At 58.7% G+C, this 48,763-nt stretch carries 40 protein-coding genes and 1 pseudogene; 21 read left to right on the top strand and 20 right to left on the bottom strand.

Going from position 1 to position 48,763, the window contains the following annotated elements:
* Nucleotides 1-292: 292 nt before the first annotated feature.
* From Q669_RS12060 to Q669_RS12030, 7 genes are all read right to left on the bottom strand, one after another.
* Entirely contained in the window at nucleotides 293-1,039 is a 747-nt protein-coding gene (locus tag Q669_RS12060; protein WP_011786489.1) for an amino acid ABC transporter ATP-binding protein, read from the bottom strand.
* A gap of 13 nt (nucleotides 1,040-1,052) precedes the next feature.
* Nucleotides 1,053-1,766, bottom strand: coding sequence for an amino acid ABC transporter permease (locus tag Q669_RS12055; RefSeq protein ID WP_011786488.1), 714 nt, complete (start codon nucleotides 1,764-1,766; stop codon nucleotides 1,053-1,055).
* Nucleotides 1,767-1,795: 29 nt separating this feature from the next.
* A complete protein-coding gene (locus Q669_RS12050) occupies nucleotides 1,796-2,554 on the bottom strand; it encodes a transporter substrate-binding domain-containing protein (protein ID WP_022992445.1) in 759 nt (252 codons plus the stop codon).
* A gap of 205 nt (nucleotides 2,555-2,759) precedes the next feature.
* Complete coding sequence (gene metF / locus Q669_RS12045; RefSeq protein WP_022992444.1) at nucleotides 2,760-3,629, bottom strand: methylenetetrahydrofolate reductase [NAD(P)H]; 870 nt, start codon at nucleotides 3,627-3,629, stop codon at nucleotides 2,760-2,762.
* A 12-nt stretch (nucleotides 3,630-3,641) separates the two neighbouring features.
* Nucleotides 3,642-5,036 carry an adenosylhomocysteinase gene (gene ahcY / locus Q669_RS12040; protein ID WP_022992443.1) on the bottom strand — a complete coding sequence of 465 codons (1,395 nt, stop codon included), beginning with the start codon at nucleotides 5,034-5,036 and terminating at the stop codon, nucleotides 3,642-3,644.
* Between the two features lie 73 nt (nucleotides 5,037-5,109).
* Nucleotides 5,110-6,300, bottom strand: coding sequence for a methionine adenosyltransferase (gene metK, locus Q669_RS12035; protein WP_022992442.1), 1,191 nt, complete (start codon nucleotides 6,298-6,300; stop codon nucleotides 5,110-5,112).
* Nucleotides 6,301-6,443: 143 nt separating this feature from the next.
* A complete protein-coding gene (locus tag Q669_RS12030) occupies nucleotides 6,444-7,445 on the bottom strand; it encodes a metalloregulator ArsR/SmtB family transcription factor (protein ID WP_022992441.1) in 1,002 nt (333 codons plus the stop codon).
* A 236-nt stretch (nucleotides 7,446-7,681) separates the two neighbouring features.
* On the opposite strand from Q669_RS12030, the gene tkt reads away from it, so the two are divergent.
* The 10 genes from tkt (at nucleotide 7,682) to Q669_RS11980 (ending at nucleotide 23,852) form a co-directional block, all read left to right on the top strand.
* On the top strand, nucleotides 7,682-9,682 hold the full coding sequence (gene tkt, locus Q669_RS12025) for a transketolase (RefSeq protein WP_022992440.1): 2,001 nt from the start codon (nucleotides 7,682-7,684) through the stop codon (nucleotides 9,680-9,682).
* Nucleotides 9,682-10,710 carry a type I glyceraldehyde-3-phosphate dehydrogenase gene (locus Q669_RS12020; protein ID WP_022992439.1) on the top strand — a complete coding sequence of 343 codons (1,029 nt, stop codon included), beginning with the start codon at nucleotides 9,682-9,684 and terminating at the stop codon, nucleotides 10,708-10,710. Before tkt ends, Q669_RS12020 begins: the two co-directional genes overlap by 1 nt.
* A gap of 92 nt (nucleotides 10,711-10,802) precedes the next feature.
* On the top strand, nucleotides 10,803-11,963 hold the full coding sequence (locus Q669_RS12015; protein ID WP_022992438.1) for a phosphoglycerate kinase: 1,161 nt from the start codon (nucleotides 10,803-10,805) through the stop codon (nucleotides 11,961-11,963).
* A 222-nt stretch (nucleotides 11,964-12,185) separates the two neighbouring features.
* The gene (gene fba / locus Q669_RS12010) at nucleotides 12,186-13,250 is read left to right on the top strand and encodes a class II fructose-bisphosphate aldolase (protein ID WP_011786479.1); all 1,065 of its coding nucleotides are present in this window, start codon (nucleotides 12,186-12,188) and stop codon (nucleotides 13,248-13,250) included.
* Nucleotides 13,251-13,479: 229 nt separating this feature from the next.
* On the top strand, nucleotides 13,480-14,541 hold the full coding sequence (locus Q669_RS12005; RefSeq protein WP_022989737.1) for a putative zinc-binding metallopeptidase: 1,062 nt from the start codon (nucleotides 13,480-13,482) through the stop codon (nucleotides 14,539-14,541).
* A 14-nt stretch (nucleotides 14,542-14,555) separates the two neighbouring features.
* Nucleotides 14,556-16,016, top strand: a complete 1,461-nt coding sequence (locus tag Q669_RS12000) for a circularly permuted type 2 ATP-grasp protein (RefSeq protein ID WP_022992437.1) — start codon at nucleotides 14,556-14,558, stop codon at nucleotides 16,014-16,016.
* A 1-nt stretch (nucleotide 16,017) separates the two neighbouring features.
* Nucleotides 16,018-16,956: an alpha-E domain-containing protein gene (locus Q669_RS11995; RefSeq protein ID WP_022992436.1), complete on the top strand. Its 939-nt coding sequence runs from the start codon at nucleotides 16,018-16,020 to the stop codon at nucleotides 16,954-16,956.
* A 35-nt stretch (nucleotides 16,957-16,991) separates the two neighbouring features.
* On the top strand, nucleotides 16,992-20,294 hold the full coding sequence (locus Q669_RS11990) for a DUF2126 domain-containing protein (RefSeq protein ID WP_022989739.1): 3,303 nt from the start codon (nucleotides 16,992-16,994) through the stop codon (nucleotides 20,292-20,294).
* 89 nt (nucleotides 20,295-20,383) lie between these two features.
* The gene (locus tag Q669_RS11985; RefSeq protein ID WP_022992435.1) at nucleotides 20,384-22,888 is read left to right on the top strand and encodes a circularly permuted type 2 ATP-grasp protein; all 2,505 of its coding nucleotides are present in this window, start codon (nucleotides 20,384-20,386) and stop codon (nucleotides 22,886-22,888) included.
* 10 nt (nucleotides 22,889-22,898) lie between these two features.
* A complete protein-coding gene (locus tag Q669_RS11980) occupies nucleotides 22,899-23,852 on the top strand; it encodes a transglutaminase family protein (protein ID WP_014422409.1) in 954 nt (317 codons plus the stop codon).
* Nucleotides 23,853-23,891: 39 nt separating this feature from the next.
* Here the strand turns inward: Q669_RS11980 and Q669_RS11975 are convergent, their stop codons facing one another.
* The 7 genes from Q669_RS11975 to Q669_RS11945 form a co-directional block, all read right to left on the bottom strand.
* The gene (locus tag Q669_RS11975) at nucleotides 23,892-24,506 is read right to left on the bottom strand and encodes a DUF2894 domain-containing protein (RefSeq protein ID WP_022989741.1); all 615 of its coding nucleotides are present in this window, start codon (nucleotides 24,504-24,506) and stop codon (nucleotides 23,892-23,894) included.
* 2 nt (nucleotides 24,507-24,508) lie between these two features.
* Nucleotides 24,509-25,162, bottom strand: a complete 654-nt coding sequence (locus Q669_RS11970) for an OmpA family protein (RefSeq protein ID WP_011786471.1) — start codon at nucleotides 25,160-25,162, stop codon at nucleotides 24,509-24,511.
* Nucleotides 25,162-27,234, bottom strand: coding sequence for a DUF802 domain-containing protein (locus Q669_RS11965; RefSeq protein ID WP_022992434.1), 2,073 nt, complete (start codon nucleotides 27,232-27,234; stop codon nucleotides 25,162-25,164). Before Q669_RS11965 ends, Q669_RS11970 begins: the two co-directional genes overlap by 1 nt.
* The gene (locus Q669_RS11960; RefSeq protein WP_227501100.1) at nucleotides 27,231-27,932 is read right to left on the bottom strand and encodes a DUF3348 family protein; all 702 of its coding nucleotides are present in this window, start codon (nucleotides 27,930-27,932) and stop codon (nucleotides 27,231-27,233) included. Before Q669_RS11960 ends, Q669_RS11965 begins: the two co-directional genes overlap by 4 nt.
* A 90-nt stretch (nucleotides 27,933-28,022) precedes the next feature.
* Nucleotides 28,023-29,258 carry an MFS transporter gene (locus tag Q669_RS11955; protein WP_052000819.1) on the bottom strand — a complete coding sequence of 412 codons (1,236 nt, stop codon included), beginning with the start codon at nucleotides 29,256-29,258 and terminating at the stop codon, nucleotides 28,023-28,025.
* 57 nt (nucleotides 29,259-29,315) lie between these two features.
* A complete protein-coding gene (locus Q669_RS11950; protein WP_022992431.1) occupies nucleotides 29,316-30,338 on the bottom strand; it encodes a hypothetical protein in 1,023 nt (340 codons plus the stop codon).
* Nucleotides 30,339-30,405: 67 nt separating this feature from the next.
* Nucleotides 30,406-31,179: an SGNH/GDSL hydrolase family protein gene (locus Q669_RS11945; protein ID WP_022992430.1), complete on the bottom strand. Its 774-nt coding sequence runs from the start codon at nucleotides 31,177-31,179 to the stop codon at nucleotides 30,406-30,408.
* Nucleotides 31,180-31,434: 255 nt separating this feature from the next.
* Between Q669_RS11945 and Q669_RS11940 the strand changes: the two genes are divergently transcribed.
* Nucleotides 31,435-32,394, top strand: a complete 960-nt coding sequence (locus Q669_RS11940) for a DnaJ C-terminal domain-containing protein (protein WP_022992428.1) — start codon at nucleotides 31,435-31,437, stop codon at nucleotides 32,392-32,394.
* Between the two features lie 11 nt (nucleotides 32,395-32,405).
* Entirely contained in the window at nucleotides 32,406-32,750 is a 345-nt protein-coding gene (locus tag Q669_RS11935) for a chaperone modulator CbpM (protein WP_022992427.1), read from the top strand.
* 33 nt (nucleotides 32,751-32,783) lie between these two features.
* Here Q669_RS11935 and Q669_RS19530 read toward each other — a convergent pair whose 3' ends face one another.
* Complete coding sequence (locus Q669_RS19530) at nucleotides 32,784-32,960, bottom strand: DUF6435 family protein (RefSeq protein ID WP_011786463.1); 177 nt, start codon at nucleotides 32,958-32,960, stop codon at nucleotides 32,784-32,786.
* Between the two features lie 183 nt (nucleotides 32,961-33,143).
* On the opposite strand from Q669_RS19530, the gene Q669_RS11930 reads away from it, so the two are divergent.
* The 6 genes from Q669_RS11930 (at nucleotide 33,144) to Q669_RS11905 (ending at nucleotide 40,151) form a co-directional block, all read left to right on the top strand.
* Nucleotides 33,144-35,084: a methyl-accepting chemotaxis protein gene (locus Q669_RS11930; RefSeq protein WP_022992426.1), complete on the top strand. Its 1,941-nt coding sequence runs from the start codon at nucleotides 33,144-33,146 to the stop codon at nucleotides 35,082-35,084.
* A gap of 171 nt (nucleotides 35,085-35,255) precedes the next feature.
* A complete protein-coding gene (locus Q669_RS11925; protein ID WP_022992425.1) occupies nucleotides 35,256-36,686 on the top strand; it encodes a DUF5666 domain-containing protein in 1,431 nt (476 codons plus the stop codon).
* A 79-nt stretch (nucleotides 36,687-36,765) separates the two neighbouring features.
* Nucleotides 36,766-37,611 (top strand): DUF6502 family protein, encoded by an 846-nt coding sequence (locus Q669_RS11920; RefSeq protein ID WP_022992424.1) that lies wholly within the window; start codon nucleotides 36,766-36,768, stop codon nucleotides 37,609-37,611.
* Nucleotides 37,608-38,009: a hypothetical protein gene (locus Q669_RS11915; protein WP_022992423.1), complete on the top strand. Its 402-nt coding sequence runs from the start codon at nucleotides 37,608-37,610 to the stop codon at nucleotides 38,007-38,009. Before Q669_RS11920 ends, Q669_RS11915 begins: the two co-directional genes overlap by 4 nt.
* Before the next feature lie 39 nt (nucleotides 38,010-38,048).
* A complete protein-coding gene (locus Q669_RS11910; RefSeq protein ID WP_036149650.1) occupies nucleotides 38,049-39,554 on the top strand; it encodes a DUF5666 domain-containing protein in 1,506 nt (501 codons plus the stop codon).
* A 3-nt stretch (nucleotides 39,555-39,557) separates the two neighbouring features.
* Nucleotides 39,558-40,151 carry an ACP phosphodiesterase gene (locus Q669_RS11905; RefSeq protein WP_031211900.1) on the top strand — a complete coding sequence of 198 codons (594 nt, stop codon included), beginning with the start codon at nucleotides 39,558-39,560 and terminating at the stop codon, nucleotides 40,149-40,151.
* On the opposite strand, the gene Q669_RS11900 is transcribed toward Q669_RS11905, so the two are convergent.
* Entirely contained in the window at nucleotides 40,134-41,087 is a 954-nt protein-coding gene (locus Q669_RS11900; RefSeq protein ID WP_022992420.1) for an NAD(P)H-dependent flavin oxidoreductase, read from the bottom strand. The genes Q669_RS11905 and Q669_RS11900 overlap by 18 nt on opposite strands.
* 123 nt (nucleotides 41,088-41,210) lie before the next feature.
* Here Q669_RS11900 and Q669_RS11895 point away from each other — a divergent pair, with 123 nt between their 5' ends.
* The 3 genes from Q669_RS11895 (at nucleotide 41,211) to Q669_RS11885 (ending at nucleotide 43,836) form a co-directional block, all read left to right on the top strand.
* Nucleotides 41,211-41,939, top strand: a complete 729-nt coding sequence (locus tag Q669_RS11895) for a DsbA family protein (RefSeq protein WP_022992419.1) — start codon at nucleotides 41,211-41,213, stop codon at nucleotides 41,937-41,939.
* A 122-nt stretch (nucleotides 41,940-42,061) separates the two neighbouring features.
* Nucleotides 42,062-43,081 carry a rhodanese-related sulfurtransferase gene (locus tag Q669_RS11890; RefSeq protein ID WP_011786454.1) on the top strand — a complete coding sequence of 340 codons (1,020 nt, stop codon included), beginning with the start codon at nucleotides 42,062-42,064 and terminating at the stop codon, nucleotides 43,079-43,081.
* A gap of 23 nt (nucleotides 43,082-43,104) precedes the next feature.
* Nucleotides 43,105-43,836, top strand: a complete 732-nt coding sequence (locus Q669_RS11885; protein WP_022992418.1) for a YdiY family protein — start codon at nucleotides 43,105-43,107, stop codon at nucleotides 43,834-43,836.
* 66 nt (nucleotides 43,837-43,902) lie between these two features.
* Here Q669_RS11885 and Q669_RS11880 read toward each other — a convergent pair whose 3' ends face one another.
* The 4 genes and pseudogenes from Q669_RS11880 to Q669_RS11865 form a co-directional block, all read right to left on the bottom strand.
* Entirely contained in the window at nucleotides 43,903-44,850 is a 948-nt protein-coding gene (locus tag Q669_RS11880; RefSeq protein WP_036149654.1) for a YbgA family protein, read from the bottom strand.
* Between the two features lie 87 nt (nucleotides 44,851-44,937).
* Nucleotides 44,938-47,169, bottom strand: coding sequence for a glycosyltransferase (locus Q669_RS11875; RefSeq protein ID WP_022992416.1), 2,232 nt, complete (start codon nucleotides 47,167-47,169; stop codon nucleotides 44,938-44,940).
* On the bottom strand, nucleotides 47,166-48,224 hold the full coding sequence (locus Q669_RS11870) for a lysylphosphatidylglycerol synthase transmembrane domain-containing protein (RefSeq protein ID WP_022992415.1): 1,059 nt from the start codon (nucleotides 48,222-48,224) through the stop codon (nucleotides 47,166-47,168). The genes Q669_RS11875 and Q669_RS11870 overlap by 4 nt, the downstream gene beginning before the upstream one ends.
* A 64-nt stretch (nucleotides 48,225-48,288) precedes the next feature.
* Nucleotides 48,289-48,763: pseudogene (locus Q669_RS11865) on the bottom strand (hypothetical protein); the annotation flags it as partial.

The following is a 48,763-nucleotide window of genomic DNA, read 5'->3' as shown; positions in this document are numbered from 1 at the left end:
GTGCTGCTTGAGTATCCATAGGTATATCCTCTTGAGACTTTTCTGCCTTGTTGACAGTTAAAAGATAGCCTTAATGACTAATTCGATAAAGTAATAACCTTATATCACGAAGATATGTCAAAGCTATCGCCCGGCCGCTCATAGTTCGCGAAGGCTTCTGGGTCAATGGCAGACAGCGCGCGCTCTGCGTGATCGATTTGGTGAGGGGAGAGTTTCTGCTAAGCGTGAGTAGCTTCGTGGAGGAAAGGTTTCGCCTCGATAGAAAGGTTCCATCGAGGCGAAAGGGGGGCTGTTAGTGTGCCAGTACCCGGGAAAGGAATGCCTGGGTGCGCTCATTCTGAGGGTTATCGAACACCTCGTCGGGTTTGCCTTCCTCGACAATCTGGCCTTCGTGAATGTAAATCACCCGGTCGGCCACCTCGCGGGCGAAGCCCATTTCATGGGTGACGACCATCATGGTCATACCTTCTCGGGCCAGCTCCCGCATGACATCCAGCACTTCCCCGATCATTTCCGGGTCCAGCGCTGACGTGGGTTCGTCGAACAGCATCAGCCTGGGCTCCATGGCCAGAGCCCGGGCGATGGCCACCCGCTGTTGCTGGCCGCCGGATAGCTGGCTGGGGTATTTATCGGCCTGGTTGCCGATGCCTACACGTTCCAGCAGGCGTTCGGCGGTGGCGTTGGCAACCACTTCGGCCGTTCTTTTCACCTTCATGGGCGCCAGCATGATGTTCTTTTTCACCGTCAGGTGCGGGAACAGGTTGAACTGCTGGAACACCATGCCCACTTCCTTGCGGATTTCCGCCAGGCTGTTCTGATTCCCGCCTTTCGGGGCCAGAGGGTGGTTATCCACCTCAAGCGACCCGGATTCGTATTCTTCCAGGCCATTCACGCAACGAATCAGGGTAGATTTGCCGGAGCCACTGGCGCCGATGATCACCACCACTTCGCCCTGTTCCACGGTCAGGTCGATATCCTTGAGGACATGCAGTTTGCCGAAGTATTTGTTCATGCCCTTCATTTTTACAATCTGTGTCATTGCTCGGGCTCCTTCAGGCAGACGCGACACCACGGCGCTCAAGCAGCCGCAGGATCAGTGACAGGGACAGCGTAATGGCCAGGTACATGATGGCCACCACAAAATACACCTCGAACGCGGTGAAGGTATTGGCAATGTACACCTGGCCCTGGCGTACCAGTTCGCCCACGCCGATGACCGAGAACAGTGAGGTGTCCTTGATGCTGACGATGGCCTGGTTGCCCAGGGGCGGAATCATGCGTCGGAAGGCCTGGGGCCAGACAATGTTCCAGAAAGTCTGGGAGCGTGACAGGCCCAGAGACAGACCGGCTTCGGTCTGGCCTTTGTCGATGGATTGCACGCCGCCACGGACCACTTCGGAGATATAGGCACCGGAGTTAAGGGCGATCGCGGCAATACCGGCTGTCAGCGGGTCGATCGGGCCGCCAACCAGGTCGGGCAGGCCGTAGAAGATAAACAGCACCTGTACCAGGATGGGGGTGCCGCGGAAAATCTCGATGTAGGCAGTGGCGGGCCAGCGCAAGAACCAATTCTTGTTGATGCTGAGCAGGCCGAACACGATGCCCAGAACAAAACCGATGGCCAGGCCACCGAAGGAAATCATCAGGGTGTAGGGAATACCCTTGGCCAGGTAGGGAATGGAATTGATGGCCGCCTGCCAGTCAAACTGAAACTGGAATTCCACAGTGTGTTTCTCCGTTGGGTTGGGAGGAATCGGCCAGGGCATTGTGTGCCCCGGCCGGTTCGAGTGGCGGGTTACTTGTCTTCAGGCATGGGGCCGAACCATTTTTCATAAATGGTCTTGTAGGTGCCGTCTTCCTTGATTTCTGCCAGGGCCTCGTTAACCGGGCCGACCCATTTACTGCCGTTTTTCAGGGCAATACCGTACTGCTGGCCTTCATACAGGGGGCCTACGGTCTTGACCTTGCCTTTGCCGCGGGTGCTGGCGAAGTAGCCAACATTTGGGGCATCGTAGAAAACCGCATCAACGGCACCGGACATTAGCGCCATGTACATGTCCGAGCTGCCGGGGTACGGCGTTACACCGTCGTTGTCGTCCAGGCTTTTCATCAGGAAGTCATAGCTGGTGCTGCCAATCTTGGTGCCGACTTTCATGCCTTCCAGGTCCGACATTTCATCAACGTCGCCGTTGTTCTGGCTCACCAGGATGCGCAGACCGGAATCGTAGTAAGGATCGGAGAAATCGACGATTTCCTCGCGCTCATCGGTAATGGTGATGCCGGCGATGGCAATATCCACGTTGCCGGTTTGCAGGGCCGGGATAATGCCGTTGAAATCCATGGTGTTGAGGTCGTAATCAAAGCCTGCACGTTCGGCGACTTCGGCAATGATCTCCATATCGAAACCGATCATTTCTCCGGTTTCCTGATCCATCATTTCAAACGGGACGAAGCTTGGGTCGGTAACCACGCGCAGGGTCTCTGCGCTGACTGAGGTTGCGGCTACAGACAGTGCCATACCAGCACCCAGTGTTTTCAGCCATTTCGTGCTCATGCTTTCTCCTTTCTGTTTTTTTATGCCCCGTCTGCCCGGTAAGGCAGTCTGTGAAAGCACTCTTTGTGACCGTGCATCACAGGGAGCGTTGATGGGGATGCATCAGATACAGTCTAGACTATGGAGACAGGATTTGCAGGAAATCAGGCGGTTATGAAAGGAAAGAGGGGCCGGAGCCCCTCTCTTTACCGGCTGGGAAGGCGTGTCAGAACGCGATTTTCTCCCGGTCGCTGATACCCAGGTTCTTCCAGATGGAAAGGCTGGGTTCAGCCTGGTTCAGGGTATAGAAGTGCAACCCTGGAGCGCCGGCCTTCAGCAGTTTTTCACACATGTCAGTGACCACTTCTTCACCGAACTTGCGGATGCTGTCAGTGTCGTCACCGTAGGCTTCCAGCTGCTTGCGGATCCAGCGCGGGATCTCCGCGCCGCACATGTCCGAGAACCGCACCAGGCTGGAGAAGTTGACGATGGGCATGATGCCCGGCACCACCGGAATGGTGACGCCCATCTGCTCCAGACGGTCGATGAAGTAGAAGTAACTGTCGGCATTAAAGAAGTACTGGGTGATGGCGCTGTTGGCACCGGCCTGTACCTTTCGCGCGAAGTTCTTCAGATCTTCCTCGGCGTTGCGGGCCTGAGGGTGAAACTCCGGGTAAGCGGCCACTTCCAGATTGAAGTGATCGCCGCTGTGCTGCCGTATGAATTCCACCAGTTCATTGGCGTAACGCAGTTCACCGGAAGCGCCCATGCCCGATGGCATATCGCCGCGCAGGGCAACGATCCGGTTGATGCCGTTCTCTTTATACACATCCAGCAGCTCGCCGATTTCCTCACGGGTACCGCCCACGCAGGACAGGTGCGGTGCCGTGGAGATGCCCTGCTGGTGCAGGTTCAGCACCGTCTCGATGGTGCGGTCCCGGGTGGAACCGCCCGCTCCGAAGGTGACCGAGAAGAAGTCCGGGTTCACCTCGGCCAGCTGGTTACGAACCGCTTGCAGCTTCTCCTTGCCCTGATCGGTCTTGGGCGGGAAAAACTCGAAACTGAAGCGGCGTTTGAATTGCTTCTGGGATTCCATGTTCGTTTCCGATTAGTACCTGTAGCTTTCCGGCTTGTACGGGCCTTCGACCGGTACACCGATGTATTTCGCCTGGTCCGGAGTCATCTTGGTGATCACGCCACCAAAACCTTCCACCATGGCGCGGGCCACTTCCTCGTCCAGCTGCTTGGGCAGAACCTGGACGTAAACGCCCTTGGCCTTGGAATCTTCCGGCAGGTCGGCAAACTTGCGCTCGAACAGGTACATCTGCGCCAGCACCTGGTTGGCAAAGGAGCCATCCATGATGCGGGACGGGTGACCTGTGGCGTTGCCAAGGTTTACCAGACGGCCTTCGGACAGCAGGATCAGGTGGTCGTTGCTGGCCTTGTCGCGGTAGATCACGTGCACCTGCGGCTTGACCTCGTCCCACTCCCAGTTTTTGCGCATGTAGGCGGTGTCGATCTCGTTGTCGAAGTGGCCGATGTTGCACACCACGGCACCGCTCTTCAGCGCTTTCAACATGTTGGCGTCACACACGTTGACGTTACCGGTGGTGGTTACCAGCAGGTCGGTGTTGGCCAGCAGATCCTTGTTGATGCCCTGCTCGTTACCGGTGTTCACGCCGTCAATGTACGGAGACACGACTTCAAAACCGTCCATGCACGCCTGCATGGCACAGATCGGATCGGCTTCGGTGACTTTGACGATCATGCCTTCCTGACGCAGGGACAGAGCGGAACCCTTGCCCACGTCGCCGTAGCCGATGACCAGGGCCTTTTTGCCAGACAGCAGGTGGTCGGTGGCACGCTTGATGGCATCATTCAGGCTGTGACGACAACCGTACTTGTTGTCGTTCTTGGACTTGGTCACCGAGTCGTTGACGTTAATCGCCGGGATCTTCAGGGTGCCGTCACGCAGCATTTCCTGCAGGCGGTGTACGCCGGTGGTGGTTTCTTCGGTTACGCCGTGGCACTTGGCAATTACCTGTGGGTATTCCTTGTGCAGCAGCTCGGTCAGGTCGCCGCCGTCGTCCAGGATCATGTTCGGCTCCCAGCCGTCTACGTCCGCACCGACGGTTTTGTGCAGGCACCATTCGTACTCTTCGTCTGTCTCACCTTTCCAGGCAAACACGGGAATGCCTTGCGCCGCGATGGCGGCTGCAGCCTGATCCTGGGTGGAGAAGATGTTGCACGATGACCAGCGAACGTTAGCGCCCAGCTCCACCAGGGTTTCGATCAGCACGGCGGTCTGGATGGTCATGTGGATGCAGCCCATGATGTTGGCGCCTTTCAGCGGCTGCTCGGCTTTGTACTTTTCGCGCAGTTTCATCAGGGCGGGCATTTCGCCTTCGGCGATCTTGATTTCCTTGCGTCCCCAGTCGGCGAGGGTGATGTCGCGGACTTTGTAGTCCTGGAAGTCGTTCAGTTTTTCGGCCGGAGTGCTCATGGTGTTCTCCTGTCAGTTTGGTTTGGGCGTATTCGTTGGAGTGGAATACGCCCATTTATCCGGAATGGTCTGTTCAGATGCCTGCAGCGTCTTTCAGGGCGGCCGCACGGTCAGTTTTCTCCCACGGGAACGCGGTGAAGGTCTTGCCGCCGACGGTCATCTCGTACGGGTCACGGCCGAAGTGGCCGTAGGCTGCGGTGGACCGGTACATCGGGTGCAGCAGGTCGAGCATGTTGGTGATCGCGTACGGGCGCAGGTCGAAGTTCGCGCGTACCAGGTCGATGATCTTGTCATCGCTGATCTTGCCGGTGCCGAAGGTGTTCAGGGAAATGGAGGTCGGCTGGGCTACACCGATGGCGTAGGACACCTGGATCTCGCATTTCTCGGCCAGGCCGGCGGCGACGATGTTCTTGGCGACGTAACGGCCGGCGTAGGCGGCGGAACGGTCGACCTTTGAGGGGTCTTTACCGGAGAAGGCGCCACCACCGTGACGGGCCATGCCGCCGTAGGTGTCTACGATGATTTTGCGGCCAGTCAGGCCACAGTCACCCACCGGGCCACCGATCACAAACTTGCCGGTCGGGTTGATGTGGAACTGGGTGTCTTTGTGCAGCAGTTCAGCCGGCAAGGTGTGCTTGACGATCAGCTCCATCACGGCTTCTTTCAGGTCGGCCTGGGTGACGTCGGGGTCGTGCTGGGTAGACAGAACCACAGCATCGATACCCACAACCTTGCCGTTCTCGTAGCGGCAGGTGACCTGGCTCTTGGCGTCTGGACGCAGCCACGGCAGCAGGCCGCTCTTGCGGGCTTCGGCCTGGCGCTGAACCAGGCGGTGGGAGAAGGTGATCGGCGCCGGCATCAGCACGTCGGTTTCGTTGCTGGCGTAGCCGAACATCAGTCCCTGGTCGCCTGCGCCCTGGTCTTCCGGCTTCTGGCGGTCAACGCCCTGGGCGATGTCGACGGACTGTTTGCCGATGATGTTGATCACACCACAGGTGTCGCCGTCGTAGCCTACTTCCGAGGAGGTGTAGCCGATGTCTTTGATCACACCGCGTACCAGGTCTTCCAGATCGACCCAGGCGCTGGTGGTGATTTCACCGCCGACGATGGCCACGCCGGTCTTGACCATGGTTTCGCAGGCCACGCGCGCGTGCGGATCGTCGGTCAGGATGGCGTCCAGTACCGCATCGGAAATCTGGTCGGCCAGTTTGTCCGGATGGCCTTCGGAGACCGATTCGGAGGTGAAGATGTTGTAGTCAGACATAGGTGTGCTCCTCTTGAGCGATTGCAAATTCGTACCGGCTCCGTCCTGTTCGACCTACCGGCTGCCTTGGTTGTTGTTAGGGCATACGTAAAACTACCTACACCCATATCAAAAGTTTTTGATATTCCTGTGGCGGCGACTGGTTACGCCGCTTCTGTACTCTTCCAGAATTCTCTTACCTGTACCTGGAACCCGTTGCGCAGGCCTATAAACAGCTGTTCGCCAGCGGTCAGCCCGGCGTCTGCCGCCCAGGAAGTCAGTTCTTCCGGCTCGAAGCCCAGCCACAGGTCGCCGCAGTTTTCTTTGGCCCAGTCCTGGTCGTGACTGCACAGATCACTGACGACCAGACAACCGCCACTGTTCATCAGGGCTGCGGCGTCCAGAAAAATGTCCGCGGGGCTGGGCACATGATGCAGCACCATGTTGGCTACAATCAGGTCAAAGGCGTCGCCCCGCGCCAGCAGGGTGTCGGTCACGCCTTCGATCAGGTCGACGTTGTTCAGGTGTTCCTCTATGCAGGTGCGCGTCGCCTTGGCAAGCATGTCTTTGCTGTTGTCCAGGCCAACCACATGCTGGAACAGCTCCGACAGTACCGGCAGGAACCCGCCTTCACCCGGTCCGATTTCCAGAACGCTCTGCCATGACTGCCTCGCTGCACGCTTGCGAATAAGTTCCGCGGTAGGCTCGGCATACAGGTCAAAGGCAGCAATCAGCTCCTGCTGTTCCCGGAATTGTTCGGAGTGCCGGGAGAAAAAGGCCTGGGACTGTCCCGCCCGCTGCTCTCGTATGGCTTCAATCTTTTCATTAAGGTGCCGGGGCAGGGCAACCCTGTCGACGGTTTCGAAAATTTGGCGGATCGCCTGGTCGGCCAGTTTGTCACTGTCCAGATTCAGCGGGCGACGATAGAAAATGGCATTGCCTTCCCGCTGGGGCTCCAGCAAGCCGGCCTTGTGCATCACTTTCAGGTGATGGCTCATGCCGGACTGGCGCATGTCGAACATCTGGCTCAGCTCCAGCACACCGAAGGTGTCCCGCCGCAGCACCCGCAGGATTTCCAGGCGCAGGGGGTCGCCGCTCGCCTTGAAGATCGGGGCCAGTACGTCCACAGAGGACAATTCGTTCGCATGTGCATTGAGTGAGGTCATGGTTGGCAAGTGTAGGGGCGTTCGGTTGGTCGATCAATAGCCATATCAAAATTTTTTGATATAGATTTATGAGTTCTGTGAAATCAGTCGGTTTGGTGATTTTGTGCCGGCTTCATCGGAAAACCACTACATATGGATTTGCCCCGGCATACCCTAATCGGCGAAAATACGCGCCTTCTTTTTGAGCAGTATTTGCAGCTTGAAGTCTTTTCCTGAAAAACACTGGAGAATTGTCAATGCCGTCCCGTAAAGATCTCGCCAACGCCATTCGCGCGCTGAGCATGGATGCGGTTCAGAAAGCCAAATCCGGCCACCCGGGTGCGCCCATGGGTATGGCGGATATCGCCGAGGTGCTGTGGAACGATTACCTCAGCCACAACCCGGCCAACCCGCATTGGGCCAACCGTGACCGCTTCGTGCTGTCTAACGGCCATGGCTCCATGCTGCAGTATTCCCTGCTGCACCTGAGCGGGTACGACGTCAGCATTGATGACCTGAAGAACTTCCGTCAGCTGCACTCCAAAACACCGGGCCATCCGGAATTCGGTTATACCCCGGGCATCGAGACCACCACCGGCCCGCTGGGGCAGGGCATCGCCAATGCTGTTGGCTTCGCGCTCGCAGAGAAGGCACTGGCTGCTCAGTTCAACCGTCCGGGCCACGACATTGTTGACCACTACACCTATGCGTTCCTGGGCGACGGCTGCCTGATGGAAGGTATCTCCCACGAAGTCGCCTCTCTGGCCGGCACCCTGGGCCTGGGTAAACTGGTGTTCTTCTATGATGACAACGGCATCTCCATTGATGGAGAAGTAGAGGGCTGGTTCACCGACGACACGCCCAAGCGTTTCGAGTCCTACGGCTGGCAGGTTATCCCAAATGTTGATGGTCACGATTCCGATGCCATCCGTGCGGCCATTGAAGCTGCCCGTGCCAACACCGCACAGCCCACCATTATTTGCTGCAAGACCATTATCGGCTTCGGTTCCCCCAACAAGCAGGGCAAGGAAGAGTGTCACGGTGCCCCGCTGGGTGACGATGAAATCGCTCTGACCCGCGAAGCCCTGGGCTGGCAGCACGGCCCGTTCGAGGTGCCGTCCGAGATCTACGCCGCGTGGGATGCCAAAGAAAAAGGCCAGGCTGCACAGAGTGCCTGGGAAGAGAAATTTGCGGCCTATGAGAAGGCCGAGCCGGAACTGGCCGCCGAGTTCAAACGCCGCATGGCGGGTGACCTGCCGGCAGACTTCGCCGAAAAAGCCCAGGCCTATATCCAGGAATGCCAGGACAAGGGCGAGACCGTTGCCTCCCGTAAGGCGTCCCAGAATTCCCTGAACGCCTACGGCCCGCTACTGCCGGAACTGATGGGTGGCTCTGCCGACCTGGCCGGTTCCAACCTGACTATCTGGTCAGGCTGTAAAGGCGTGACCAAGGAAGACGCCTCCGGCAACTACATCTATTACGGTGTGCGCGAATTCGGCATGGCGGCCATCATGAACGGTATCGCTTTGCACGGCGGCTTCGTGCCCTACGGCGCCACCTTCCTGATCTTCATGGAATACTGCCGTAATGCCGTGCGCATGGCCGCACTGATGAAGCAGCGCTCGATCTTTGTCTTTACCCACGATTCCATCGGTCTGGGTGAAGATGGCCCGACCCACCAGCCTATCGAACAGCTGGCCAGCCTGCGCACCACCCCGAACATGAGCACCTGGCGCCCGGCCGACACCGTGGAGTCTGCGGTGGCCTGGAAAGCGGCCCTGGAGCGCAAGGATGGCCCGACGGCCATGGTCTTCTCCCGTCAGGGACTGCCGCACCAGCAGCGTGATGCCGAACAGCTGGCGAATGTGGCCAAGGGTGGTTATGTCCTGTCGGACAGCGAAGGCACGCCGGAGCTGATCCTGATCGCCACTGGCGGTGAAGTGGGCCTGGCCCAGGAGGCTGCAGCCAAGCTGCGAGAGCAGGGTAAAGCGGTGCGTGTTGTATCCATGCCGTCTACCGACGTATTCGATGCCCAGAGCGCCGAGTACAAGCAGCAGGTGCTGCCGCTGGAAGTCACCAACCGCGTCGCCATTGAAGCGAGCATTGCGGACTACTGGTACAAGTACGTGGGCCTGGACGGTCGCATCGTTGGCATGACCACCTTTGGTGAATCTGCGCCGGCCGGTGAGTTGTTCAAGGAGTTCGGCTTTACTGTCGACAACATCCTGGAAGTGGCTGACGAACTGCTGGACGCCTGATGACCAACGCAACGCCGTTTCGAATTGCCATCAACGGGTACGGCCGCATCGGCCAGTGCGTGTTGCGGGCCCTTTATGAAAACGGCTATCGCGACCATCTGCAGGTGGTCGCGATCAACGAGTTGTCGGATATCGACACCATAGCCCACCTCACCAAATACGACTCCACCCACGGGCGGTTTCACGGTGAGGTGGCCGTGGATGGCGATAACCTGGTTGTGAACGGCGACCGCATCCGCGTATTGCGTCATCCTGAACCCGAGGAACTGCCCTGGCGACTGCTGGATGTGGATCTGGTGCTGGAATGCTCCGGCGCCTATTCTGACCGGGCCACGGCGGAAAAGCATATTGAAGCCGGTGCCCAGCGCCTGCTGTTTTCCCAGCCGGGCGATCCGGATGTCGACCGCACGGTGGTCTTCGGCATTAACGACGGGGACCTGAACGGTCAGGACGTGATCGTAGCTGCCGGCTCCTGCACCACCAACTGCCTGGTACCGGTCATCAAGGTCCTGGACGATGCCTTTGGCGTAGAGCAGGGCAGCACCACGACGATTCACGCCGCCATGAACGACCAGCCGGTCATCGATGCCTACCACCATCAGGACCTGCGCCGTACCCGAAGTGCCCTGCACAATATTGTGCCCGTGGACACTGGCCTGGCCCGCGGTATCGAGCGTTTGTTGCCTCATATGGAAGGCCGTTTCAGCTCGGTTGCCATGCGCGTGCCAACGCTGAATGTCTCTGCTATAGACATGGTGGTTAACGTGCGTGAGCCGACCGACATAGCCACAGTGAATCAGTTGCTGTGCGGTGCATCCGCTGGCTCATTGAAGGGTATCCTCGGCTATACCGATGAACTGCTGGCCAGTTCTGACTTCAACCATGATTTCCATTCCGGCGTGGTCGATGGCGGGCAGACCCGAGTCACCGGCGGCACCATGGTGAAAGTGTTGTGCTGGTTTGACAACGAGTGGGGCTTTGCCAATCGCATGCTGGATGTCAGCAGAACCTGGTTGAGCAAAACCTGAAGAATATTGTGGGGGCTGATCCCGAAGGGAGTCAGGCTCCAGCCTTAGGCTTAGAATTTGCACCTTTGAACCCATAACTACGGAACCTGATTATGGCCATCAAGAAAATGACTGACCTGAACCTCGCCGGCAAGCGGGTTCTGATTCGTGAAGACCTGAACGTCCCGGTCAAAGACGGCAAAGTATCCAGTGACGCCCGCATCCGCGCCTCGCTGCCCACCATCAAGGCCGCCAAAGACGCCGGTGCCAAAGTCATGTTGATGTCCCACCTGGGCCGCCCGGAAGAAGGCGTGTACGACGAAGCCTCCTCCATGAAACCGGTTGCCGAACACCTGGGCGCCCTGCTGGGCCAGGAAGTCCGCCTGATCAAGGATTACCTGGACGGCGTTGAAGTGGCCGACGGCGAAGTCGTACTGTTCGAAAACGTTCGCTTCAATAAGGGCGAAAAGAAAGACAACGAAGACCTCGCCAAGCAATACGCCGCCCTGTGCGATGTCTACGTGATGGACGCCTTCGGCACCGCCCACCGCGCCCAGGCCTCCACCCACGGTGTGGCGAAGTTCGCTCCCGAAGCCTGCGCCGGCCCTCTGCTGGCAGCCGAACTCGACGCCCTCGGCAAGGCCCTCGACAACCCGGCCAAGCCAGTGGTGGCCATCGTTGGCGGCTCCAAAGTCTCCACCAAACTGGACGTCCTCAACGCCCTGGAAAAAGTGTGTGACCAGATCATCGTCGGCGGCGGCATCGCCAACACCTTCCTGGCCGCAGCCGGCCACCCGGTAGGCAAGTCCCTGTGCGAACACGACCTGGTCGACACCGCCAAAGACATCGCCAGCCGCGTAGAAATCCCGCTGCCGGTAGACGTAGTGGTCGCCAGCGAATTCGCCGAAACCGCCACCGCCACCGTGAAAAACATCTCCGACGTCAGCGCCGACGACATGATCCTCGACGTAGGCCCGGAAACCGCCGGCCAGTTTGCTGAACTGCTGAAAAACGCCAAAACCATCCTGTGGAACGGCCCGGTTGGCGTATTCGAATTCGACCAGTTCGGCAACGGCACCAAAGCACTCGCCCAGGCCATCGCCGAAAGCGACGCCTTCTCCCTGGCCGGCGGCGGCGACACCGTCGCAGCCGTTGACAAATACGGCGTAGCTGACAAGATTTCCTACATCTCCACCGGCGGCGGCGCGTTCCTCGAATTCGTGGAAGGCAAAACCCTGCCGGCAGTAGCCGTTCTGGAAGAGCGCGGAGCGTAATCAACAAAGCGATTCTGAGAGAAACCCGCACAGGGCCAGAATCGCAAGGAGGGTGGGGTAGGTCTTTCGCGGAATTTCGGAGGCCATGGATGGCCGGAGAGAAGCGCACATGGATGTGCTCGTAGCGGTTCCGCGAAAGACCTACCCCACCCTCCGCAGCAGACTCAAAAGCCTGAAACGAACAGAATTCAAACCTCAAAACGTCAACGAAGGAGACAACCCATGGCCCTGATTTCGCTGCGGCAACTTCTGGACCACGCCGCCGAGCATGGTTACGGTGTGCCAGCCTTTAACGTAAACAATCTCGAACAAATGCGCGCCATCATGGAAGCCGCCGACAAAACCGACTCCCCGGTCATTGTCCAGGCCTCCGCCGGTGCCCGCAAATACGCCGGTGCGCCTTTCCTGCGCCACCTGATCCTGGCCGCCATCGAAGAATGGCCGCACATCCCCGTGGTTATGCACCAGGACCACGGCACCAGCCCGGCCGTATGCCAGCGCTCCATCCAGCTTGGCTTCAGCTCCGTGATGATGGATGGCTCCCTGGGTGAAGACGGCAAAACCCCGACCAGCTACGAATACAACGTCGACGTGACCCGTCGCACCGTTGAAATGGCCCACGCCTGTGGTGTCTCCGTAGAAGGTGAGCTGGGCTGCCTGGGCTCCCTCGAAACCGGCCAGGCCGGTGAAGAAGACGGCATTGGCGCCGAAGGCACCCTGGACCACAGCCAGATGCTGACCGATCCCGAAGAAGCCGCTGACTTCGTGCAGAAAACCCAGGTCGACGCACTGGCTATCGCCATCGGCACCAGCCACGGCGCCTACAAGTTCACCCGTCCGCCTACAGGTGACATCCTGGCCATCGACCAGATCAAAGCGATCCACGCCCGCATCCCGGACACCCACCTGGTCATGCACGGCTCCAGCTCCGTACCTCAGGAGTGGCTGAAAGTGATCAACGAATTCGGCGGCGAGATCCCGGAAACCTACGGTGTACCGGTGGAAGAAATCGTCGAAGGTATCAAGCACGGTGTGCGTAAGGTCAACATCGACACCGACCTGCGTCTGGCCTCTACCGGCGCCGTTCGTCGCTTCATGGCCCAGAACCCGGCGGAATTTGACCCGCGCAAATTCCTCAAGGCCACCATGGTTGCCATGACCGACATTTGTGTCGCCCGCTACGAAGCCTTCGGCTGCGCCGGCCAGGCCAGCAAGATCAAGCCGCTGAACCTCGAACAGATGTTCGAACGTTATGCGGCTGGCGAGCTGGACCCCAAGGTCAAGTAAGTCCCGCCTTGAAGCCCCCGACCTCCGGGGGCTTTTTCCTGATGGGTGATCTGAAAACCCTTCCCCCATGTTGATCCCCGCACTTATCGCTGCACCAAAGAACAGGATGCCGACGGCAAGAGTTGTCGCTCCGAAGGTTGGTATTGCTTAACGGCAGTTTTGCGTTTTGGCGTGGATGGCCAATACTTGAAGGCGTGCTTTTCCCGGTATTGGCCAAGGATGCCTTCCAATGAAGCTGTTCCACTGCGGTCGATGTGCCAACCTGCTTTACTTTGAAAACAGTCGCTGTACCCATTGCGGAGCTGACCTGGGCTTTGCCCCGGATGTCATGGATTTGCTGGCGATCGAGCCGGAAGGCGATAACACCTGGGCGACGGTCGCACGTGGTGATCTCTACCGGTTGTGTGACAACTATCAGAATCAGCGAGCCTGTAACTGGCTGATCCCCAAAACCGATCCGCATACCTTCTGTGTTGCCTGTCGCCTCAATCGCACCATTCCGGATCTCAGCATCGAGAAGAACAATGATCTCTGGCGTCGCCTCGAAAAAGAGAAACGGCGGCTTGTGTATTCCGTCTTGCGCCTGGGACTCCCGTGCGAACCCCGGAACGAAGATCAGCTTGGGCTGGCATTCGATTTTCTGGCCGATCAGCCGGCTATGTTTGACGAGCGTAAAAAAGTAACGACAGGCCATGCCAATGGCGTCATTACCATCAACATCGCCGAAGCAGACCCGGTGGAACGCGAGCGGATGCGCAACCAGATGGCCGAGCCGTATCGCACTGTTTTAGGGCATTTTCGCCATGAGTCCGGACACTATTACTGGGATCTGCTTGTCCGGAGTAGCCCGTGGCTGGGCAAATTCCGGGACCTTTTTGGTGATGAGACCAGAGACTACAGGCAAGCGCTGGACCAGCATTACCAATACGGCCCGCCATCTGACTGGCAAAGCCGATACATCAGCGCCTATGCCGGCAGCCATGCCTGGGAGGACTGGGCAGAGACCTGGGCACACTATCTGCATATGGTGGATGCATTGGAAACGGCCTGGCAGTTTGGCCTGCGGCTACACGCCCAACAGAGCCCGACAACAAGCAACGAACCTGGTCCGGCGTTTGATCCCTACCTGGCAGGCGATTTCGATGCGCTGATCAGGCATTGGTTGCCTTTGACGCTTGCGCTCAACAGCCTGAACCGAAGCATGGGGCACGACGACGCCTACCCCTTTGTGCTGGCGCCTGCGGTGGTGGAGAAGCTCCGTCTGGTGCACCAGATCGCTCACGGACGTTAATGAAAGGATCCCGAATGAAAAAGAACAAAGCGATTGACTGGAAAAACTACGATCCCAACGACTTCTACGATGAGCTGATCGCTGCCAAAGGGAAGTCCAGACGAGCCGCGACGGCGATTACCGACTACCTGGGCAATCTCGGGTCCGAGGAGATCCAGGCGCGCCAGCAGGCTGCCGAACTGGCGATACTGGAGATGGGGATCAGTTTCACCATCTACAGCGAGGGCGAGAATATCGACCGGGCCTGGCCTTTCGATATCATTCCCCGGGTGATCTCGCTCCGGGAGTGGGAAAACATTGAACAAGGGCTGGCCCAGCGCCTGACGGCCCTCAACATGTTCATTAACGATATCTACAACGACCAGAATATCGTCAAAGACAAGGTCATTCCCAAGTACGTGTTCGCCAACTCCAAGAACTTCCGCGAGCAGTGCCGTGGTTTTACGCCGCCACTGGGGGTCTGGGCCCACATCTGCGGATCGGATCTGGTGAGAGACAAGGACGGAAAGGTATATGTTCTTGAGGACAACCTGCGGGTTCCTTCCGGTGTTTCCTACATGCTGGAAAATCGCCAACTGACCAAGCGGGTGTTCCCGGAACTGTTCGACAACAACAGTATCCTGCCGGTGGATGACTACACCAACCAGCTGTTCGACATGTTGGCGTCGATTTCTCCAAGGCCCCAGGATCATCCAAGAATTGCGGTACTCACCCCGGGGATTTTCAATTCGGCCTATTTCGAGCACTCGTTCCTGGCGCAGCGCATGGGGGCCGAGCTGGTGGAGGGGGCTGATCTGGTCGTTGGTGAAGACGATTGCGTGTACATGCGCACAGTAGAGGGCCTGGAGCGCGTGGACGTGATCTACCGGCGCATTGATGACGACTTTCTGGACCCGGAAGTCTTTCGGGCAGACTCTACCCTGGGCGTGCCGGGCCTGATGCGAGCCTGGCGCAATGGCAAGGTTGGCCTGGCCAACGCGCCCGGTGCCGGTGTGGCTGATGACAAGGTGATCTACGCCTTTGTGCCAGACATGATCCGCTATTACCTCGATGAGGAGCCGATCATCCCCAACGTGCCCACCTATATGTGCGTGAACAAACAGGACCAGGAGTATGTGCTCGAGCACCTGGACGAGCTGGTGGTCAAACCGGCGAACGAGTCTGGTGGTTACGGCATGCTGGTGGGGCCGCATTCCACCAAGAAGCAGCGCACCGAATTTGCCCGTCTGATCAAGAAGAACCCACGCAACTACATCGCCCAGCCCACGTTGAGTCTGTCGGTCGCTCCCACGCTGTGCGACGAGGGTTTGGCGCCGAGGCACCTGGATCTGCGGCCTTTCGTGCTGCAGGGCGTGCGAACCTACGTTACCGCCGGCGGGCTCACGCGGGTGGCGATGCGCAAGGGCTCCCTGGTGGTGAATTCTTCCCAGGGCGGTGGAAGCAAGGATACCTGGATCGTGGACGAGGAGAATTGATGTGCTGTCACGTGTAGCGGAAAGACTGTACTGGATGGCCCGATACCTTGAACGGGCCGAGAACAGCGCCCGGATGATCATGGCTTTCAATTCCCTGGCGCTGGATATGCCGCGGGAAACCCAGCTGTCCTGGAAGAGCCTGGTAGCGGTTACCGGCATGGAAGCCCTGTTCGATCAGCACCATCAGAAAGCAGATGAGCGCAATTGTGTGAAGTTTCTGATGGCAGACAGCTACAACCCGAGTTCCATTGCTTCCTGCATCAAGGCCGCCCGGGAGAATGTGCGTACCACACGGGATCAGGTGCCGACCGACGCCTGGGAAGTCATCAATGAGCTTTATCGATACATCCAGGAGCACATGGATCAGGGGATAGGTAAACGGGCGAGATACGAATTCCTGAACGAAATCGTTGGCCGCTGCCAGATGCTCAACGGCCTGCTGGCTGGGTGTATGAGTCATGACGAGGGCTACGACTTCATCCGGGTCGGGCGCAACCTTGAGCGGGCAGACATGGCCACGCGACAGATTGAGGTGGGTGCCTTACAGTTCCTCGATGGCTGGGATGGCACCGAAACCTACGGCGGGCTCTTGTGGACCAGCGTTCTGCGCTACCAGAGTGCCTTCCAGATGTACCGTCACAACGTGCGACGCAAGGTCAGTGGGCCTCTGGTGATTCGCTTCCTGTTGCAGAACGAACCCTTCCCGCGCTCGGTGCTGCACAGTCTCAGCGAAGTGGCCGGTGCCCTCAGTCGCCTGCCCAGGAACGAAATTCCGCTGCGCACGGCACTGCAGGCAGTCCGTCATACCCGTGAAGGCGACGTGGATGCGTTAATCCGCAAGGAGGATGTGATCCTGTTTCTGGAGAACCTGCAGCTGGAGATCGGTGAGCTTCACGACGACATTGCAGAGACCTGGTTTCCTGTCTACGAGACAGTCTGAAACTCCCAACACTATTCCCGTGCGAGATAGGTTCCATGTCGATTCACGTTGCCCTGAGTCATACCACCCATTATCGCTACGAGCGCCCGATCACCCTGGGCCCTCAGATTGTTCGTTTGCGACCCTGTCCACATGCGCGAACCCGTATTCTCAGTTACTCGCTGAGGGTTGAGCCCGAAGGTTACTTCCTGAACTGGCAACAGGACCCGCAGGCCAACTATCTGGCCCGGCTGGTGTTTCCGGAAAAAACTGACGAGTTGAAGATCACGGTGGACCTGGTTGCCGAGATGGCCGTGATCAACCCGTTCGATTTCTTTCTGGAACCCCGGGCGGAGACCATTCCCTTCGACTATGAGGAATGGCAGACGGCGGAGCTGGCGCCTTACTTGCAGAAACTGCCGGAAACACCGGAATTCCGGAAGTGGATGGCCGCTATAGACCGCAAGGAAACCCCCAGTGTCGATTTTCTGGTGGGTGTGAATCAGCGTGTTGCTGATCGGATCGATTATCTGATCCGGATGGAGCCGGGTGTCCAGACGCCGGAAGAGACCCTGAAAAAAGGGTCTGGATCCTGTCGGGATTCGACCTGGTTGCTGGTTCAGACGCTTCGGCACCTCGGCCTGGCAGCGCGGTTCGTCTCCGGCTACCTGATTCAGCTCAAGGCGGACCAGAAAGCCCTGGACGGACCCTCGGGCACCGAGGAAGACTTCACCGATCTGCACGCCTGGTGCGAGGTCTTTCTGCCTGGCGCGGGTTGGGTGGGGCTGGACCCCACCTCCGGTCTGTTTGCCGGAGAAGGGCATATTCCCCTGGCCTGTAGCCCTGATCCGTCCTCTGCGGCTCCCATCACCGGCATGGTGGAGGAATGTGACGTAGAGTTCGAGCATCAGATGGGCGTCCAGCGCATCTGGGAGGCGCCGCGGGTGACCAAACCCTACACCGAGGAGCAGTGGCAACGCATTGTGGATCTGGGGCATGAGGTGGACGAACGCCTGACCGAGCTGGATGTGCGCTTGACCCAGGGCGGTGAACCCACCTTCGTGGCCAATCACGACCGTGATGAGCCGGAGTGGAACACCGAGGCCATGGGCCCCACCAAGCGGAAAAAGGCCATCGAGCTCTACCATCGGATGCGGGACCGGTATGGAGCCGGTGGGCTGGTGCACTTTGGCCAGGGCAAGTGGTACCCGGGCGAGCCGCTGCCACGGTGGTCCCTGAACTGTTTCTGGCGCAAGGATGGTGAACCAATCTGGCAGGATGAACGGTGGCTGGCGGACGAGCGTACTGAAGGTAAGGCAAGCCCGGAAGATGCTCACCGGTTTTTGGGGGCCCTGGCGAGGGAACTGGGTGTCGATGAAAAGCACCTGTTCCCTGGGTTCGAGGATGCCTTTTATTACCTGTGGCGGGAACGACGGCTGCCGGTCAACGTCGATCCCTTCGATGCCAGGCTCGACAATGCCCTGGAACGGAAGCAGCTTCAGCAAATTTTCAGCCGGGGGCTGGATAAGCCCGTCGGCTACGTGCTGCCACTGCGTGTTTCCGAAAAGGAGAAGGCCTGGGAGACCGGACCCTGGTTCCTGCGCAGCGAGCGCTGCTATCTGATTCCGGGCGGCTCACCCATGGGCCACCGACTGCCGCTGGACAGCCAGCCCTGGGTGGAAGAAGCGGATTACCCCTGGATACACGAGCAGGACCCGTTTGCCCCCCGTGGTCCGTTGCCCGCCAGTGAGCAGATCCGTCAATGGAACAGCCGAAGCCAGTCTGGCCAGCCGTCCTCTGAGCGGAAGCCGCCGGCAAAAGGCAAGTCGGCCCCCGAGATTGTCCGCACGGCCCTGTGTGTTGAGCCCCGGGAGGGCATCCTTCGCGTTTTCATGCCGCCGCTGGCGGAGCTGGAACCCTATCTTGTGCTGGTCTCTGCCATCGAGAAAACCGCCGCAGAGCTCAAACAACCGGTCTTGCTGGAAGGCTATGAGCCAGCTTCCGACCCACGGTTGAGTCATTTCCGGATTACGCCGGATCCGGGGGTGATCGAAGTGAATGTGCAGCCGGTCAAGACCTGGGACGAATTGGTAGAGCAGACCGAGACGCTCTATGCAGACGCCTACGAATGCCGGCTTACGTCTGAGAAGTTCATGATGGACGGCCGTCATACCGGTACCGGTGGCGGTAACCATTTTGTGCTGGGTTCGCAAAAGGCCGAGGACTCTCCGTTCCTGCGGCGCCCGGATCTGTTGCGCAGCCTGATCAGCTACTGGCACAACCATCCCAGTCTGTCCTACCTGTTCTCCGGCCTGTTCATTGGCCCCAGTTCCCAGGCCCCCAGGATTGACGAGGCCCGCAATGACCACGTGTTCGAAATGGAGCTGGCCTTCAAGGAGATGGAGCGGTTATGCCCGGTGGGCAAGAAAATCGCGCCCTGGATGGTGGACCGCTTGCTCCGGGACCTGCTCACCGATGTCACCGGCAACACCCACCGGGCCGAGTTCTGTATCGACAAGCTCTATTCCCCGGACGGTCCGGGCGGGCGTCACGGTTTGCTGGAGCTGCGTGCCTTCGAGATGCCGCCCCATGCCCGCATGAGCCTGACCCAGCAGCTGCTGTTGCGCGCGCTGGTGGCACGCTTCTGGGAGCAACCCTACAAGCCGCCAGGGCTGGTGCGCTGGGGCACCGAACTGCACGACCGGTTCCTGCTGCCTCACTATGTCTGGCAGGATTTCGAAGATGTGATCGACGATATGAAGGCCCGTGGTTACCCGCTGGAGAGCGAGTGGTTCGCGCCCCATTTCGAGTTCCGGTTCCCCCGGATCGGCGACTACAAGGTCAAGGGCATCACCCTTGAGCTGCGCTCGGCCCTGGAGCCCTGGCACGTCACTGGTGAGCACGGTGCAATCGGCGGCACTGCCCGTTATGTGGATTCCTCCCTGGAGCGTCTGCAGGTGAGGGTGCGCGGTGCTGCGCCGGATCGTTACCAGATCACCTGTAATCAGGTGCCTCTGCCACTTCAGCCTACCGGCATGGTGGGCGAGTCGGTCGCCGGGGTCCGTTACCGGGCCTGGCAGCCGTCGCAGTGCATGCACCCGACCATCGGGGTGGATGGGCCGCTGGTGTTTGATATCGTGGACACCTGGAACGAACGCAGTCTGGGCGGGTGTGAGTATCACGTGACCCATCCCGGTGGCCGGAATTTCGAGACGCTGCCGGTGAATTCGTTCGAGGCTGAAGGCCGCCGTATGGCGCGTTTCTTCCGGATGGGACACAGCTCAGGCCAGCAACCCCTGCGGCCGGTGCCGGAGCACCGGGAGTTCCCGTTCACCCTGGATTTGCGGTATCACAAATAACATGTGTGAACTTACCGTTTGATACTGGCTCAGGGGGCTGGAAAGCGGCTATGCTTCCAGCTCATTGACTAACGGAGCCCGAATTCACGGTGGCGAAGCAGCGCGCAGTAACGGACATCCTCCGCCAGTACCATCCGGTGCCGGATCGGTTTGATGAGCTTGGTTCCCTGGGTTCCGGGCCAAAGCCCCATTGGCGGCCGTTGTTGCAACAGTTGAACCTTGAGTCGGTCGCCGGTCTCAATCTCAGGGCTCAGGCGGTTTCCAGCGCGATTGCCGAAGACGGGGTAACCTACAACGTCTACGAAGATCCCCGTGGCGATACCCGGCCCTGGGAAGTCGATCTGCTGCCGCTGGTTCTGGGCGCGGATGAGTGGCAATGGCTCTCGAAAGCGGTCGCCCAGCGAGCTGAACTGCTGGACAGCGTTCTGGGCGATCTGTATGGCGATCAGGCGTTGCTCAAAGAGGGCTTGATGCCGCCGGCCCTGGTTTACGGTCAGGCTGGTTTTCAATGGCCCTGCCAGGGCATACAGCCGGTGAGTGGCCGCTTCCTTCACCTTTATGCGGTGGATCTGGCGCGGGCGCCGGATGGCGGCTGGTGGGTGATGGCGGACAGGACCCAGGCCCCTTCGGGGGCGGGTTACGCCCTGCAAAACCGGTTGGTCATCTCCCGGGCGTTCCCCGCGCCCTTCCACAACCTGCCAGTGACCAACCTGGCGGAATTCTTCCAGGGGTTCCAGAACAGTCTTGCGAGCATGTCTCCGGCGCGAAATGAGACCGCGTTGTGTGTGCTTCTGACACCGGGCCGTTTTAACGAAACCTATTTCGAACATGTATTTCTTGCCCGCTACCTCGGTTTACCTCTGGTGGAAGGTCAGGATCTCACCGTGCGCGATGACACGGTCTACCTGAAAACACTTCAGGGCCTGCGTCGTGTGCATGCCATCTATCGCCGGCTCGATGATGGCTTTTGTGATCCGCTGGAACTCCGTGCCGATTCCGTGTTGGGTATCCCCGGCTTGCTGGGTGCTGTGCGAGCCGGCAAAGTGCTGATGGCAAACGCCCTGGGTTCCGGCGTTCTTGAAAGTGCGGCGCTGTTCGGTTTTCTGCCGGAGATTTCAAAAAAACTGCTGGGTTCACCTCTGGCTATGCCATCCGTGGCCTCTTGGTGGTGTGGTGAAAAACCCGCGTTGGACTATGTCATTGAGCACCTCGATGAACTGGTCATCAAACCGGCATTTGCGAGTATGCGCATGGAGCCGGTGTTCGGTTATCAGATGAAGGGGGCAGAACGGACCGCACTCATCAAGAAGATGAGTGCCCACCCCCATGCTTTTGTCGGGCAGGAGTTGGTTCACCTTTCTCAGGCCCCGGTCTGGAAGGGTGATCAGAACCAGCCGCTGGCAACCCGGTCTATTGGCCTGCGCCTGTTCGCGGCGGCCACGCCCTCCGGCTGGCGGGTGATGCCCGGTGGATTGACCCGTGTCGCCATGGATGAGGGCGTGGAGGTCATCTCCATGCAGCGGGGCGGGTTGTCGAAGGATACCTGGGTACAGTCGCGTTACACTGCGCCATCCAAATCGCTGATCAAGAAACGGTTGCAGGTTTCCGACCTGCTGGATGGCGAGCGGGACACGCCGTCCCGTGTGGGCGAAAATCTGTTCTGGATGGGCCGACATTCTGAGCGGGCGGAAGGCACGGCTCGCTTGCTGAGGGCGGCGTTCAACCGGTTGTCGGGGCATGATCAGGCCAGTGAGGAGGCACTGCTTGGGCTCCAGCAGGCGGCCGAGCAGTTCGGTACCCTTCCTGAGCCGGAAAAAGATGCCGTACCCGAGCCCCTCCCCGAGGCTTTGCTGAGAGCAGTAAGTGACCAGGAATCCCCGGGGTCGATTGCGTCGATCATCCAGGCCTTGCTGTTCAATGCCAGCCAGGTCCGGGATCGGTTATCCACAGACAACTGGCACACACTCAACCGGGTCGGGAAACCTCTCAGTCCGGCGCCGGCGACGCCAGAACAATCAATCCGGGCGTTGAATCTGGTGTTGCTGGATTGCATATCGCTGGCTGGATTTGCCATGGATGACATTACGCGGGACGCCAGTTGGGTTTTTCTGGTGATCGGGCGGCGCCTGGAGCGGTTGGCCAATCTGTGCACCCTGATTTGTGTGCCGCTGTTCAGTGACCGTTTCAGTCGCAACGCCATGCTGGAGTGGCTGCTGGAAGTGGCAAACTCGGAAGTGACCTACCGGACCCGATATCGCCGGACACCAGAGCTTCTGGGGGTGCTTCACACCATTGTGATCGACGCGAGCAACCCCCATTCTGTGATGTTCCAGTTGCGCCAGTTGCAGAAGGATTTACCCGAAATGGGTCAGAAAACCGGACAGCTGTTTTCCCCGGATCTGAACGACTCCCTGCGTCGTTTACAAGGGTTGGATCTGCACCCGTTTGAGCGCAAGCATCCGGATCAGGCCTGCGGAGCTCTGGCAGAGCTCTTGTGTGATATCCGGTCAGAAGCCTATCGTGTATCGGATGAAATCCAACGGCAGTGTTTTATTCACACCCGGTATTCCGACCGGCCGGTGAAAGCGGATTAAGGCGCCTGTCATGACATTTGTCCGTTACCATGTGCGTCATGAGACCCTCTACCACTACGACCAGGTGGTGGGTGAGTCTCATCACCTGCTCAGGCTGACTCCGCGGGCGCTGCCCTGGCAGAGGAATCTTGAGCATCACCTGGCGATCTCACCGGATCCATCGGCACGTCGTTCCTTCCTGGACTGCTTTGGCAACCGGATTACCAAGATTCATTTCACTGGTGATCACGACTATCTGGAGATCATCAGCGAGTTCTGGGTGGAGCTGCGCGATCGACCGAAGCCGTCGGCAACTGCGGCAAAAGTACCCTGGGAAAGCGTGCGTGACAGCCTGCGGTATCGGGCGGACAGGACGTTTTCGCCGGAACATCTCGAAGCCACGGCGTTCCGGTTTGTGTCCACCAACGTACCCATCGATTCCCAGTACGCCGCTTATGCACGCGAGGCATTTTTCCCCGGACGCCCCCTGGTGGAAGCAGCGGATGCCCTGATGCGGATGATCCATCGCGACTTCCGCTTCGATGCGACGGCGACCGAAACCTTCACCCCTGTGGAGCAGGCGTTCAAGGCCCGTCGTGGGGTCTGCCAGGATTTCTCCCATATTATGATCGCCTGCCTGCGTTCGGTGGGACTGGCGGCCCGTTACATGAGTGGTTATATCCTGACTCACCCGCCCGAAGGAAAGGAGCGGCTGGTCGGTGCCGATGCCACCCATGCCTGGGTAGCGGTGTTCGTGCCGGATTTCGGTTGGCTGGAGTTGGACCCCACCAACGCGCTGAGGCCCGACCTGGAGCACATTACCCTCGGCTGGGGGCGAGACTTCTCCGATATAACGCCGATGCGGGGCGTGTTGCTGGGCGGTGGTGACCATGAACCGGAGATTGCCGTGACCGTTGTTCCGGAGGAGGAGTTTGCCTCGCTATACGGGGATGGAGAAACCTACCTGGAAGAACTCTCTCCCTGAGTTGAGGCCGTCATTGCCAGGGCTGGAACAAAAGCGTTTCTAGCCCTTTCTCGCCAGCCGCTCCAACGTCAACAACGTATCGGTGTAGCGAGCAAATCGTGCCAGATACTCCGGTGACAACGTCTGCATCTCAGCAATAGCCCGGCTTACCAACCGATGCGCGTTCATCGGTCCCGCTTCTTTCGGTGTGCTTTCAATGGCGTGTCGAATTCGCTCGGCAATAACGTGATGGCCCTGGTTCGCCTGGGCTCTGATCATGGCTTTCAGGGGGCGCGGGTTATTGGGTGCTGAGGCTGGATGGGCCTTTGGCGGGTCTTGTGGCGACTGCCCGAACACCCGTTGTTCCAGAACCGACTGTGGCGCTTCAACCGATGCCTCTGGGGTTTCATTCAGCTGGTTCAGCAACCCGGAAAGAGGCGAATTGCCGCCGACATCGGGTGTGGGCTCATCGCGCTGCCCGGCACTGTCCAGCCCAGCCTGATAGTCCGATATCGCCTGTTCCAGCTTCCGCCAGTGCGTCGTTCCCTTATGCAGCCCCTTTGCGCGCAGTCTCTGCTCGAAAGACTCCAGATAGCGGAACCGAACCGGGTCATTCTGATCGGCGCCGTTTTGCCTCAAGCTTTCCAGCAAGGAGGGGCCGGGGGCTTCGCTCATGGTCAATCACCTTCCCCGGTTTCAGTATCCTCAGCCGACGAAGGCGCCCGTGGCACGGTACTGATTTCCACCCGCCGGTTCTGGGCCCGGGATTCGGCATCGACGTTGGGTACGGCCGGGTGGTGAGGACCAAAGGCGGCAGCGAATACCCGGTCATTGGGCAAGCCCAGCTCTGTGAGGGTTCGGGTAACCGTCAGGGCCCGCTGGGCCGACAGGCCCCAGTTGTCCTGATAACGATTGCCCGGATGCATCGGCAAGTCGTCGGTGAATCCGCTCACCATCAGCAGTTCATCGTGCTGTTCCAGGTAGGCCTGTAACGGGCGAATCAGTGATTCCAGCACTTCTTCACCTTCGGCCTGCAACTGGTCTGAATTCAGCTCGAACAATACGTTCCCGCTGATGCCGATACGGCCATCGCGGAACGTCACCAGACCTTTGGTGAGCGGATCTTCGAGAGCTTGCTCCAGAGCCATCCGGCGCTGTTCTTCGGCTTCCCGCTTCTCAATCTCCTCGGCCAGGGATTGGCTGAGTTCCAGCTGAATGCCGATCACCCACACAAGAATCAGCGCCAGAATACCCACCAGCGCCGCCATCAGGTCCGAGAAAATAGCCCAGACCGGTGCCGATTGCTGTTCGCCGCCTTCCAGCTGTTCCATCACCCGGCCTCGCTGGATTCTGCCCGGCGCAGCGCCGCAGCGGCATCAATCACATCTTTCTGGGCACTGACGCTGAGATCAATCACTTCGCGGGCCTGGGCGACGTAGTAGGCCAGCTGCTCATCGTGTCGAGTGCCGGCCTTGTCCAGCGCTGCCTGGATATCCGCCAGGCCGGCGATGACCTGCTGGTTGGACTGGCTGAACAGCTCAATGGCCTGCACGAACGCATCGCTCAGGGCGCCGACTTCCTGGCTGCTGCCAGTAATGTCGTCGCCCAGTTTGCCCAGTTGCTGGCTCTGCTCCTGGATCAGGGTGTTGAAGCGTTCGCTGATGCCGGTCAGGGTTTCGCCGGCGCCGCTGATCAGGGTATCCACCGCCTCCCGCTGACTGTCAGCGGTGCTGCGCTGGTTCTCCAGCAGGGTGTCCAGTTCCTGAACCAGTCGCTGGCGTTCCTCCAGCAGCTCGTTTTCCCGCTCGCTGTTGCGGGCGATTTCCGACTGCAGCTGTCGGATCACCTCGGCGGCGGCCTTCGGTGTTTCCGAGGCGGTCTCAATCAGGCGGGTCATGGGCGCTTCCAGTGCAGTGCCCAGTTCACTCAGGTGGCGTGCTGCTGTGGCTTCCAGTTGTTCCATTCGCTCGTTTGCAGCCCGGGCTCGTTCGCTTTCCTGTTCCCGGAGTTGATCGAGCTGAGCGCCAACGGTGCTGACCAGTTCTGCCAGCCCGGCCTGTTGCTGCTCAATCAACCCGGTGCTGCTGGTCTGGAAATGGCTTTGGTATTGAGTCAGCGCCTCATTGAATGCTGCCAGCATGTCGTCACTTTGAGTCTGCTGGCGGGCCAGACCGGCCTGCCAGTGTTGCGACACCTCAGCTCCGGCATTGTTCAGGCGTTCACAGCTCTGTACCAGGTGTTGCTGCTGTTCCTTGAGCCAGGTTTGGTGCTGGTCGTTGATGGCGCCAATCCAGGTGTGGAGTTGTTCCTGCAACTGGCTTTGGCTTTGTTCGTTCTGCTTTGAGAGGGTCGCCAACGTCTCCTGGTTCTGGGCCTGCTGTGCAATCAGATTCTGCTGCCAGCGCTCGCCCGCCTCTGTGGTAACTGTCTGAAACCCGGAGATCAATTCGGTGAGTTGTTCACGGGCATTGTCTGCCCAGCTTTGTTGCAGGCCGTGAGCATCCTTCTGAAGTTGCTCCAGGGCCTGGATAACAATGGGCTCAATCCGCTCGGACGCCTGCTTTGCAGTGTTATCCAATGCCGTTGTCAGGGAGTTGGCTACGGAGTCGGCCAGGGTCTGATAGTGGCGGCCGACCGTGCTGTGGAATTCCTGCTGGTTGTGAGTCAGGGACTGTTCCAGTTGCTGGCCAAGTTGCTCCATGCGCGCCGTCATGCGTTCCATGGCCGAGGCCATTTCGGGCAGGGCTTTGGCCTGGCTTTCCAGTGCCTGAAACGCCTGGTGGCGTTGATGATCTGTAGATAGATGATGCAGCTTGTCTCGCAGCGCACTATCCAGGGCGCGGGATGCCTGCAACCGGTCCCGGCGGCTCAGGGTAGAGGCCAGCCCCAGCATGGCGGAGGCGGCCACGCCGGCAATGGAGGTGCCGAAGGCGAGACTCAAACCGGCAATCGGTGCGGCCAGTGCGCTGCGAATAGCGCTCAGTTCGGTACTGTTATCCAGGGCCGAGGCGGCGCCGCCAAGGGTCACAATCATGCCGGCAAAGGTGCCCAGCAGGCCCAGCATCACCAGCAGGCCGGTCAGGTAGGGTGTCAGTTGCGGGCCGGGTAATGCGGCGGCATGGCCCTCAATTCGCCGTTGCACCGGGAACTGCATCGGGGCGGGCAGTGTGCCAAGCCAGTGGTTAACCTGCTCCTGGCTTTCAGGTAGCTGATGAACCTGTGCGCTCAGTTCGCGGGTTTGTCGGCGGAAATTCACCAGTTCGCCAAAGCCGAGGCAGTAAACGGCGCCAATCAGGCCGGTAAACGCCAGCGCCAGCAGGTCGGAACCGACAAATCCGGCACCAATCCAGGCTACCACGGCCAGGCCGATGGCAAACGCCAGGGTAAAGAACAGTTTACTCATGGGGTGTTGTTAACCTCTTTGTGGCAAGCCTCCAGCAAACCCAGAACCGGTTCCAGCCGAACATCCAGTTCAGCGAGTAACAAAGACTGCGCTTCCTCGCAGTAACGGTGGAACCAGTCGGCCGTTGTGGCCGGGGTAGGGCTTTGCTCCGGGGTGGTCGTTCGGTGCTCGAATCGTTGTTCAAGTACCTTGGGAATATGGGAAAAACACTGTGCGGTATACCCGGCCATCGTTTGATCAAACACGGCGTCCAATTCGGCCAGGTGAGCCAGCTTCGGGCCCTGATCTTTCATCGATTTTCGAACCTTGTCCCGCAACTGACGGCTGTTGGCCGCCACTTTGCGTTGGAGTGCGAGCCAGGCATTGAGAGCGGCTTCAAGCTCGGGTTCACCATCAAACTCCAGATCTGAGCCAAACCCGCGAATACGCTGAACCAGTGCCCTGCGTATCGTCGCCAGCTCCTCGGTTAACCGGTCTACCACGGCGCCCTGAGGCGTGCCTGGCTGTTTCGCCCGATAACCAATGGCCGCATCCAGGGTCATGGTGTCGCCCAGACCGAACAGCCGGCTGAGTCGCTCTGCAAAGCAGGGCAACTGGCTGCCATCCAGCGTTGTCGCTGAATCATCCAGTTGGCGCAATAGCCTGGCTCTGGGACCAGTATTTGCCAGAGGTTGCGAGGGCATTGGCTGGGGTTTCACTCCGGTTTCCGCACAGGTAGCGTTCAAAGCTCGCTATTCTACTGGCTAAGCGGAGTGAATGATAATGACTGTAGCGTGAGAAATGAGCGCCTATCTGGCCTCAGGCACCGGCTCAGGCCGGCGCCAGGCAACCAGGAAAATCATCAGCCCGGCTACGGCGGTTGCAGCTCCTACGTAGCCAGTGGACTGCCAGCCGAAGCCGGCGGTAATGGCCATCCCGCCCAGCCATGGGCCCAGGGCATTGGCAAGATTGAATGCGGCGTGATGGGAGGCAGCCGCCAGAGTCTGGGCGCCGGTTGCCACATCCATCAGGTGGGTTTGCAGCGCCGGGCCCAGAGCCACCATTAAAGCGGTCAGGAAACAGACCACGAGCAAGACGGGCAATGAGCCTGTGGCAGAAGGAAAGACGCTCAGAATCATGGCGCTGAATACCAGGATCACGCCAACGGCCCGGAATTGCAGCCGGTCAAACAACCAGCCACCAAGCAGGTTGCCCACAAAACCGCCCAATCCGAATACCACCAGGGCCACGGGAATCCAGGCAGCATCCACTCGAGTGACTTCCAGCAGTGTCGGGGCAAGGTAACTGAACACAGCGAACATGCCTGCGAAACCGATAGCGCCAATGGCCAGTGCAAACCAGATTTGTGGTTTGTTAAAGGCGCGGATTTCGCTTAACGGGCTGTGCCTTTGTTCCTGAGGATTTTTGGGCAGGAACAGGGTTACCAGCACCGCGGTGAGTAAAGACACCAGGCCAACAAAACCAAAGGCATAGCGCCAGTCCATGGATTGCCCCATTACCGTGGCCAGGGGATTGCCGATCAGCAGTGCAAGAGTCAGCCCCATCATGATCTGGCTCACCGCCTTGGCCCGCTTGTGTACCGGCACCAGTGAGGCTGCCACGAGGGCCGCAACACCAAAGTAGGCGCCATGGGGCAGTCCGGCGATAAACCGGAAAACCAGCAGGGATTCGTAATTGCTGGCCAGGGCACTGGCCAGGTTGCCCAGCGCGTAGAAGGACATCAGTAGTATGAGCAACTGCCGCCGGAACAGTTGCGCGCCGAGAATGGCCAGAATGGGCGCACCGACCACCACGCCCAGCGCATAGGTGGAGATAAGATGACCTACTTGTGGTTCAGAAACGCCGAGATCCTGAGCAACATTGGGCATTAATCCCATAATGGCGAATTCACCGGTACCGATACCAAAGCCGCCCATCGCCAGCGCAAAGACGATCAGCCAGGTCGGAAGGCCCGAATCGGGATTGTGGGTGGCGGCGCTCAATCTGATCTCCTTGATTCCATCAGGGAAGAGAAAGCCCGCCATTGTCAGGATTGGGTGCTCTAACGGCTATAAGCGATTATGAGGATGGACGTTAGCTTGCTAATTCAAGCCGTAGCGGCGTTCGCGCTCAAACCGGAAAAAGCCCTCTTCCTCTTCCCGTTCGATGGTCGGAGCAGAAAACCCGAAATGTTCCTGGCGAAGATCCGTTAACGCGGCCTCCAGTTGATCGCCGTTCAGGCGGTTCTCCAGGGCGCGTCTTTCGGCCATATAAGCTTTGCCTTTCTGCCATTTTTCCTCCCGGCGCTGGTCTTCCTCGGCCAACTGGCGAACGGCCTCTTCGGAGTAGCCTATCTGGCGGCGCAGAGCGTTGATGGCTTGCTGGCGTTTGTCTGCAGGCAGGCTGGCGAGTTGCTGTTGAACGCTGTCCATGGAGAACAGGGCGTGGCCGGTCGCACCGGAACCCGCCAGTTGCCGGGCCAGATCGGCACCATAGAGTTCGTCTGCGGTGGTCTGTAGCTGGTGAGCCAGTTCGGTCAGTGGCATCTGGTTGGCCTGGTCCAGCCGCGCCAGAGTCTGCTGGAACTGGTCCGATTTGGCTTCCACCGGGTTCTGCTCCTCGGCCCAGATCTGGCTTGCCAGGGGGCCGAAAATCGCTTCGCGTTGCTGCCAGAGCTCGGCGTAGCGTTCCATGTCCGGCAACCCCTGTAAACGAAGCTCGTGATTGTCGAGCCACCGGTTGTAAAGGTCCAGCTTGGCCAATAACGCGAAAATGCTGTCGGCCAGTTCCGGAAAGGCCGTGGTGATGGCGGACTGGAAAAGCTCGTCACCGGAATCCGGATAACGCGCCAACAGGTTTCGGCGTTCGTTATACAGACGTGCCTGGGTGGCCGGCTCGGTGATGGTGTCGCCGTACAGTTCCAGGTACTTAACGGCCAGTTCAACAACGCGTTGGTCGCCGCTTTGGGTTGGCTCGGCGGCGGACGTCGCTGCCGCACGCGACGGGGTGGAGCCATTGGGCGCTTGCATAGCCGCCGGCTCTGATGACTCGGGCCAGTAATGAAAACCGCCCGCAATCACTAAGGCCAGGGCACCGAGCGCCAATACGGAATTGAGTGGTTTCATTGCTGCGGTCCTGCTATTGATTTTGCCGAATGCGGTCCCGGCCGCCGTTCGGCCGGGACACCTGGGCTCAGAGGAGCGGTTGCAGTTTCGGCCAGATCAGATCAGCGATCTTTTTCGAACCGCTATCCGCCGGGTGGATACCATCAAAGATGATGTCGCGGTCGTTGATAACCCAGCGCGGATCCACAAATGTGCAGTCCAGTACCGAGTTTTCACAGGCCCGGGCCAGTGTGGCATTGCCGTAGTCCACCGCCTCTTTCATGTCATCCAGCCGGAACAGGCCGTTCTTGGTGTAGTAGTAGCCGGTAAGAATGCCCTTCTGAACGCCGGCTTCCGCCATCTCGTTCAGGAAATCCACGCCTTCCACATAGATATCATCGATGAAATCACGGCATTGCTGGCTCAGGCGCCCGAAGCGCCACCAGGGCGTCTTGCAGTTGTTGGAGTTGAAGGCAATCGCCGGAATCAGAATATCGTTCCCGCCGGCATCACCGACAATGGTTTTGATATCCGGGTTGTCTGTGACGGCTTCCCGGAACTGATTGGGAATAGACGGGGCAATCAGCTCACCGGACAGCTCTGCACCGGAGACCGTGTAGCGCCGGAAAGTCTCGCCGGCTTTGGCTTCCAGCTGATTCTGGATTTCACCGGAGAGGGCAAAGATGGAATCGCCAACGAAAACGACCTGGTCGTTATCGGCGTCGGTCACCTTGTCGTTACTGAGCAGATAGCCGAGTTCGCTGCAGCCGGTAAACAGCAGTGCCGCGCCAAGTGCCATGGCTGGTTTGAGGGTTTTGCCCAGGAGATCGGGCAGGAACGAACGGTGTTCATTAATTGTCATTGTTTGAACTCCTTGTGTAAGGGATAGACGGTCCGTCTATGGGTACTGCCCTTTCAATATCGTCCATAGGCGCCGGTTTGCAGAATGGGAGAAGAGGCTTCGCAGTTGTCAGATCCGGCCATCAGTCGGTCATTGTGAACCGCCTCTCAGTGCTTGACCTGTCTCAAGTGGCGGTCAGCACTGGCTTGTATTTTTTCCATCAGCGTCAAATATAGGTAGTCAGAGAAACCTATTTGCTCAGATGCGAGGAGCGCCATGGATTTCAAAGACTATTACGCCGTCCTCGGTGTGAGTGAGTCTGCCACGCCCGAGGAAATCAAAAAGGCCTACCGTAAGCTGGCGCGGAAATACCACCCGGATGTCAGCAAAGAGGCCGATGCGAGCGACCGTTTTAAAGATGTGGGCGAAGCGTATGAAGTACTGAAGGACCCCGAGAAACGGGCCGAGTACGACCAGTTGCGCAAGTACGGTACCCGAGACGATGGTTCATTCCAGCCGCCACCGGGCTGGCAGAGTGCCTCCGGCTTTGGCGGCGGAGGATACACAGAGGCCGACGCTCGTCAGTTCAGCGATTTTTTTGAGGAAATCTTCGGCGGCGGCCGGCGTGGAGGCTTCGGGGGTGGCGGTTTTCGCCAGAGCATGAGAATGCGGGGCGAGGATGTGCATGCCCGGCTGGCCCTGTTTCTTGAAGAGGCCTTTAACGGTTGCGAGAAACAGGTGTCGTTCACGGTTCATGAACCCGATGAGCATGGCCGCCTGATACCACGCCAGAAAACCCTGAAAGTAAAAATCCCTGCGGGCATGCGGGAAGGGCAGCATATCCGGCTGAAGGGCCAGGGCGCACCCGGAATTGGTGGAGGTGAGCCTGGCGATCTGTTTATCGAAGTGGAACTGGCGCCCCACCCGCACTTCAGTATTGAGGGCCGGGATGTGCTGGTTACTGTGCCCATTTCGCCGTGGGAAGCCGCCTTGGGGGCAACGGTCACAGTGCCAACGGTGAGCGGAAAGGTGAATGTGAAGGTGCCGAAGGGGGCCACCAGCGGGCGCAAACTCCGGCTCAAGGGCAAAGGCTTCCCGGGTAAACATCCGGGCGACCAGATTGTGGTACTGCAAGTGGCCATGCCGGAACAGCACACGGCGGAAGCTGAAGCACTCTACGAGAAGCTGGCTGAGCTGGAGAAAGGCTTTAATCCGCGCAGCAAGCTGCACGTGTGAGGGAGGCGAACATGACGAGCAAAGACCGGATTCTGACGGTGGAAGTCACCGACACCGATGGCAGCACCTTCTCGCTTCGGGAAATCTGCGAACGTGGGGACTGCCATGCAGAGTTTGTGATCAAACTGGTGGATTATGGAGTCATCTCGCCGCTGGACGAGGTGCCGGAAATGCGCCAGTGGCAATTTGACGTGGCCGCTCTGAGTCGTCTGCGGAAAGCGCTGCGCCTGCAGCGGGATCTCAAACTCAACCTGCCCGGGCTGGCGATGTCGCTGGAGCTGCTGGACGAAGTCCAGGACATGCGGCGGGAGGTGGACCGTCTGAACCAGCGCATTCGTCAACTGATGGGCGAGTAGGCGTATTATTGTCCCGGGGGCTGAACGCCTGTTTCAGCGCCCGGACTTTTCCAGTGCCTGTATTTCGGCGTAAATCTTTTCCGCCTCCTCCATCAGCGTGCCGTGACTACGCAAATCGCCATTACGCTGTGCATGCAGCGCCTTGGCGAGCTTTTCCTCATAGGCTTTCTGCAGTTTTTTCTTCGGGTCGCCCTTCAGAAATCCCAGCATGGCTGGCTTCTCCTCTTGTTCAGTGTTCCAGCATATACGCTGTCGGGCCGGCGTAGTTCACTCCAGAACCTGGATTGCTGCCCACATAGGCCCGCCTTTTGCTATACATAAAGACAGAAACTCGGCAGGGAGCCGGCTGTCGGTGTGCAGGATGCTTTGCGCGCGAACACTAGCGGAGTCCCTATGTCCATACGTTTTTTCAAACACCTCGTGACCAGTCGTCTGTTGCGGCCGGTGTTCATTGTGCTTCTGGTTGCTGGCCTGATACAGGTCGTTGTCAGCCAATGGTTGATATCGAACCAGGTTGAGCGGCTGGTCGAAACCGCAGGCACCGCGCTGGAAGCCAGCAGCAATAATGTCAGCGCCTCGTTTGGTGAAACCCGGGAAGATGTCCGGGGCCGGCTTGAGCGCATGCGCCAGAAAACCACCGACGAACTTTCCGCGGAACTCACCCGCCAGCAGACCGAGCAGCAGGAGCGTGTGGCCGGTAATGTTCGTACAGCCGTTATGGCGGAAGCCCAGGGGCTTGCCGAGGTGCTGGCTGCCGTCGCTGCGCCTCTGATCTGGGATCGTGACATCCCCCGCCTGACCGATCTGGTGGAACTGGCCGATGCCAGAGAGTCTGTTCTGTTTGCGATTTACTACGATCAGTACGGTGAACGTCTGACCCGCTATGTGGATCGCACGGACGATCGTGTTCGCACTCTTATGGAGCAGGGGGAAGGTCGTGGTGCTGCAAATCGGGTCCTGGATGCTGCCAGCCGGGATCCCGATGTGGTGATCATCAGCGCGGATATTGCGCCACAGGGTTCGGCTATTGGAGAGCTGAAACTTGGGTTGTCGCTTGAGGGCATCAATCGTGACCTGACTCAGCTCGAGGCGGAATTCGGAGCAACCATTGCGGGCAGTATTGATGCACTCCGGGAAACACTGGGCTCCGAAACAGAGCAAGTGAACCAGCGGTTACAACAGCAGCTCGCAGCCATGGACACAGAAACCCGCACGAGCATGAATAACACCGTGCAGGCGTTGAATGACGAAGCCGAAAGTCTGTCCACCAAGCTGTCGCTTCTGGCGGTGGTGTCGGTCGTAACCCTGGTTGTGCTTGTGGCCCTGGTGCTGGGCGGCGGCGTACTGCCCAGGGTTTACCGCCTTAGCCAGGCGATCTGGGGGATTGCCGATGGCGAAGCCGATCTCACCCGGAGAGTCTCCCTTAAAGGCAATGACGAACTGACCGAAATGGGGCACGGAGTAAACCGGTTTATTGCTCGGATCCAGGAACTGGTCTCAGACGTCAAGGCGTCGGCAGAGTCCGCCGCCGGCCAGGCGCAGGCCCAGCGGGATATCAGTCGCCGCGCTGTGGCCGCGGTGAATCGTCAGGAGCAGGGTGTCGCCCAGGTTTCCGGCACTATGGAGATGATGTCGCGCAGCATTTCCGAAGTCGCCGGTGATGTGCAGGATATCGCCGGCGAAGTCCGGAATGTCAGCGCCGAAAGTGCGGCCACAGCGGAGATCTCCCGTGAAGTGCGTGATCGTCTCGACAGCGTCGTGCGGAACGTTGAGCAAGCGGTCGCGGCGGTCAATCAGTTGGATACCCAGAGTAAAGAGATTGGCTCGGTACTGTCCGTGATCGGAGCTATCGCGGAGCAGACCAACCTGCTGGCACTGAACGCCGCCATCGAAGCGGCGCGGGCTGGCGAGTCCGGTCGAGGGTTTGCGGTGGTGGCTGATGAAGTGCGCACTCTGGCCAGCCGAACCCAGGAGTCGACCACCGAGATTCAGGCCATTATCGAAAGGTTGCAGCAAGGCAGTCGTCAGGCCGTCAGCACCATTAACGATGTGTCCGGTCAGGTCGCGGAATCCTCAACGGAGTTCCACCGGGCCGACGAGCACTTCGACCGCATTAACCAACTGCTGGCCAGCCTTCAGCAGCGGGCCCTTGAGATCTCCGGGGTGGCGGAAGATCAGAGTGGGCACGCCAGCGAAGTCAGCGTCAGCGTGCGTGAAATTGCCGATTCCTCACGGGAAACCGTTGATTCCATAACGCATTCGGACGAGGCCAGCGGTGAGATTGCAAGCACCCTGTCGGCCCTGCAAACAAAGGCATCCCAGTTCCGGGTTTAGCAGACCCGGACACGTTTCCAGAAACGATTCACGAAATTGTCATCATTCCTGACTGGACAAATCCAAAATTTGGGATTATTTTCCCATTTGATCATTTGGGAAAAATATCCCAATTATTGTGGCGCTGAAAAAAACGCGCCGGATTCTGTCAAATCAGTCGGGAGAAGGAAGATGAAGCGCAACGGACTTTCAAAAGCGATCAACTTGGTTCTGGTTGGTACCTTGGCCGGCGGTCTGGCCGCCTGTGGTGGCGGTGGCTCCGGCTCCTCCGGTTCAGTGGGTGCGAGTGGCAATGCCGAGGGCACCAGCGTTGGTGCGGTGACCGGTTTTGGTAGCGTGTATGTCAACGGAACCCGGTTTGCGACCGATGGCAGCGTTAGCAGTGACGACGGCATCGAACGTGAGGGCCAGCTTGAAAAAGGCATGGTGCTGAAAATCAAAGGTGACTGGGACGAGCGGGGCCAGGGCCAGGCCGACGCTGTGTTCTATGACGATACCCTGAGGGGACCACTGGTTGCGGCAACCTGGGATGCCACCGCCAGCACCGGTCAGTTGGAGTTGCTGGGGCAGGTGGTTGTGCTTAACAACCAGACGGTATTCCGCGGAGCCACACCGGTTGAGCTTGCGGCCGCGCCTGCCAACTATCGGGTTCGGGTAAGCGGCTGGCGGCTGGATGACGGCAGTTTCCGGGCCAGCTTCGTGGGTGCGCGTCTGCTGGGCTCGGATTTTGACGATGTGAATGAAGCTGAACTTGAAGGCGTGGTCCAGAACCTGGATGCGCAGTTGCAGACCTTCACCATCAACGGTTTCACAGTGGATTACACCAGCGCAGTCGCGGATGACGACTTCAGTCTGGACCAACTGGAGAACGGGCTTGCGGTTGAGGTGGAAGGTCAGCTCAACGCAGACGGCGATGTCCTGCTTGCCGAGGAAATTGATGATGAGGACGACCTGTTTGACGACAACGATGACGTTGAAATTTCCGGTGATATCTACGATTTCGATGCGTCTGCCCGCACCTTCCGGATTAATGGCGTGCTGGTTCAGCTGAATGCTGAGACTGAGTTTGACGACATCAGCGAGGGCAGCCTTCAGGATGGCGTGTTCGTGAAAGTCGAGGGTGATTTCCGCAACAACACTCTGCTGGCGGAAGAAGTGGAAGGCCGGGAAGGCGATGCGGAACTGGACGGCATCATCCAGCAGATCGATCTGGACAGTGAATTGCTGGTGGTCAGTGGCGTTCGCGTTCAACTCACCGCAAATACCCTGATCGACGACGATGACAGCGATAACGACCTGCGTAATCGTGTTGATGACATCAACGCCTTCAGCGTTGGGGACTATGTTGAGGTTGAAGGTCGTCAGCGTACTGATCACCTTGAAGCCTTCACCATTGAGCGGGAAGACAGCGACGAAGATGATAACTTTGAGCTGGAGGCCAGAATCGATGCCGTTTCCGATACGTCGGTGACGGTGATGAATCTTGAAATCCTGCTGAATGGCTTCAGCGTTGCGGGTCTTCAGGTTGGTGATGAAGCCGAGGTTGAGTACGACCAGACCAACGGCGGAGAGTATGTGTTGACCGCAAACCCCGAAAACTGAGGTCGAAGGACACAGGTTGCGGGGGATACCGCAACCTGTGTCTGGTTTTCCGGGGCAAGATGGGAATACAATCCCAAACATGACTGATGCCAAATCCAATCCCCTGCACCAAGCGCTGTTCCGCATTTTGCGCCCGATGGCCAGACTGCTGTTGCGCAATGGCGTTCCGTTCGGCGAGTTCTCTGAGCTGGTGAAAAGGGCGTATGTGGAGGCTGCGTTGGAGGATTTCTCTGACGGGCGCCGCAAACCAACCGATTCCAGAGCGGCAGTGATGACAGGCCTTACCCGCAAAGAAGTGCGAAAACAACGAGAGATATTGGCGGGGCAAAGCCCGGTCAGTGAACGAACCTCTCATGCAAATCGCGCGTCGCGTGTGGTGTCCGGATGGGTGCACGATGAGACCTATCAGGCAGCGAATGGACAGCCCGCGGTGCTGGCATTCGAGGGCGCCGGGAGCTTCAGTGAGCTGGTTCGAAAATACAGTGGCGATATGACTCCCAGAGCGGTACTGGATGAGCTCCAGCGGGTTGGGGTAGTCGCGGTTGAGCCGGATACTGGGTTCCTGATCTTGAAACAGCGGGCGTATGTGCCGGCCGGAGACAGCGAAGAAATGCTCCAGATCTTCGGAGAGGACGTATCTGATCTTGTAGCCACTATTGATCACAATCTGGTGAGTCGGGATGTCGGGCGTGAGCCGCTGTTCCAGCGCACCCTGACCTATAATGAAATACCACCAGAGGTGATCGCTGCGTGGCGTGAACAAGCCGCAAGGCAGTCCCAGGCCCTGCTGGAAGATCTGGACAGCTGGTTAGGGCCTCACGACCGGGGAGTATCCGGCCAGGAGGGCGGCGAATCGGTACGGACCGGCGTCAGCATTTTCTATTTTGAAGAGCCGGTTCAGACGAACAAGAGCGGAGACGAATGATGATGGCTCTTAATGTCCCGACCGGACAACCCCCGCGCTGGCAAACCACCGAACTGGTCAGCATGCTGCTTTCGCCGGGTGCCCGTCAGGTGGTGAGATACTGGCTGAGTTCCGAGCATTTCCTGGATGAGCAGAAACACCCGAAGGTGGTGCTTGCAACGCCCCATGAACCCCATTCCTTTGTTGACCTGGTGCAAATCGCCAACCCAAACCTGGTGCCTTCGGTCGTGCTTGCGGAACTGCTTCGAAAGGGCATTGTGGAAACCCTGGAGAGCGGTCACGTTCTGTTAAAGAGAAGCGCTTATGCTCCCTGGGGTGCTACCGGTTCACTGAGCCTGGGCAATTACGATGATTTTGTTGACATCGACAAGCTACGACGACGCCACAACGACAGCTGACAATCAGTGGCGGGCCCGGATGGCCTGCAGGAGAGAACAATGTTCAGAGCAGTAACGCTTCACAGAATGCTGAAACTGGCCGCCGCACCGATCGCACTCGGCGTGTTGAGTGCCTGCGGCGGCGGTGGCGGTGGTGGAGTCGACGTTGCCGACGGCGGCATCCGAGGCACTGGCTCCAGTGTTGGGCCGGTTTCCGGTTTCGGCAGCGTCTTCGTCAATGGCGTGAAGTTTGAGACGGATGGTCGCGTCAGCAGTGATGACGGCATTGAGCGTGAAGACCAGTTACAGGAAGGCATGATCCTGAGGATCGAAGGCGAGTGGCGGGTTGATGGCCGGGGGAATGCGGAGTCGGTCGAGTACGACGATACCTTCCGCGGGCGTGTGGACAATCTGATTCAGACCCTGGATGCCGACGGTATGGTCGAATCGGTGCAGTTCACCATCTATAAGCAGACTGTGGTTGCCGACCAGCAGACGGTGTTCAAGGACATTGCGCTTGAAACCCTGGCAGACGGCGCTTTCGTGCGCATCAGTGGCTGGCGTGAGCCGGACCCCAACGGTCGGTACCGGGCAAGCCACATTGGTTTGATGACGCAGGATGAAACCAACGTAGAGATTGAAGGCCGCATCGACGAGGGTTCATTGCAGCTGAATCTGAATCAGTTCAGCATTAACGGGCAGTTGGTCTCGTACACTGACAGCGCGTTCGCCGGGTCGCTGACGGAAGCCGATCTGGCGAATCTTCTGCTGGTGGAGGCCGAAGGTACGATCTCCAATGGCGTATTGATTGCCCGGGAAATCGACGAAGGCGAAACCCGTCGCTACCGTCGGGGCTCCGGCGATGACATTGAGTTCTCAGGCCCCGTGAGCACCGACTACAACGCATCGAACCGATCCTTCCGCATCAACGGCCTGACCGTCTTTGTCGACGACGACACCGAGTTTGATGATGGTTTGTCGGCCTCGGATCTGACCGCCGGCATGCTGATACAGGTTGAGGGGGATTTCCAGGACAATGGCTCCGTACTGGCTGAAGAAATTGAAGCTCGGGAGGGCAACGCCTCAGTAGACGGTGTCCTCGACGTCAACACGCTCAACTTCAACGACCAGACCTTCCGGGTTGGTGGTGTGTTGGTGCAGCTCACGCCACGGACGATCATCACCGACGATGACAGCGATCTGCGTCTGAAACTGGCGGACCTGAACGGCAGTTATAAGTTGGAAGTGGAAGGGATTGAGCGGCAGTCCGGCTCTGGCGTTGTGCTTGAAGCGATAAAGGTTGAGCGCAATGAGGAAGACAATGGGCCAGCGGCGGATCGTGAATATGAAAGCCAGGGTCAGCTCACGCACGTGCAGGGGGCTGTGTTCACGGTACTGGGAATTGATGTGCAAACCACGATAGATACCCAGTTTGAAGGCACCAGCCGCGACGAGTTGATTGATGCCTTCGATGCCGGGCAGCGGCCGGTACTTGAAGTAGAGTATCGTGAGCCAACACCGGGCAACTTCGTGGCCGATGAAATCGAACTGGAAAGCGAAGACTGAGCCATGAACCACCTCGCCCACACCTTCCTCGCACCGGACTCACCGGAGGCGAGAGTGGGCAGTATCCTCGGGGATTTCACCCGGGGACTGGACTGGGATCATGTGCCGTCGCCGGTGCTTGCAGGCGTGCGGCACCACCTGGCGGTTGATGTATTCACCGATCAGCATCCGCAGGTGCTGGCCAGTAAAAGCCTGTTCTCAAGGGAGCGCCGGCGCTTTGCCGGCGTGGCTCTGGATATCCTCTACGACCACTTTCTGCTCCGGCACTGGGAACAGTTCAGTGACTGGGACAAAAATACCTTTATCCGGACCGTATACCAGGAACTGCAAAGCCACCAGGCGCTGATGCCCGACAACATGGCGGTGGTGACCCGTCGCATGGTCGAGCATGACTGGTTTGGCGCCTATCAGGATCTGGACAACATCGGCTATGCCCTCGATCGCGTGGCCAGCCGAATCCGCTTTGCCAACCGGTTTACCGGCATCATCGACGAAATCCGGGCCAATGAATCGGAACTGGAGGAACATTTTCTGGCCTTCTTTCCGGAACTTCAGGCCTTCGCCAACCGCTATCCGGAATCATCCCATCAGGCGTGAACGGGCCTGCTGATATTCCTCTTCCAATCGCTGAACCAACGCCTCAACCGACACCACATCATGAATCTGGCTCACACCCTGACCGGCGGACCAGACGGTCTTCCAGGCCTTGGCCTCATCGTCCATGGGCTTGAGCTTCTCGCCGTAATTCACATCGCCGGCCTGGTTCAGCTTCTGCATATCAAAGCCAGCGGCCTCCAGGCTCTGGCGCATAAAGCTGGCCGGTACACCGGACACCGCCGGGGTATGGATGATATCCGCTGATACGGCTTCGATGATCATGTTCCGATAGGCATCCTCTGCCTCGGATTCCTCGGTATTGATAAACCGTGTGCCCATATAGGCCAGATCTGCCCCCAGCGCCTGGGCTGCCAACAGATCCTCTCCGTGCGACAAACCGCCGGCCAGCAAAATGGTGCCATCGAACACCTCACGGATTTCATGCACCAGTACAAACGGGTTGGTGGTACCGGCATGGCCACCGGCGCCGGCGCTGACCGCAATGATGCCATCCACCCCGGCTTCTGCCGCCTTGCGGGCGTGTTTCTGATTGGTGACATCGTGGAATACCAGCCCGCCGTAACTGTGCACGGCTTCCACCACCTGGCTGGCCGCGCCCAGGGAGGTAATGACAATTGGCACCTGATGCTTTACGCACAGTTCAAGATCCGCTTGCCAGCGCGGGTTGGTGCGGTGCACCACCAGATTCACGGCATAGGGCGCGGTTGTCGCGCTTGGTTGCTGCGCCAGCTCGTCATTCATCTGCACCAGCCATTGCTCGAAACCCTCACTGCTGCGCTGGTTCAGGGCTGGAAAACTGCCCACGATGCCGGCTTTGCAACAGGCAAGGGCCAGGCGGGGTGAGGAAATCAGAAACATGGGGGCGGCAATTAACGGAAGACGAAGCTGATTTTGGAGCTGTGCGGGAATTGGCATGTTGAGTCCTTGATTTTTATTGGAACTTTCTCAAGCTATGGGGGATCTTAGCCTGTTCCCGCAGAGCCGCGAAACCGGTTTTCTGAGATAGTGTGTTATTAACCTCCAGACAAGGAGCCCGTCATGGGTGAAGCAAAACGACGTAAACAGACCGGCGCCCCCTCGCCACGCAACACGCAGGGCCGCAAATCACTGATCATCGTCCTGTCACTGGTGATCGGGGTGGCCGTCATTGCCGGCCTGTATTTCGTCACCAAACCACCGGCACCCAGCTCCGAGGCACTTCCCGTGGCGGCCCCCAACGCCGACGAATTCCCGGCCATTGTCGACCAGTACGGCGTCTCCGTTGGCAACGAAGACGCGCCGGTTGTCGTCCGCGAGTTCGCCGACTACCAGTGCCCGGCCTGCGCCCGCTTCGCCGAAGCCAGCCAGCGCCTCAAGAAAGAATATGTGGAGTCCGGTAAAGTCCGTTTCGTCTATTTCGACCTGCCTCTGCGCCAGCATCAGAACGCCATGCCCGCCGCCCTGGCCGCCCGTTGTGCGGGTGATCAGGACCAGTACTGGGCCATGCACGACAAACTCTACGGTTCCCAGTTGGACTGGAGTGGTTCCAACGATCCGACGGCCACCTTCACCCGCTACGCCAGTGACCTCGGCCTGGAAGAACGCCGCTTCCGTCGTTGCATGGAAACCGAATTGCACCGGGAAGCTGTCGAACAGAGCCTGCAAGTGGCTGTCCAGCTCCGGGTCGCCAGCACACCCACGGTCATGGTCGACAACATCCAGTTGACACGGCCCGGCTGGGGCCAGTTGTCGGCGGTTGTAGAACGGGAGTTGGCCAAAGCGGAGTAATGCGGCCATCCGCAACTTGCATCGGGGGCCTGGTTGATTAAACTTTGCCCCCTCGCGCCCACCGGCCGTGACAAATATCAAATCATGCTCCGGATTTACGATCCGGCCCGCAGGAGAAAACCATGAGCAACGAAATCGTCGTCTGCGCACTCTACAAGTTCGCAGTCCTCAATGATTACAAAGATCTACGCCAGCCCTTGCTGAACCTGATGCTGGAAAAAGGCGTGCACGGCACCCTGCTGCTGGCCCGCGAAGGCATCAACGGAACCATCGCCGGCAGCCGAGAAGGCATCGACGCTGTGAAAGCGTGGATTGGCAAAGACGACCGCTTCAACGGCATCGACTACAAAGAATCCTTCGTCGATATCCAGCCGTTCAAACGCACCAAGGTCAAACTCAAGAAAGAAATCGTCACCATGGGCGTCGATGGCATCGATCCCAAGCGGATTGTCGGCACCTACGTGGAGCCGCAACAATGGAACGACCTGATCTCTGATCCGGACGTTGTCCTGGTCGACACCCGTAACCAGTACGAAGTCGAGATCGGCACTTTCAAAAACGCCGTCAATCCGGCCACTGACACCTTCCGCGAGTTTCCTGAGTATGTGAAGCAGAACCTCGACCCGCAGAAGCACAAGAAAGTCGCCATGTTCTGCACCGGCGGTATCCGCTGCGAGAAGTCTACGGCTTATCTGAAAGAGCAGGGCTTCGAAGAGGTGTATCACCTCAAGGGCGGCATCCTGAAGTACCTGGAAGAGGTTCCTCAGGAGCAGAGTCTGTGGCAGGGTGAGTGTTTCGTATTTGACGACCGGGTAACGGTGAATCACAACCTGGAACGTGGCGAATACGACCAGTGCCACGCCTGTCGCCGGCCGATTACCGAGGCCGACAAGCAGCGCCCGGAATACGAACAGGGTGTCAGTTGCCACCAGTGCATCGACAGCCTGACCGAAGAACAGAAAGCCCGTTTCAAGGAGCGTGAGCGCCAGATGCGCCTGGCCCGTGAGCGGGGAGAAGAACACGTCGGCGGCGAGGCCGCACGCATTATTGCTGAGCGAAAGGCCCGCAAGAAGGCCGAACGGGAAGCACAGGCGCGCAGGAGTCTGGAGGGGGAAAAGCAGCGTAAGTCTGCTGTGAATTAACAGCCCCTGAGTAAGGAGACAGTATGTTGATCAGAAAACCCCTGGCGGTTGCCTGCCTGGTGGTGGCCCCCGTGGCCTGGGCCCAGGAAAGCGGCAACGTCGAAGGTGAGGCTGAGCTTGGCATTTTGCTGACCTCTGGCAACACCGAAGAAACCAAGGTGAATGGTCGGCTGGCTCTCAAACATGAGACAACGATGTGGCGGAATACCGGCGAGTTCAGTTCCCGGTACACCGAAGCTGACGACGAAACCACCGCAGAGGAATATCAGGCTGCGCTGGAATCCGACTACAAGTTCGATGAGCAACAATACTGGTTTGTCAGAGGTTCCTGGGAAGACGATCGTTTCTCCGGTTACGACTTCGAGTCTACCTTGAGCACTGGTTACGGAAACCGAGTCTGGCAGGTGGGAGAGCGATCGTTCCTCGACCTTTCTGGAGGCTTGGGTTATCGGTATAACAAGCTTGAGGAGGTGAATGACGATGGCGACGACGCCGAAAAGGAAGCGATCGCAAGATTAGCCGCCCATTTCGACTACGCCTTATCCGACACCGCCCTGTTCCGGCAGAAGCTCAGTACCGAAATCGGACTGGATGAGAACAACACCATCAGCCAGTCCGAAACGTCCCTGCAAACGAGTATCGTGGGTTCGCTGTCGATGAAAGCGGCGTTCCGGGTAAAGCATGTATCCGATGCGCCCGCCGGTACTGACAAGACCGACACAGAAACGTCATTGTCGTTGCTGTACGGGTTCTGACACACCCGGTAGCCACAAACAAAAACGGGGCAGGGGAAGAATCCTCTGCCCCGTTTGTTTTTGGGGTTACACGTTATTTCTCAGGCCCAGTTCGTCCGGGTAGGGCGTCAGGTATTTCTGGGAGTGGAGGTAGTCTACCGGTTCCTTGCGTTGGGCCAGGCGCAGCAGCGTCATGGGCACCACCAGAGGTATCTCACCACGCCGATAGGCCTCGATCTGCTCCAGCAGCACGGTTTTTTCCTCGGCCGACATGCTTTCTTTCAGAAAACCCAGCAGATGCTGCATCGCATTCACATGCGAGCCACGGCTTACCCGTTGGGTCATGGCTTCCATGAACTGATGGATGTAGCGATCGGCAATCTGTTCCAGAGGTTCGGATTTGAGGTCGCCCAGCATCGGGCCCAGTTGCCGGTAGATCTTTTCTGAATGGGCCAGCAGCGTGAACTTGTGGCGGGTGTGGAAATCAATCAGCGCCTGCTTGGTCAGGTTTTCGCCTGCCACGTTCTGCATCCAGTCGTCGTACGCAAATACCCGTTCAATGAAGTTTTCCCGCAGCATGTCATCGTGCAGGCGGCCTTCCTCTTCCACCGGCATCAGCGGGTAGGCTTTCATCAGCGCCTCGGCGAACATACCGCGGCCATCCCTGTGCATGAAACTGCCTTCGGCGTTGTGAATCTTGATGCGTTCCATGCCGCAACTGGGCGATTTCGCCATCAGGATGTAGCCGCGAAGGTTGGCCAGCGAGGGTAGCACCTCGGCAATGAAGTTCTGCATGCCTTCGGTGTGGTCTTTGCTGCCCTTGCTTTCCACCAGATGAACACCGTCTTCATGCTCCCGCAGATGAATGGCGGGGCGGGGAACGCCAAGGCCGGCTTCAAGTTCCGGGCAGATAGAGCGGAACTCGAAGTGCTTTGCCAGCACCTGGGTACAGTAGCGGGAGTGTTTGTGGCCGCCGTCGTGCCGAACTTCCTTGCCCAACAGGCAAGTGCTGATGCCAACCGGTATACCGCTCACAGGCTTCTCCAATACACAAAAGTGACGTTACTGATACCGCTTACGTTCATTCAGTGTAAACCGATCAGAGCAATGCACCCAAGGTACTCATGAAGACGTTTTGTTGCGTTTCTCCCGGGCAGCCAGGCTGGTCGCGTAAATGCCCCGGACATCCCGGGCAAATTGCTCGATGGAATAATCCTCGGCAAAGGCCCGGGCTTTGTCCGACAGCTCGGTGCGCAGTTTGTCGTCCTCAAGCAGCCGTTGGGCTTTCTCAATCCAGCGGGCCTGGTTCTCCGGAGTCTTGTAGCCGTTCAGGCCGTCCCGAACCACATCTTCAATGCCGCTGGAGCGAACCGCTACCACCGGCAGCCCGGCAGACATGGCTTCCAGAATGACCATGCCCTGGGTCTCGGATTTGGAGGCGAACAGGAAGGCATCGCCAAGGTTGTACCAGAGCGCCATCTCCTCCGGCTGAACCGCGCCCACCAGGGTAAAGTGAGAGCCCAGCTCCAGGCTGTCAATTTTCTTCTGTAGCCGGTCCCTCTGGTGGCCATCGCCGATCATCAGAAACCGGAATGGCACGTCGCTTTCCTGCCGCAGCCGGTCGATGGCTTCGATCATGAAGTCGATGTTCTTCTCGTTGGAAAGCCGGGCCACGCTGATAAAGACCTTCTCGTTGCTCAGCCCCAGTTTTTTCCGGAGTGCCTCCACGTCTGCGGGTTTCACAGCCTGGAAGCGCTCGTACTCGATACCGGTGGGTTGTACGAAGGTGGGCGTGGTCACCCCGATCATCCGCAGGTATTCCTCGGTGGAGTAAGTCGGTACGATCACGCCATCGCAGCGGTTGGCAAAGCGTTTGATCAGAGCGTGGGAAATCAGGTTCCGGAACAGCATCCCGGGCAGGGGGACAAAGTGAGCGTAGTGCTCCAGACGGGTGTGATAGGTATAGATGGCCGGAATACGCAGCTGACGGGCCATAAACAGCCCCAGGCTACCCAGCCAGAACGGATGATGCAGGTGAATCACATCCGGCCGGAAGGCCCGCACCTGCTTGCGGATACGGGCCAGGAAAATGTTGGCCAGACGGAATTCCCGTTTCTCGCCCATGGCCAGCAGTGATGGTACCCGTACTACCGCATCCTCATGACTGGGCTGGTCGCGATACCGGGGCGCGACAATCTGAGTGCTATCTCCCAGATGTTCCAGGCCACGGCGTAACCGTTCAATGGAAATCGGAACCCCGCCGATGAAAGGCAGATAGTTGTTGGTGAACATGGTGACCCGCAACGGCTTTTCGAGCCACGGAGTGGGGTCCAGGTCGTAATCCGGGTAGTAGTCCTTGCCGATGAAGATGATCTGGTAAAGCTTGATGGTCAGTGCCACAAACACCGAGACGATCAGGATGAAGTTCAGATAGCCGGTGTAGAACAGGGAATACACAAAGAACCACAAGCTTTCCAGGCGCTTCCAGACCGGATGCTGGCCCACTTCCAGACGCTCCATCTGATAGCTGACGTCGCCGTCTGGAGAGACCCGCACGTCCACGTAGTGGTAGAAGCTATCCTCCGTATTCAGCACCAGCCCGCCGGCACCCCCGGTGGTGATGTAGGGCGTGCCATCCACCATCTGCTCGTCAAAAAGCGACAGGTTGGCCGAAAACACCAGGTCGATGCCTTGCTCCCGAATCAGCTGCAGCAGCTCCTCCCGGAAGGCGGGAGGTTGCAGGTAGTCGTCTTCATCGTCGAACAGGGCTGGGGTTTCCGGTTGCAGAAGCGGGTGGCCAATAAACAGGATGTGTGCGTTGCTGGTGTCGTGGGCCAGAAGATCCCGGAGCCAGCGAATCTGCCAGCGCCAGGGCGTTTTCCCGGTGCTGTCCAGGAAGATCAGTCGGGTATTACCGGCCCGCACACTGTAGAAATGGGGCCCGAAATGATCATAAAACCGGAAGCTGCCAAAATTCTCGTATTCGTGCGGGCCGAAGGTGAGCAGATAGGGAATGTCCAGGTGGCTCAGGGTGCCATACAGTGCCCGGTATTTATCCTCGCCACCGCCGCTCACGGCATTGCCGGACGACACCAGAAAGTCCAAACCGGCCTGATTCAGGGTCGGGATAAACCGGCGCTCGAAGATGCCCACGGAATTGTTGATGTTGCCCACCACCGCAAAACGGATACCGGAGCCTGGCGGAGTGCGTTGGTGGATGCGTTCAACCTGCTCGCTGTGCAGGGCCTCAAAGTCCTGTTTGAAGAAATTCAGGTACACCTTGTAGCCCACTAGCGCCACCACAATGGCCAGGCACAGATAGAACAGCAGTTTAAGCGGGTTACGACGGATCATTCCGGCCTCCGGTGGCTTTTGATCAGTTCCCTCTGCATCACCAGCAAACCGATGAACATGCCCAGGTAGATAGTGAGAAAACGCCAGGCAATAGTGACCAGCACCAGGTGATTGCCCGACAGGATATCCCGGAAGAAACTGCCGAACACGCCTTCCGATATGCCAGAGGCCCCGGGAGTGGGGGAGAAATACATGATGAAGGTGGTTACCACCAGCAAGCCCAGAGTGGTCAGGTAATCCACCTCATAGCCCAGGCCGTGAATCAGCAGGGCGGGAAAACTGAACAGGCTGAGCAGGAACACGGCGGTGAACACTACCGACAGCAGTACGTCCCGTGGCGCGCCACGGAGGTATTCGCTGAAACACAGGGCAAACCGCAGCATTTCCCGCCGTAATTTGAACTGCCAGCGGTCGTGCCGGCGGTGGTTGATCAGATGTGCCTTGCGCAGGCCTGCGACAAGAGCGCTCAACGGCAGGATCATCCAGCGTGTCCGGAACAGCAGCACGGCAAAGAATCCCAGATAGAGCGACACAAACACCGCCAGTGCGGTGCCGATACCGGACGACCAGATGCCGCCGTCCAGGGCCTCCAGGCTCAATAGAAAGACCGGTGTCAGTGAGAAAATGAACGCCACCGCGAGTACCGTGCGGATAGTGGTGGCCGCCGTGGCGCGGGCCACGGGCACCCCATGGCGGGTGAGATACCAGATCTGGGCAAACCCGCCCCCGGTGGCCATGGGCGTTACGTTGGAGAAAAACAGATTAATGAACACCAGCCGGAAGATCTTGCGCAATGGCAGCCGGTGCCCCAGCGCCTTGAGGGTGTAGTGCAGGCGCAGACCATCGGCCATGAAGTAGATCAGCAGCAGGGCCGCGACCGGCAACAGCAGAGTGGGAGAAAGCAGGCGATCGTCGAACTGGAAACTGCGGCCGGCGAAGCGGTCGTACACCGCATACAGGCCGGCGCCGGTCATGACCAGGAACAACAGGGCGAAGGCCGTAAGCCGTCGCCAGGAAGTCCGTTTCTGGTAGTTGCTGTCAGTACTGTTGGTCATGCTCTGCCCGTCTGTTGGTGGCGGGCAGTGTACCCTGTGCAGGGCAGTGCTTGTCCAGTTTGGCTTAGTGACCGTAAACCATCAGATTGGTGTTGGTGATGGCAAAGTCTGTGAACTGGACCGAGCCGATGCTGGTGTCACCCATGCGGAATACCGGCATATCGATATCAGCCCGGAATTCCACATCGTGTACAGAAAGGCCTTCTTTGCCAGAAGCGGCACTGGTGCCCCGGGACAGGTTGGCCTTGGCATGGGCCATACCAAAGTGCCCCAGGGTATCCGCGCCACGGCGGTTATGAATCTGTAGCCCTTCAATGCCAACGGCGGCGAAGTTGAACAGCAGGATCACGTCGGCTGCGTCCCAGTTCAGGCTACCGTTGCTGATTTCGAAATGGGTATCGAGCTGCAGTTCGGAGCCGGACACCACGTTGCCATTGGCCAGGGTGCGCGTGGCGCCATCGTTATTGCGGATAACCAGATCGGTGGGGCCGATGTAGCCCTGCAGCAGGATGTTTGAGACCTGAATCCGTGACTTCAAC

The organism is Marinobacter sp. C1S70 (genome assembly GCF_000475355.1).
In the GTDB taxonomy this organism is placed as follows: Bacteria; Pseudomonadota; Gammaproteobacteria; order Pseudomonadales; family Oleiphilaceae; genus Marinobacter; species Marinobacter nauticus.
This window is presented reverse-complemented; position numbering and strand designations above follow the sequence as displayed.

Excerpts from the sequence above, each read along its gene's own strand:
- Q669_RS11970 (WP_011786471.1), bottom strand. The coding sequence starts at position 25,162 with ATGGAACAGCTGGAAGGCGGCGAACAGCAATCGGCACCGGTCTGGGCT.
- Q669_RS11885 (WP_022992418.1), top strand. The coding sequence starts at position 43,105 with ATGTTGATCAGAAAACCCCTGGCGGTTGCCTGCCTGGTGGTGGCCCCC.
- ahcY (WP_022992443.1), bottom strand. The coding sequence starts at position 5,036 with ATGAGCACTCCGGCCGAAAAACTGAACGACTTCCAGGACTACAAAGTC.
- Q669_RS12015 (WP_022992438.1), top strand. The coding sequence starts at position 10,803 with ATGGCCATCAAGAAAATGACTGACCTGAACCTCGCCGGCAAGCGGGTT.
- Q669_RS11975 (WP_022989741.1), bottom strand. The coding sequence starts at position 24,506 with ATGAGCGAAGCCCCCGGCCCCTCCTTGCTGGAAAGCTTGAGGCAAAAC.
- Q669_RS11950 (WP_022992431.1), bottom strand. The coding sequence starts at position 30,338 with ATGAAACCACTCAATTCCGTATTGGCGCTCGGTGCCCTGGCCTTAGTG.
- Q669_RS12055 (WP_011786488.1), bottom strand. The coding sequence starts at position 1,766 with ATGCCCTGGCCGATTCCTCCCAACCCAACGGAGAAACACACTGTGGAA.
- Q669_RS11980 (WP_014422409.1), top strand. The coding sequence starts at position 22,899 with ATGACATTTGTCCGTTACCATGTGCGTCATGAGACCCTCTACCACTAC.
- Q669_RS12060 (WP_011786489.1), bottom strand. The coding sequence starts at position 1,039 with ATGACACAGATTGTAAAAATGAAGGGCATGAACAAATACTTCGGCAAA.
- tkt (WP_022992440.1), top strand. The coding sequence starts at position 7,682 with ATGCCGTCCCGTAAAGATCTCGCCAACGCCATTCGCGCGCTGAGCATG.
- Q669_RS12005 (WP_022989737.1), top strand. The coding sequence starts at position 13,480 with ATGAAGCTGTTCCACTGCGGTCGATGTGCCAACCTGCTTTACTTTGAA.
- Q669_RS11990 (WP_022989739.1), top strand. The coding sequence starts at position 16,992 with ATGTCGATTCACGTTGCCCTGAGTCATACCACCCATTATCGCTACGAG.
- Q669_RS11955 (WP_052000819.1), bottom strand. The coding sequence starts at position 29,258 with ATGGCGGGCTTTCTCTTCCCTGATGGAATCAAGGAGATCAGATTGAGC.
- Q669_RS12030 (WP_022992441.1), bottom strand. The coding sequence starts at position 7,445 with ATGACCTCACTCAATGCACATGCGAACGAATTGTCCTCTGTGGACGTA.
- Q669_RS11890 (WP_011786454.1), top strand. The coding sequence starts at position 42,062 with ATGAGCAACGAAATCGTCGTCTGCGCACTCTACAAGTTCGCAGTCCTC.
- Q669_RS11940 (WP_022992428.1), top strand. The coding sequence starts at position 31,435 with ATGGATTTCAAAGACTATTACGCCGTCCTCGGTGTGAGTGAGTCTGCC.
- fba (WP_011786479.1), top strand. The coding sequence starts at position 12,186 with ATGGCCCTGATTTCGCTGCGGCAACTTCTGGACCACGCCGCCGAGCAT.
- Q669_RS11945 (WP_022992430.1), bottom strand. The coding sequence starts at position 31,179 with ATGACAATTAATGAACACCGTTCGTTCCTGCCCGATCTCCTGGGCAAA.
- metF (WP_022992444.1), bottom strand. The coding sequence starts at position 3,629 with ATGGAATCCCAGAAGCAATTCAAACGCCGCTTCAGTTTCGAGTTTTTC.
- metK (WP_022992442.1), bottom strand. The coding sequence starts at position 6,300 with ATGTCTGACTACAACATCTTCACCTCCGAATCGGTCTCCGAAGGCCAT.
- Q669_RS11910 (WP_036149650.1), top strand. The coding sequence starts at position 38,049 with ATGTTCAGAGCAGTAACGCTTCACAGAATGCTGAAACTGGCCGCCGCA.
- Q669_RS11915 (WP_022992423.1), top strand. The coding sequence starts at position 37,608 with ATGATGATGGCTCTTAATGTCCCGACCGGACAACCCCCGCGCTGGCAA.
- Q669_RS19530 (WP_011786463.1), bottom strand. The coding sequence starts at position 32,960 with ATGCTGGGATTTCTGAAGGGCGACCCGAAGAAAAAACTGCAGAAAGCC.
- Q669_RS11895 (WP_022992419.1), top strand. The coding sequence starts at position 41,211 with ATGGGTGAAGCAAAACGACGTAAACAGACCGGCGCCCCCTCGCCACGC.
- Q669_RS11870 (WP_022992415.1), bottom strand. The coding sequence starts at position 48,224 with ATGACCAACAGTACTGACAGCAACTACCAGAAACGGACTTCCTGGCGA.
- Q669_RS11925 (WP_022992425.1), top strand. The coding sequence starts at position 35,256 with ATGAAGCGCAACGGACTTTCAAAAGCGATCAACTTGGTTCTGGTTGGT.
- Q669_RS12020 (WP_022992439.1), top strand. The coding sequence starts at position 9,682 with ATGACCAACGCAACGCCGTTTCGAATTGCCATCAACGGGTACGGCCGC.
- Q669_RS11920 (WP_022992424.1), top strand. The coding sequence starts at position 36,766 with ATGACTGATGCCAAATCCAATCCCCTGCACCAAGCGCTGTTCCGCATT.
- Q669_RS11900 (WP_022992420.1), bottom strand. The coding sequence starts at position 41,087 with ATGCCAATTCCCGCACAGCTCCAAAATCAGCTTCGTCTTCCGTTAATT.
- Q669_RS12000 (WP_022992437.1), top strand. The coding sequence starts at position 14,556 with ATGAAAAAGAACAAAGCGATTGACTGGAAAAACTACGATCCCAACGAC.
- Q669_RS11905 (WP_031211900.1), top strand. The coding sequence starts at position 39,558 with ATGAACCACCTCGCCCACACCTTCCTCGCACCGGACTCACCGGAGGCG.
- Q669_RS12050 (WP_022992445.1), bottom strand. The coding sequence starts at position 2,554 with ATGAGCACGAAATGGCTGAAAACACTGGGTGCTGGTATGGCACTGTCT.
- Q669_RS11875 (WP_022992416.1), bottom strand. The coding sequence starts at position 47,169 with ATGATCCGTCGTAACCCGCTTAAACTGCTGTTCTATCTGTGCCTGGCC.
- Q669_RS11930 (WP_022992426.1), top strand. The coding sequence starts at position 33,144 with ATGTCCATACGTTTTTTCAAACACCTCGTGACCAGTCGTCTGTTGCGG.
- Q669_RS11935 (WP_022992427.1), top strand. The coding sequence starts at position 32,406 with ATGACGAGCAAAGACCGGATTCTGACGGTGGAAGTCACCGACACCGAT.
- Q669_RS11965 (WP_022992434.1), bottom strand. The coding sequence starts at position 27,234 with ATGAGTAAACTGTTCTTTACCCTGGCGTTTGCCATCGGCCTGGCCGTG.